The organism is Kribbella sp. NBC_00889 (assembly GCF_045207705.1).
In the GTDB taxonomy this organism is placed as follows: domain Bacteria; phylum Actinomycetota; class Actinomycetes; order Propionibacteriales; family Kribbellaceae; genus Kribbella.
The window spans coordinates 8,890,848-8,947,462 of sequence record NZ_CP108783.1 but is presented as its reverse complement, the minus strand read 5'-3'; the positions used below and the strand labels follow the sequence as shown (position 1 = coordinate 8,947,462).

The following is a 56,615-nucleotide window of genomic DNA, read 5'->3' as shown; positions in this document are numbered from 1 at the left end:
TCAGCTCGCTGCGGTCCGGTGGCCTCAACTGGGAGGCTCTGCCGCTGCGGTTGTTCGACAAGGGCAACCGCAAGTTCTGGAACCCACGGGACATCGACTTCAGCCAGGACGCGAAGGACTGGCAGGAGCTCAGCGACAACGACAAGCACAACGCGTTGCTGCTGTGCTCGCAGTTCATCGCGGGCGAGGAGGCGGTGACCGAGGACCTGCAGCCGTTTCTGCAGGCGATGGCGGCCGAGGGACGCTTCGGCGACGAGATGTACCTGACCCAGTTCTGCTTCGAGGAGGCCAAGCACACCGCCGTCTTCCGGCTCTGGCTGGACGCGGTCGGTGTCACCGGGGACCTGCACCATTTCATCGAGCACAACCCGGGCTACCGCGCGATCTTCTACGAGGCGCTACCGGTCGCCCTGAAGTCCTTGGCCGACGACCCTTCGCCGGCCAACCAGGTCCGGGCGTCCGTCACCTACAACCACGTGGTGGAAGGGACTCTGGCCCTGACCGGCTACCACGCGTGGAACCTGTTGTGCACCTCCCGTGGAGTCCTGCCCGGCATGCAGGAACTGATCCGCCGCATCGGTGACGACGAACGACGCCACATGGCCTGGGGCACGTTCACTTGCCGGCGGCACGTCGCCGCGGACGAGTCCAACTGGAAGGTCGTCACCGACACGATGGAGGAGCTGGTCCCACACGCGCTCACCCAGATCCAATGGGCGATGGACAACTCCCCCGCGCTCCCGCCGGAGATCAACCCGACCGCCCTGATGGCGTACGCCGGCGACCGCGCGACCCGCCGCCTCGGCGCGATCGAGTCGGCGGTCGGCGTGGACGTGGCCGGGATCGACCTCGACTACTCCCCCGAGAAACTCGAAGACACCTTCGGCGAGGAGGACTCAGCCGCGCTGGCGGCGGTTCGCTAGGACCACGATCAGCGCCGCCGTGCCGAGGACTGCCGGTAGCCAGGTGACGGTCGTCGTACCGAGGTGGTCGGCGGCCTGGCCGCCGGCGAAGGCGCCGAGTGCGATCGCGCCGTTGTACACCCCGACGAGTACGGCGGACGACGCTTCGGGGGCACTGGGTGCCGCGGCGTGACCCCACGCCTGTGTGCTCACGCTGGTGCCGCCGTGCGAGAAGCCCCAAACAACCAGCAATACAAGGGCTCCGGTCAGCGTCGTACCGAGAACAGGCATGAGTACGGCGACCGTCGCGATGCCGAGGGCAATCATTCCGAGGGCCCGGGCCGGGCGGAGCGAGCCCGCGACGAAGTTGCCAATGACGCCGGCGACGCCGTACGCCAGGAGCAACGTGCCGATGAGGGCGGGGGTGATTCCGGCCTGCTTCTCGAGGAGCGGTCGCACGTACGTGTAGGCGGCGAAGTGGCCTGTCACGAGTAGTGCGACCAGGGCCAGGCCGACGCGGAGTTGCTTGATCCTGAGGACTTCCGCGACGTCGCTCAGCCGGACTGCCTTCTCGGCGGACAGCCGTGGCAGGAAGAGCGCGAGGGCCGCGGCGAGCGTTGCCGACAGCACGCCGACGGCGGCGAACGCCCAGCGCCAGCCGAACAGTTCGCCGACAAACGCCCCGGCCGGGATCCCCAGTACAGAAGCGATTCCGATACCGCTGAAGATGAGCGAGGTCGCCGGTCCGGCCGCGTGCGCCGGCACGACGCGTCGCGCGAGTCCGATCGTGAACAGCCAGACACCGCCGAGCGAGATGCCGAAGAGGACGCGCGCGATCATCAGCATGGCGAAGGTCGGGGCGGCGGCCGCGAGGAGGCTCGCGGCGGCGAGAAGCGCCATCAGTCCGACCATCACGATGCGGCGGTCGAGCTTGCCCAGCACCAGCGGGAGGATCGGCGAGGCCAGCGCGGACACCACACCAGTGACAGTCAGGGTGAGGCCCGCCGTTCCTTCGCTGACCTGGAGGCTAGACCCGATCGGCGTGAGTAGGCCGACCGGCAGCATCTCGGCGGTGACCACGGTGAACACGGTCGCTGCCATCACCACCGGGGGCGCCCAGCCGCGGGTGGCCGGTGCGACCTGGTCGGCGCAAATTGTCGTCATACATCCACTGAACGGCCGCGCACCGGTGCGGAACAACGGCGATGTGATCATGCTTGTATTAGCTGAGCTCATCGATCGGAGGAGATGTGCGTGGGCGTCGAGATCCGCGAGCTGGAGTGCTTCCTGGTGCTGGCCGAGGAGCTCCACTTCGGGCGTACGGCGGAACGCCTGTACCTGTCGCAGAGCCGGGTCAGCCAGTTGCTGCAGTCGCTGGAACGCCGGATCGGCGGGCCGCTGTTCGAGCGGACCAGCCGCCGGGTTGCCCTGACCCCACTCGGCCAGAACTTCCTCACCTCGCTGCGGCCGGCGTACGCCGCGCTGGAACGCGTGGTGACGAACGCGCGCGAGTTCGCAACGCAGGTGAAGGGCAAACTCCAGATCGGGTTCCAGGGCGCGGCGAGCGACGAGGTCCTGGCCGCGATCTCGGTGTTCCAGTCGCAGAATCCGAACTGCCTGATCGGCACGTGCGAACTTCCGCTGAACGATCCGTTCGGCGGCCTGCGGCGGGGTGGCGTCGACGCCGCAGTCGTGCTGCTCCCCGTCGCCGAGGACGATCTGGTCCTCGGGCCGGTTTTCTCCCAACAACCGCAGACCCTCACGGTGTCCACGCGGCATCCCTTGGCAGACCGCGAACAACTCGATATCGAAGACCTGGCGGGCGCGGTCCTGATCGGTGTCTCCGGTCCTGCGCCCGGCTACTGGCGCCAAGCCCAAGCGCCGACGCAGACCCCGACCGGCGCGCTGATCAACCGCGGCCCCGAGGTTGCCACCCTGCAGGAAGGCCTGGCCCTGATCGCCGCCGATCGCGGTGGCATGCTGCTCTGCCGCCCCACCGCGGAGAACAACCGCCGCGCCGACATCGTCAACATCCCGCTCACCGGCGTCCCCGACTCGGCCTTCGGCCTGGTCTGGCGCCGGGGCGAAGACACCCCGGCCCTGCAGGCCTTCGCCGTACACCTCAAGGGAGCTTGAGATGTCCACCTGGAACGACGTAGGCCGGATCGCACTCGCCGTCCGAGGCGGCCGAAGGCCAGGCGCAGGAGGGCTCACCGCCGTACGACGTCCAGAAGCGTCAGTTCGCCCGGCTGCGCCGGGACGACGACGGGCGCGAGATCCTGCAGTTCTGGACCGAGGACCGGGAGGCTCTCGTCCAGGGCAAGCCCGAGGTCAGCTGAGGCCCAGCATTTCCACGGACTTCTCGCGCATCTCGACCTTGCGGACCTTGCCGGTGACGGTCATCGGGAAGTCGTCGACCAGCAGGACGTACCTGGGGATCTTGAAGTGGGCGAGTTTGCCGTTGGCGAACGCGCGGACCGCGGCGGCGTCGAGCGGGTCGGCGCCGGACTTGAGCTTGATCCAGGCGCAGAGCTCCTCGCCGTACTTCTCGTCCGGTACGCCGATCACCTGGACGTCGGCGATGTCGGGGTGGGTGTAGAGGAACTCCTCGATCTCCCGCGGGTACACGTTCTCGCCGCCGCGGATCACCATGTCCTTGATCCGGCCGACGATGTTCACGTACCCGTCCTCGCGCATCGTCGCCAGGTCGCCGGTATGCATCCAGCGGGCCTGGTCGATCGCCTCCGCGGTCTTCTCCGGCTCGTTCCAGTAGCCGAGCATCACGGAGTACCCACGGGTGCACAGCTCGCCCGGCTCACCTCGGCCGACGACCAGACCGGTGGCGGGGTCGAGGAGCTTCACCTCGACATGTGGCATCACCCGGCCGACGGTCGACGTACGCCGGTCCAGGTCGTCGTCGCGACGGGTCTGCGTCGACACCGGTGACGTCTCGGTCATGCCGTAGCAGATCGCGACCTCGGCCATGTGCATGTCGGCGACGCAGCGCTTCATCACCTCGATCGGGCACGGCGATCCCGCCATCACGCCGGTCCGCAGGCTGGTGAGGTCGTAGTCGGCGAAGTCCGGCAGCCCGAGCTCGGCGATGAACATCGTCGGTACGCCGTACAACGCGGTGCATCGCTCGTCCTGCACGGCTTTCAGCGTCGCCGCCGGGTCGAAGGCCGGGCCGGGGATCACCATGCACGCACCGTGTGTGGTGCAGCCGAGGTTCCCCATCACCATGCCGAAGCAGTGGTAGAAGGGGACGGGGATGCAGAGCCGGTCCTCGGCGGTGAACGCGATCGTCTCGGTGACGAAGAAGCCGTTGTTCAGGATGTTGTGGTGGCTGAGGGTCGCGCCCTTGGGGAAACCTGTGGTGCCGCTGGTGTACTGGATGTTGATCGGGTCGTCGAACGCCAACTCCGCTTCGCGCTCGTGCAGTTCGTCCTCGGTGACGCGGCCGGCGGCGTCCCGGAGTTCGTCCCAGTCGCCGGTGCCGATGTAGACGGTCTCCTCGAGCGACTGGCACTGCGGCCGCACCTGCTCGACCATCGCCCGGTAGTCGCTGGTCTTGAACTCGGTCGCCGAGATCAGCAGGCGTATCCCGGACTGGTTGAGCGCGTAGGACAGCTCGTGCGTCCGGTACGCCGGGTTGATGTTCACCAGGATCGCGCCGATCATCGCGGTCGCGTACTGCGTGATCGTCCACTCCGCGCAGTTCGGGGCCCAGATGCCGACCCGGTCACCCTTCGCAATGGCCCGGCTAAGCAGGCCTCGCGCGACCACGTCGACCTCCGCGCCCAATTCGGCGTACGTCCATCGTCGTCCGGTCTGGACCTCCACCAGTGCGTCCCGATCGCCGTACTCGCCGACCGTGCGTCTCAGGTTGGCGCCGATCGTCTCGCCCAGCAAGGGAACCTCGGACACTGATGATGCGTACGACGGCAGGCTCATGACTGTCATCGTCGCCCCAGTCAGATGCCCCTGCAACTGCACGTACAGCAGGAAACAGGGAGTGGACGGCAAGCAATGTCCTTACCAACTCTCCGTCAGCTCGGTCGCACAGCGTGGTTGGCCGGTTACATTAGAACTGAGAGGTGTGAGGCGATGGGCCGAACCGTTGAAGGTCACGCCCGCAGCGACCGGCCACCTGGGCGTACCGCCGAGGCGGCTCAACGTACCGCTGCGGTGGAGGAACGCGTCCGGATGCTCGGCGAGATCCTGTCCGATGCCCTCGCGATCGATGTCCACGGCACCGACCTGCAGGCCCTGAAGCGGGCACCCCGGCGGGCACCGCCGACCGCGTCGCCGAGCGATCTCGAGCCCCATCCCGGGCCGGTCTGGGACGCGTTCGTGGCGCACCCGCCGGGCCGTTTCCGTTGGTGGGGGGCCGAACGCCGGTACAACCGCCGGCTGGCGTGCGCCGAGGATCGCTTCGCCGAGGCGATCGAACGGCACCGGGCGTTCGAGGAGAGTCGCCGGGAGCGGGTGGCTCGGGCGCTGCGGGACCAGGTCGAGCAACAGCGCCGGCTCGACGAGGCGACCGCGGAGCAACATGCGCGGGTCGACGCGTACCAGCGGGCGGTGGAGAACCGGGACCGGGCGGCGGTCGGCCGGTACTTCCGGAAGGCGCTGGAACGGGTGGCGGAGCCGCTCGACTTCCCCCGCCGTCGACGGGTCGGGTACGTGCCCGAGTCGACGTTGCTCGCGGTCGAGTGGGATCTGCCGGACGTGAGCGCCGTACCAGCTGAGGCGTCGTACCGGTATGACCGTTCGCTCGACGCGGTGCTGGCGGTGCCGCGGCCGGCTGCCGAACTGCGCCGGCTGTATCAGCAACTCGTTGCACAGTTGGCCTTGCGGGCGTTGCACCTGATCTTCGGGAGCGACCGGTACGGCGTGGTGGACACGGTGGTGTTCAACGGGATGGTCGAATCCGTGGATTTGCCGACCGGGCAGACCGTGCGGCCGTGCCTGATCACGCTGCGGGCGACGCGGGAGCAGTTCAAGGCGCTGGTGCTGGACCAACTGGATCCGGTCGCGTGTGTGCGGCATTACTTCTCGGCGGAGGTGTCGCGGCACCCCGAGGAGCTGCAGCCGGTGGAGCCGGTCCTCGAGTTCGACCTGGCGGATCCGCGGACGATCGAGGCGGTCGACGTGATCAGCGAGATCGACAGCCGGCCGAACCTGCTGGAGCTGAGCCCGGAGTCGTTCGAGCACCTGGTGCAGAACTTGCTCACCCGGATGGGCCTGGAGACCAGGCTGTTCCGCCGCGGCACCGACGGCGGGATCGACTGCGTCGCCTACGATCCCCGCCCGATCACCGGCGGGAAGTTCGTCGTCCAGGCCAAGCTCTGGACCCGCACTGTCCCACCGTCGGCCGTCCGCGACCTCTTCGGCACCGTCCTCGACGCCGGCGCCACGAAGGGCATCCTCATCACCACCAGCGGCTTCGGCCCCACCAGCTACCAGTTCGCCACCGGCAAACCCCTCCAACTCATCGACGGCACAGCCCTCCTATCCCTCTGCCACCACCACAACATCCCCGCCCGAATAATCCGCCGCGCCAGCTGAGACGAGACACGTACCGACGAACGGGTAGTACTCAGTCTCCGGCCGCCTCATGGTTGCCCGCTGGGCGTGAGGAAGGCAGGCGCCGCGGAGTACTACCCGTTCTTCGGAACATCAAAGGGCTGATTCGTAGATCTGGATCTCGGTGCCGCCGGGGTTTTCGCCGTCGTCGGGGGCGGTGAGGAGGCGGAGTTTGTCCTTGGTGGTTTCCAGGGCTACGGGGTTGCGGGTGGCGGAGTGGCCGGTGGTCGGGGAGAAGGCGGGGAAGGGGATCTCGTGGAGGATGCGGTTGGTGCGGAGGTCCAGGAGGGCCAGGCCGCCCAGGTCGTAGGTGGTGTTCGCTGGGCCGGGGAGGGTGGTGACGCCGCCGCAGAGTTGTTTGCCGCGCGCCACGTAGTCGCAGTCCTGGTAGTCGAGGATGTGACTCTCGTTGGGTACGGCGTCCAGGCGGCGGCCGGTGGTGGTCCACTCGTAGAGGGTCCGTGAACCCCAGCTGACCCCGTGGACCAGACCGGTGGTGCGGTCACGGACGACACCGCCGACGTGGTCGTTCGCCCGGAAGCGCTCAGTCACCCGGTACGTCCGCGGATCGACGGTGTAGATGATCGCCCGCGAGTCCGGGCGGTACTCCGCCGCCGGCACCCACAGGTTCTGCCCGTCGTAGTCGATCCCGCCCGGGTGGTACGCCGTACCTTCGCCGAGGCGGATGTCCCTCTTCAGGTTGCCCTGCCGGTCGATCACGAACAGGTGCCCGATCCCCTTGCCCGGGCTGCGGTCGTACCCGTCCACCGGCTCCGGGTACTTCACCGGCGCCTCCAGCACCTCCACGCTGGTCATGAAGATCAGGTCACCCACCAGCGCGAAACCCTGCGGGTGGTACGTCGGGAACTTCAGCGGCACTCGCGCCACCTGGGTCCACGCCGTACTGCGCGTGGTCGCCTCGAAGGCCCGGGCGACGCCGGAGTCCTTCCCGGACGCGTCGGCGGTGGTCAGTCCGGTGAGCAGGACACCGGCGAGAGTTGTAGAGATGAGGATCCGGCTGCGCATCAATGTCTCCTTGGGCGTGAAGTCGATGGTGCAGTGTGCCGCGGCTGGGTGACGGCGCGGCCGACACCAGATGATCAGACTCCGATGACCGAGGGAAGTGTCAGACTGCGCTCATGGACACTGGGGTGAGTGTGGTCGGGTCGGGCCAGGTGGGTGCGGCGCCGGATGTACTGCGGGTGTCGTTCAGCGTGGAGCATGTCGCGCCGGACGTGGCCGCCGCGGTCTCGCAGGTGGCTCAGCGGACGGATGCGGTCACCGCAGCGCTGCGCGACCAGGGGGTCGACGCCGACGACATCTCCACCACCACGGTCAGCGTCTACCAGGAGTACCGCGAGCCCGGCACGTCGCCGGCGTACCGCGGCTCGCACACCCTGACCGTGACGACGAAGGAGCTGACCGGGTTCGGGCGGCTGCTCGACGCCGCAGTGGGTGCCGCTGGCAACAGCCTCGGGCTGCAGGCGCTGCAGTTCGACATCGAGGACAAGACCGAGCTGCTCACCCGCGCCCGCGAGCTCGCCTTCCGCCAGGCCCGGGACAAGGCGCAGGAACTCGCCGCCCTGGCCGGCTACTCCCTCGGCTCCGTCACCTCGATCTCCGAGACCAACCGCCACTTCCCGATGGCGGAGTCCATGCCACTGGGCGGCGCGGCAGCGAAGTTCGACGCGTCTCTCAACATCACGCCCGGCGAACACACCGTCCAGGTCGCCCTGGAAGTCCACTTCTCCTGGGCCTGAACTCACGCGGTGAGCAAGGTCCTCGAGCTGTAACTTCTGTCTCACAGCGTGTTCGCTCTGTCTCAAAGCGAGATCAGGGGTATGCGCTGTTGGTGCTGTCATGGAAACTTCTTCCATGTACGCACCGGCACCGCTGCGGCGGCAGTTGAACCGGTCCGGGCTTCTCCTGCTCGGACCGGCGTTCGTTGCGGCGGTCGCCTATGTCGATCCCGGGAACTTCGCGACCAACATCGCGGCCGGCGCGACGTACGGCTATCTGCTGTGCTGGGTCGTGGTCGGGGCGAACCTGATGGCTGTGCTCGTGCAGTATCTGGCGGCGAAGGCGAGTATCGCGACCGGCCGGACGCTGCCGCAGTTGTGCCGTGACCATTTCAAGCGGTCGACGTCGACCGGTTTGTGGTTCCAGGCCGAACTGGTCGCGATCGCGACCGACCTGGCCGAGGTGGTCGGCGGCGCGATCGCGCTGAATCTGCTGTTCGGGATCCCGCTGTTGCTCGGTGGTGCCATCACCGGCGCGGTGTCGTTCGGGCTGCTGGTCTATCAGTCGAAGCGTGGGCAGCGGCCGTTCGAGGCCGCGATCATCGGGCTTCTCGCCGTGGTCCTGGTCGGATTCGTCGTCTCCACGGTCCAATCCGAGCCGTCCGCGGCCGGAGTCGTGGGCGGGCTGGTGCCGCGGCTCGACGGGACCGAGTCCCTCGTCCTGGCCGCCGGCATGCTCGGCGCGACCGTGATGCCGCATGCGATCTGGCTGCACGGCGCCCTGGTCACCGACCGCCATTGGAAGACGATCCGGTCAGCCGCCGGCAAGTCCCGGGTATTGCGAGCCACCCGGATCGACGTGGCCGTCGCGATGGCTCTGGCCGGCGCGGTCAACCTCGCCATGGTCGTCGTGGCCGCCGCAGCACTGAGCGGCACCGGCGCGGACTCGCTGGACGCCGCCCACGCCGCCATCGGCGACCGTCTGGGCCAGCTCCCCGCGCTGCTGTTCGCGCTCGCCCTGCTGGCCAGTGGATTCGCGTCCTCCTCGGTCGGCACCTATGCCGGCTCGGTCATCCTCGAAGGCTTCTGGCACCGCCACGTCCCGCTGGCGGTCCGCCGGCTCGTCACCCTGATTCCGGCCTTGCTGATTCTTGCGATCGGCATCGACCCGAGCCGCGCCCTGGTCGTGTCCCAGGTCGTGCTCAGCTTCGGCATCCCCTGCGCCCTGTGGCCTCTGGTCCGATTGACCGCCTCCCGGCGCGTCATGGGTGACTTCACCAACCGGTGGGCGACTACCCTCCTGGCATGCCTGGTCGCCACCGCTGTCTCCGTCCTCAACGTCGTACTGATCGTGCTCACCGTCCGGGGATGACATGACGGCGGTGTATGCCGTCAGCGACATCCACGGTCATCCGGAGAAGCTGACGGCATCGCTGCAGGAGGCCGGGCTGACGGATGCCGACGGCAACTGGTCGGGCCAGGACGCGCGGCTGTGGTTCCTCGGCGACTTCTTCGACCGCGGCCCGGACGGGATCGGCGTACTGCGTTATGTCCGCGGGCTGATCGAGCAGGCGCCGGACGGAGCGATCCGGATGCTGCTCGGCAACCACGAGATCCTCGCGCTCGGGATGCACAAGTTCGGCGACGAGTTCGTGCCGCACGACGGGATCACCACCCGCAGCTTCGAGCGGTCGTGGGCGCTGAACGGCGGGCAGGACCGCGACCAGGAACTGCTCACCGAGGACGACGTCGCCTGGCTACTCGAGCAGCCGATGCTCGCGCTGGACGCCGGGCACCTGCTGATGCACTCGGACACCGCGGAGTACGTCGAGTGGGGCGACAGCATCGACCAGATCAACGAAGCGGCCCGGGCCGAACTGCACACCGACGGCATCGTCGTGTGGTGGGAGATCTGGCGCCGGATGACGTCGCGGTACGCGTTCCGCGGCGCGAGCGGTGGCGAGGTCGCGACCATCCTGCTGCATCATCTCGGCGGCCACCGCATCGTGCACGGCCACAGCATCGTGGCCGACCAACTCGGCATCGACCCGGCCAACCTGACCGGCCCCAACCTGTACGCCGACGGCCTCGTCCTCGGCATCGACGGCGGCGCCTTCGACGGCGGCCCGTGCCTGGTCGTCCAGCTCGAGGAACTGGCGCCCGCGCGGGAATGACCGTCGGCGGTTCCTGGTTGTTGAAAAGTTGACGGTTGAGGTCAACTCTCTGGGAGCTGAGATGGCGGAGAAGACAGTGAAGATTCCTGGTCCGGACCACCCGATCACGGTCGGGAAGAACCCCGATCGGGTCGTGGTCAGGCTCGGTGACCAGGTGATCGCGGACACCCGGGAGGCGCTGTCGCTGCAGGAGGCGAGCTATCCCGCGGTGCAGTACATCCCGCGCGAGGACGTCGACTTCGGGCTGCTGGAGCGCACCGACCACGCGACGTACTGCCCGTACAAGGGTGACGCGTCGTACTACAGTGTTCTCCCCGCCGGGGCGGACGGGGTGAACGCGGTGTGGACCTACGAGCAGCCGTACGACGCGGTCGCGGACATCCGCGAGTACGTCGCGTTCTACCCGAACAAGGTCTCGATCGAGATCGTCGCCGACTGAGTCACCGACCGAGTCACCGACCGAGTGACCGACTGAGTCACCGGCTGAGGAAGTCTCGCAGGACCGGGGCGAGGAGCTCCGGCGGTACGACGTGGTCCTGGTCGGCGAGCTCGGTCAGCCGGGCCGCGGGCAGGATGCCGACGATCCGGTGGGCCGCGTCGACCATGAACGGCGGCGACGCGGTCCCGGCGACGACCAGGGCCGGCTGCGTGATCTTCCGGAGTACGTGGACCGGCGTACGGCCGCCGGGTGCGCCGTGGTCCATCACGGCGAAGTCGTAGGCGAGCGTCGGCGCGACCTCTGCCATGCCCGGGAAGGCCGCGGTTTCGATGGCGGCCTCCTTCGGCATGCCCGCCATCATGAGGAACAGCTCGACCGCCTCCTGCCCACGGTCCTCGCGGATCAGCTCGAGCACCCGACCGCCGTCCTCGCTCGAGTCGACGTCATCGGGCCCGTACGGCGGCTCGTGCAACACGACCTTCGTGAACGGCAGTCCGGTGCTCGCCGCGATCGCGGCCAGCCCGGCTCCCGACGAGTGCCCGTAGACAGCCGCCGTACCGCCGACCGCCGTCAGCAACGCCCCGAGGTCGTCCACCTCGCGCTGCACGGAGTACGGCGTACCGTCGCCGCTGTCGCCGCGCCCCCGCCGGTCGTAGGTCACCACGTCGAAGTCAGCGGCCAACTCCACCGCCAACGGCTTGAGCGCGTTCCGGTCGCAGAGGGCACCGCCGACCAGAATGACCCGCGGCCCACTCCCCATCCGCTCGTAGGCGATCGCCGTACCGTCCGCCGAGCTCACTTTCTGCATGCCACGTCCTCCCTCGATATCACTGACACTCAGAACGTCGGAGCCGGCCCCTGCGGTTCGACATAATCCCTGGCGCTCGATCCGGCCTGGTGATTCACTGCGTCGCGATGATCACAAGAGTCGACGACTACCTCCACGCGGCCCCGCTGTCCGGTGCGATCCCCGAGCAGGTCGGGCCGTTCACCCTCTTCCGCAGTACGACGGCGTGGCCGTACTACGCCCGTCCGGTACCGGGCTCGTCGACGGTGGTCGAACCGGCGGACATCGACGTACTGCGGGCGCGGTGTGCCGAGCTCGAGATCCCGCTGAGTCTCGAGTGGGTCGTGGAGACCTGTCCGTCGCTCGGCCCAGCGGCGGCCGCGGCCGGACTGACCGTGGTCGAGCACCCACTGCTCGTGCTCGAACGCGACGAGTTCCGTCCGGTGTCCGCGGATGCCCGCTGCGAGATCCTGTCCGCGGACGACGCCGTACTGCGGCAGGCCGCGGCGGTCGCGTCGCTCGCGTTCCACGACCCGGGTACGGCGATCGGCGCGGGCGGACCGGCGGAACGGGACGCCAAGGCGACCGACGTACCGGACGAGCGGATCAAGGCAGTCGTCGCGCGGGTCGCCCAGGGCATCTCCGTGAGCGCCGGGGCGTTCACCGACGTCGGCATGGTCGCCAGCGGACAGCACCAGCCGGTGGGCACGACGACGGAGATCGTCGGTGTGGGCACGCTGCCGTCGATGCGTCGCCGCGGACTGGCCGCGGCCGTCACTTCCACGCTCGCCGAGGACGCATTCGCGCACGGTGTCGACCTGATCCTGCTGTCGGCCGCGGACGACGCGGTCGCGGCGGTCTACGAACGCCTCGGCTTCCACCGCATCGGCAGGGCCGGGGCCGCGGAGTGACACGGTTCGTCGTGGGTAGGGCTGGGGCCGTACCGTTGTAGGGATGAGCACATCCGAGCGGAATCGCCCACGCACCCTCGCCGAGGCGCTGCGTACCTGGGACGACGCCGCCCTCGGTCTTCTGCTCCAGCGTCGCCCGGACCTGGCGATGCCGATCCCCGCGGACACCGGCCAACTGGCGGCCCGGGCCACGACGAACGCGTCGGCTGCGCGGGCGATCAACCGGCTCGACGAGTTCGGTGTCGATCTGCTGGAGTCCCTGTCGGCGCTGCCTGAGCCGGTGGACCTGGCCGCGCTGGCGACCGGCGTGGCGCAGCCCGTCGAGGTGGTCCAGCCTCGGGTGGACGAGCTGCTGAAGCTCGCGTTGGTGTGGGGCTCGGAGGACGACCTGCGTCCGATCCGTGCCGTCCACGAACTGCTCGGCCCGACCCCGGCCGGGCTCGGACCGGTCACCACGAGGCATTTCGGCGATCTGGACCAGCTGATCGAGGACGCCGGACCTGATGCGCGTGAGGTGCTCGCGAAACTGACGTGGGGTCCACCGACCGGGTCGGTGGAGAAGGCTGAGCGTCCGGTGACGATCGCCTCCGCTCGTACGCCGGTCGAGCGGTTGCTGGCGCGCGGCCTCGTCGTACCGAAGGATGCGAACACGGTCGTGCTGCCGCGGCAGATCGGACTGCACCTGCGGGGTGGGCGAGTGCTGGCGTCGACTCGGCCGACACCGCCGCCGCTCGACGGCAAGACGGTGTCTGCGTCGATCGCGGACCGGGCGGCTGCTGGTGCGGCGCTCGACCTTGTCCGGCAGGTGGATCGCGCTCTGGAGCAGCTGGGGACCGAACCACCTCCGGTGCTGCGGACCGGTGGCATCGGAGTGCGTGAGCTGCGCAGTCTGGCCGGGAAGATCGGCGCGGAGGAGCAGACGACCGCTGCGGTGCTGGAGTTCGCGTATGCCGCCGGACTGGTTGCTGCGGCCGAGATCGGGACGAGTGAGTTCTGGCTGCCGACCAGTGCGTACGACGACTGGCTGGACCTGGACCTCGCGCATCGGTGGGCTCAGCTGGTGTCGGCGTGGTTCAGCGGGATGCGGGCGATCGGACTGATCGGCCGACGCGACAGTGGTGGTGCGACGGCCGCTGCGCGCGAGCGACTGATCAACGCGCTCGCACCCGATCTGGAGCGGTTGCTGGCGCCTGAGGTCCGGGTGCTGACAGTGCAGGCGTTATCGAAGGCTGACGCTGGTACGGCGCCTGCCCCCGAGTCAGTGGTCACCTGGGTGGCGTGGCATCGACCACGACGTGGCGGGCAGTTCCGCGACGATCTGGTCGAGTGGACGATCACTGAGGCCGCACTGCTCGGTCTGACCGGTCTTGGCGCATTGGCCCAGCATGCGCGGCCGCTGCTCGACGCTGAGCCGACGGTGGACGACCTTGCTGAGGCAATCAGCCCGCTGGTGCCGGAGCCGGTGTCAGAGGTGTTGCTGCAGGCCGACCTGACCGCGGTCGCACCCGGTCCGCTGGTGCGGGTCGTGCAGGACGAGCTGTCCGCCATGGCTGACGTCGAGTCGCATGGCGGAGCGGCGGTCTACCGGTTCAGCGAGGCTTCGGTACGGCGTGCGTTCGACCTCGGGCGGACTGCCGACCAGCTGCACAAGTGGCTGGCCGAGCACTCACGTACGCCGGTGCCTCAGCCGCTGACGTACCTGATCGATGACGTTGCCCGGCGGCACGGCGTACTCCGGCTTGGTACGGCGTCGACGTACCTGCGGTGTGATGACGAGACTGTGCTGACGCAGCTGCTCAGCTCCAACCTGCCGGGTCTTCGGTTCCGGCGGTTGGCGCCGACCGTGGTGGTGTCGCCGTCACCACCGGACATGGTGCTGAGCCGGCTGCGTGAGGCGGGGCTGGCACCGCTGGCGGAGACGTTCGACGGGGTCGTCCATGTCACCAGTGGCGGGACCCGTCGCGGTGACACGCCACGTCGCCGTTCCAGCCGGGACTTCGCCGACAGCGCGGTCGACCTCACCGACGAGCAGGTCAAGGCGGTGATCGAGAAGGTCCGCGCCGGCGACCGCATCGCCGCCGAACGCCCCGCCGACGAGGGTCTGATCGAGGCGACCGCCCCGGCCGAGACCATCGCCGTACTGACCAACGCGGCCGAGTCCCACACCCGCACCTGGATCTCGTACGTCGACCACAACGGCACCGCCTCCGAACGCATCGTCGAACCCGTCCGGGTCGCCGACGGCTGGCTCACCGCCTACGAAGACACCACCGACCACCCCCGCACCTACGCCCTCCACCGCATCTCCACCGCTCGGGCCGTTGATTGACCCCTGAGGCACAATGGAAGGTCGGACACGTGAATGGGAGATGCAGTGACAGACGGTCCTCTGATTGTGCAGTCCGACAAGACCCTTTTGCTGGAGACTGCGCATCCGGACGCTAACGACTGCCGGAAGGCTATTGCGCCGTTCTCCGAGTTGGAGCGGGCGCCGGAGCATGTGCACACCTATCGGCTGACGCCGCTGGGGTTGTGGAACGCTCGGGCGGCCGGGCACGACGCCGAGCAGGTGATCGACGTACTGCTGCGGTACAGCCGCTACCCCGTCCCGCACTCGCTGCTGGTGGACATCGCGGAAACGCTGGACCGGTACGGGCGACTGCGGCTGGAGAAGCATCCGCAGCACGGACTGGTGCTGGTGACGACCGACCGGCCGGTGCTGGAGGAGGTGCTCCGCAGCGCCAAGGTCAAGCCGATGCTGGGCGACCGCATCGACGACGACACCGTCCTCGTGCACCCGTCGGAGCGCGGTCACCTCAAGCAGACGCTGCTCAAGCTCGGCTGGCCGGCCGAGGACCTCGCCGGGTACGTCGACGGCGAGACGCACAAGATCGAACTGGTCCGTGAGGGCTGGGACATGCGCCCGTACCAGCAGCAGGCGGTCGACTCGTTCTGGCACGGCGGCTCCGGCGTCGTCGTACTCCCCTGTGGCGCCGGCAAGACGATCGTCGGCGCGGCCGCGATGGCGCAGGCGTCCGCGACCACGCTGATCCTGGTCACCAACACGGTGTCCGCGCGGCAGTGGAAGGACGAGCTGATGCGCCGCACCAGCCTGACCGAGGACGAGATCGGCGAGTACTCCGGTGCCCGCAAGGAGATCCGCCCGGTCACCATCGCGACGTACCAGGTGATGACGACGCGCCGGAAGGGCGTGTACTCGCACCTGGAACTGTTCGACGCGCGCGACTGGGGCCTGATCGTGTACGACGAGGTGCACCTGCTGCCGGCGCCGATCTTCCGGATGACCGCGGACCTGCAGACGCGGCGGCGGATCGGCCTGACCGCGACGCTGGTCCGCGAGGACGGCCGCGAGGGCGATGTGTTCTCGCTGATCGGCCCGAAGCGGTACGACGCGCCGTGGAAGGACATCGAGGCGCAGGGCTGGATCGCGCCGGCCGACTGCGTCGAGGTGCGGGTGGATCTGGAGCAGACCGAGCGGTTCGTGTACGCGACCGCCGAGCCGGAGGACCGCTACCGGCTGGCTGCGTCGACCCCGGCGAAATCCCGGCTGGTACGGCGGATCGCCGAGCACCACTCCGATGAGCCGCTGCTGGTGATCGGGCAGTACATCGACCAGCTGGACGAGCTCGGTGAGCGGTTGGAGTGCCCGGTGATCAAGGGCGAGACGACGGTCCGGGAACGGCAGCGGCTGTTCGACGCGTTCCGCAAGGGCGAGATCAAGCGCCTGGTGGTCAGCAAGGTCGCCAACTTCTCCATCGACCTGCCCGAGGCGTCCGTCGCGATCCAGGTCTCCGGCACCTTCGGCTCCCGCCAGGAAGAGGCCCAGCGCCTCGGCCGGGTCCTCCGCCCCAAGGGCGACGGCCGCACCGCCCGCTTCTACTCCATCGTCGCCCGAGACACCGTAGACGCCGAGTTCGCCGCCCACCGCCAGCGCTTCCTCGCCGAACAGGGCTACGCCTACACGATCGTCGACGCCGAAAACCTCTTCGCCTGAGGACGCTGTGCAGCTCGACAGGAGGTGTCCGCTCAATTCTTCGACCGAGCGGGTCCGACGAGCGTCACCAGTTCACACCGCCGGTGACACCTCCTGTCCGTTTGCACCGCACCGCTGCGCCAACGCGGCGCGGATCGTGGCGACAACCCACGCTGGGTCTCCGATGATCTGCTCGTAGGTGAGGCGGAGCACCAACCACCCGGCTGCCACCAGCTCGTCGTACCGGTGGCAGTCGGCGGCGAAATCCCGTCGGGACCCATGGAACTCGAAGCCGTCCGCCTCAAGTGCCACCCGGGCCAGGCGATGCCCTAGGTCGACCCGGGCCCGGAACCATCCGTTGGTCACCAGGACCTGCGGCTCGAAACCGTCGATGCCCTCGATGATGAGCAGCGCCCTCAGTATGGACTCCAGGATGCTGCCGGACAGACTGGTCGCCGCGACCGCCATCCGGCGAGCGTTCGGGCAGCCCGGCCCGCGCATCGCGACGGTGGCGGCGAGGAGTTCCTCCTGGCTCAGGCGCCCGGTGGCGAGAGCCGCGTCCGCAACGGCGAGTGCTTCGGCGAACGGCAGGACCCGGGCGCAGTCGACCACCGTCCGAAGCAATGAGGTCGTCCGATTCCGCCGCTCGTCCGCATCGAACGCCGCCCAGTGCAGAACGGCCGGTGGCCCCGGACGCGGACGCCGGTTGGGCGGAACGGTGACATGCGGCTTCTCCGGCGCCACCAGGAGCGGAAGCTGCCAGGCTGTCGCGGCACTCAGATACGAGCGCACGCCGTGATACGCGAGCGCGGCCGCCAGGTCCGCCGGCAGCCCTGGCACGGCGTAGATGCCCTGCGCGATCCGTTGCACCTCACCACGCTCGAGCGCTGCCGTGACAGCCCGGCGAGATGTCACAGCCGACAACTCGGAGCCGGTGGCCCACCCGCCGAGGCGCGCAAGGACTTCACCGGGCGATTCCATCCCGGGATGATGCCCGAACTCGCCCAGACCGTGCCGTGAGTTATCCACAACGGACAGCTCGACAGGAGGTGTCACCGTCCAGCGCACCAACGCACGCTCAGCCCCACCCGCTGCGGGCCTGTCAGCAGAAGACACGTCCTGTCGAGCTGTACGTCGCCTAGTCCTCCAGGCGGGTGTGGATGCCGTTGAAGTGTTTCTTCATGGAGCGGGCGAAGGCTTCGGGGTCTCCGGTTCGCAAGGTGTTGAGGAGATCGCGGTGCCAGGCGGCCGCGTCGGCGGGGGTGTAGCGGGCCCCGGGGAGGCGGGCGTCCACCTGGGCGAAGGTGCGCCAGAAGACTGACAGCAGATCGATGACGAGGGCGTTCCCGAGCGGTTCGTACAACGCTTGGTGGAAGGCCCAGTCCTCGTCCGGGAAGTACTCGCCGGACTGAGCCTTGGCCTCCATCCGTCCCACGATCGGCTCGAGGTCGTCGTAGCCGTGGGCGCTGAAGTGGGCGACCACGTCGTCGGCCATACCGACCTCGATGGCCTGGCGGACCTCCAGCACGTTCTGTACGTCGCGCAGGTCGCCGGCCATCGACTGCGACATCCGGAACGCGAGCCCGTCCTCCAGCGACTGAAGTGACACCTCGCCGACGTACGTCCCGTAGCCGTGCCGAATCTCGATGATCCCGACCGCCTGCAGTGCCTTCATCGCCTCGCGCAACGGGTGCCGGCCGACACCGAGCTGAGCCATCAGCTCCTGCTCGTTGGGTAGCGGGTCACCCGCCTTCAGCCCGCGTTCCAGGATGTACGACTTCATCTGGTCGCGAATGAAGGACTGATTCCCCGCCGCACCGCGTGCCCGGCTGAGCCCACCCGTTGTCACTGCCGGCCTCCTCGTCTAGGACGGATCAGTGTAATCCGGCACGGTCCAGAAGGGGGCGGATCGCGGCGATCTCCTCGTCGTTCAGCGGGATCGAGGGGAAGGCGGTCAGCGGGCAGTCGATCACCCCGAGCAGGTACAGCCCCGCCTTGAACGCACCGAGCGCGGCCGAGCTCGCACCCATCCGCGAACGGTCCGCCACGGTGATGATCTCGAACAACCGGAACAGCCGGTCCTGCTCCGCCCGAGCCGTCGCCGCGTCACCCGCGGACGCCGCGTCGAACAACCGCACGTACCCGGACGGATCCACATTCCCCAGCCCCGGTACGACGCCATCGACGCCGAACGCCAACGCGGAGTCGACCGTCAGCTCGGACCCGGTCATGATCGCGAACCCGGTCAGCCCTGCGTCCCGCCGGTCCAGCACCAACTGCCGCAGGCTCGTCTCCTGGCCACTGGAATCCTTCACTCCGGCGATGATCCCGCGCTCTCCCAACGAGATCATCAACGATGCGGGCAGCTTCGTCCCGACCCGCGGCGGGATGTCGTACGCGTACATCGGGACGTCCCCGGCGATCGTCGCCAGCCGCGTGAAGTGCTGCTCGATCTCGGCCGGATGCGTGGCGGCGTAGAACGGCGCCGTCGCGACTATGGCATCGACGCCGGCCTTCAACGCCGCGGACAGATGCGCACCGGCTCGGGCGGTCGAGGTGTCGATGACGCCGGCCAGCACCGGCACCTGCCCGGCTACCTCCGCCACGGTGGTCTCGAGGACCACCTGCCGCTGCTCATCGGTCAGGAACGTTCCTTCACCAGAGGTACCGAGCACGAACACCCCGTCCACACCCCCGGTCAGCTGGTACTGGATCAACCGGGCCAGCGAGGCCGTGTCGACGTCGTACTCGGGGGTGAACGGCGTGACGAGCGGCGGTACGACGCCGGTCAATTGGGCGGAGTCGGTCAAGGGGTCTCCCAACGTCAGAGGGCGAATGTGGCGAAGCGCAGGGTCGCGAACGACGAGCTCTCACCGGCTTCGTAGAAAATGCCGACCGCGCCGTCGGGCAGCAGCACGAGATCGGAGTACCCGGCCATGCCCGGATGCACGACCACCGCAGGGCGCCACGACTGACCGGAGTCCGCACTGACGAAGACGGTCAGCTCCCGGCGGCTCGACGGGTTCACCGGCGTCGACATCAGCAGCCGGCCGTCGGGCAAGGTGAGGACGCTCCCCTGGATCCCCGGCGCCGTGACTTCCGGGATCCCGGCGTACGGCGCATCGAGCGTCGTACCGCCATCGGACGACCACGCGTGGACGCGGGCCGGGCCTGTGCCCTGGTGGTTGCGCGCGTTGAAGTACAACCGGCCGTCGGGCAGTTCGGCGACGGCCGTCTCGTTCGCGTTGATCTCCGGTCCGTCGTTTCGATCCACGAATCCAACCGACCAGGTGTGCCCACCGTCGTCGCTGACGATGCAGTGCCCGCCGTTCAGCCGGATCAGATCGTCGACAGGTTCCGCAGGCACGAAGGAGTGATTGGCCGGTGCGACGAGTCGGCCGTTGGTCAGCGCGATCGCGTGGCACGGACCGGTCGCGTACCAGCCCCAGTCGGACGGCTTGACCTGGGAGGTGATCTCCTCGGTCGGACTCCAGGTCGCGCCGTCGTCCGCGGACCGTTGCACGAACACGCGCCGGCCGGACTCCGGATCGGTGCCGCGGGCAAGCGACATCTCGACCGCGTCGGCGCCGTTCTGCACCGTGACCAGCACGATGTCGCCGCTGGCCGGGTCGATCACCGGCGCCGGGTTGCCGCACGTCTTGCCGGGCACCGCCGAGACGACCTGCGGGGGCAGCCAGGTCCGCCCGCCGTCGAGTGAGCGGCGCAGCACGACTTCGATCTCGCCCGCGTCGCCGGATCCGTGCAGCCGTCCCTCGCAGAAGGCGAGCACCAACTCGCCCCGCGCCAGGACCGACGGGATCCGGAACGTGTGGTAGCCGCTGCCCGCGGGGTGGAAGACGACCGTAGGAGCGATTTCCAGCGCGCCGACTCTTGAAGACATAGGACGTACTATGTCATGGTGTGGCCCTCCGATGGAAGTGAGGCCTCATGCCAGTCAGCAGAAGAAGATTCCTCGGCGGTGGTCTGGCCGCCGCCGCTGTCGCGGTCACCGGTACGCCGCTGCTGGCGGGGTGCGCGTCGGACAAGAAGGGCACCGCCGCCGCCAACCTGGCGGTGAAACTGCCGACCTACACCAGGTACGGCGAGATCAAGCCCGACCTGCCCGGCACCGACGTCGTCCTGGACGGCTTCCTGAAGTACCCGGCCAACCCGGTCAAGGCGATCGGCGAGGCGCCGGGTGACGGCAAGCCGATCACGTTCCTGACCAACATCCCGGGCGCGATCCCGCCGTCGGTGGACAAGAACGAGTTCTGGCAGAAGCTGAACGAACGACTCGGCTCCGAACTGCAGATCAGCATGGCGTCGAACGACGAGTACAAGGACAAGTTCGCGACCCGGATCGCCGGCGGCGACCTGCCCGACATCATCAACATCCCGGTGGACACCGTGCAGATCCCCGGCCTGGTAAAGGCCAAGTGTATGGATCTGACCGAGCAGTTGTCCGGGGACGCGGTCAACAAGTACCCGTTCCTGGCCAACATCCCGACCGAGTACTGGAAGGGCTGCGTCTTCAACGGCGCCATCTACGGCGTCCCGGTGCCGCGCGGCATGTCGCGGACGTCGCTGCCGCTGTACCGCGCGGACCTCCTCGCCGCCAAGGGGATCAAGGATCCGGCGCCGAAGAACTTCCAGGAGTTCTTCGACCTGGCCAAGGAGCTGACCAAGGCCAAGCAGAACAAGTGGGCCTGGACCCGGGTACCGCTGTCGACCATCCGGCAGATGCTCGCGATCCCGAACGTCTGGAAGGAGACCGGCGGCAAGTTCACGTCGATGTACGAGCACGAGGCGCAACTCGACGCACTCGAGGCCGGCCGCAAGATGGTCGCGTCCGGCGTGATCAACCCGGACGCGTTCAACGACAAGGCCAGCGCCCGCAAGCAGTGGTTCAACGGCGGCATCGCCGCCTTCGACTACGACAGCTTCGTCGCGTGGAACCAGTACTACTCCGACAACACCGCCGGGCCCGCGTTCGCGGTGAACATGCTCGACGTCCCCGGCTTCGACGGCGGCGACGGCGCGCCCTGGATGGGTGCGGCGCTGAACAACGTCACGTCGTTCAGCAAGAACAGCAAGCACTCGGCCGACACGCTGCTGAAGATCGCGAACTGGATGGCCGCGCCGTTCGGCACCGAGGAGTATCTGTTCCGCAAGTACGGCGTCGCCGGCCGGCACTACACCTTGCAGGGCACCGACCCGGTGCCGACGAAGGTCGGCGTGGTCGAGACCGGCATCGGTGTGCAGTACATCAGCGACTCCGCCCTGGCGCTGTACTGGGCCGGCAAGCCCGACGTACCGCAGAACCAGCACAAGATCCAGACGAAGGTCGCCTCGCGGCTCACGTACGACGCGTCGTACGGGCTGTACTCCGACACCCAGTCGAAGAAGCAGACGCAGCTCGCGAAGACGATGACCGACCTGGAGAACCAGATCGTGCAGGGCAAGAAACCGGTGTCGGACTGGACCGCGGCCGTGCAGACCTGGAAGTCCGCGGGTGGCGACCAGATGCGCAGCGAACTCGAGCGGGCCCACACCGAGGCGGCAGGGAAGTAGATGCTCCAGCGCTCCGCACCGCGATCACAACAGCTAAGTCTGGGGCGCCGGCTGCTCCGGGACCGGGTGCTGCTGCTGTTCGCACTGCCCGGGATCGCGCTGATCATCGCGTTCCACTACCTGCCGTTGCTCGGCAACGTGATCGCGTTCAAGGACTACCAGCCGTTCCTCGGCATCGGTGGCAGCGACTGGTCCGGCTGGGCGAACTTCGCGGTGATCTTCAACGGCGACCCGGCGTTCCTGCGGGCGCTGAAGAACACGCTGATCCTGACCTGCCTGCAGTCGGTCTTCGTGTTCCCGGCCCCGATCCTGCTCGCCCTGCTGCTGAACTCACTGTTCTCCGAGCGGATCAAGCGGATCGCGCAGAGCATCCTCTACCTGCCGCACTTCATGTCGTGGGTGATCGTGGTCGCGCTGTTCCAGCAGATGCTCGGGGGCAGCGGGCTGCTGAACAACTACCTGCGATCACACGACCTGGGCACGCTGAACATCATCGGGAACTCGGAGTTGTTCCATGTCCTGCTCACCTCGCAGATCATCTGGAAGGACACCGGTTGGGCCACGATCCTGTTCCTGGCCGCGTTGTCCCAGATCGACTCGCAGCTGTACGAGGCGGCCAGCGTGGACGGCGCGAGCCGGATGAAACAGATGTGGCACGTCACCCTGCCGGGGCTGCGCGGGATCATCATCCTGCTGTTCATCCTGCGGCTCGGTGACTCGCTGACGGTCGGCTTCGAGCAGATCATCCTGCAGCAGCAAGCGGTCGGCCGGGATGTCAGCGAGGTCCTCGACACGTACGTCTACAACAACGGCGTACTCGGTGGTGCCTGGGGCGTGGCGGCCGCGGTCGGTCTGGTCAAGGGCCTGGTCGGCGTCGCCCTGGTGCTGGCCGCGAACAAGGTGGCCCACATCTTCGGGGAGCAGGGGGTGTACAGCCGATGACGCAAACGATCGTTACCCGAAGCAGCGCACCCCGGAAGATCGTGCAGGGCGTGCCGATGCCGTCCTGGCCGATGCGGGTGTTCAAGGGCCTGGTCCTGCTGGTGTTCTGCGCGGTGGTGATCCTCCCGTTCGTCGGGGTGATCTCGACCAGCGTCGCTCCGAACAAGCAGATCAACGAGTCCGGCGGCCTGGTGTTGTTCCCCGACTCGGTCAACTTCGGCGCCTACGAGTCGCTGTTCGCCGGCGGCGTGGTGACCCAGGCGCTGTTCATCAGTGTCTTCGTCACCGTGGTCGGCACGCTACTCAGCCTGACCGTGTCGTGTCTGCTCGCCTACGCGTTGTCCCGGCCGGGGTTCGCGGCCGGGCGGCCGATCCTGCTGGTGGTCCTGTTCAGCATGCTGTTCTCCCCCGGCATCATCCCGACGTACCTCGTGGTCAAAGGCGCCGGGCTGCTGGACAGCATCTGGGCCCTGATCGTGCCGACGATGGTGAGCGCGTTCAACGTGATCGTGCTGCGTGCGTTCTTCATGAACCTGCCGAACGAGATCACCGAGAGCGCCCGGATCGACGGTGCGGGTGAGCTCAAGACCTTCGTCCACATCGTGCTGCCGCTGTCCAAGGCGGTGCTGTCAGTGATCGGGTTGTTCTACGCCGTGGCGTACTGGAACGCGTTCTTCTCCGCGCTGCTGTACCTGAACGACAGCAAGCTGTGGCCATTGCAACTGGTGCTGCGGACGTACGTGATCAACGACACCCAACTGGGTAGTGCGGAACTCGGTACCGAACTGCTCCCACCGCAGGCGTCGATCCAGATGGCGATCCTGGTCGTCTCGATCGTGCCGATCCTGATCATCTACCCGTTCCTGCAGCGGCACTTCGCGAAGGGCGTGCTGACCGGCGCTGTCAAAGGATGATCGCAACGGCGTGACGGATGCGTCACGAACGGTCGCCCTGAGCATGACCAGGGGTTGCCCAGGGCAAACGCCAGGGTTACGCCTGGGCCAATCCTGAGCAGACGGCAGGTACCGTCGACAGGTATGGGGACGCAGGCGCTGGAGCGGGTGGGACTGGGTGGGGAGAACGACAACCGGCGATCGGGGACGGGCCCGGTCGTCTGGCGGGTGGTACGCGAAGCAGTCCTGTTGGCGACCTTGTTTCTCGTCTACAGCGCCGGACGCCAGATCGCGGCCAAACACACCGGCTCCGCGTTCGACCATGCACACGACGTACTCGCCATCCAGAACTGGCTGCACCTGCCGAACGAGGCCTCGATCCAGCACGCGGCGCTGAAGCTTCCGCACCTGGTCGAGGGCGCGAATCTGTACTACGCGTCCGTGCACGCACCACTGACGGCCGCCGTACTGCTCTGGCTGAGCATCTGGCGGCCGAAGGCGTACTCACACGTCCGCTGGACGATCGTCGCCCTGACCGGCCTCGCGCTGGCCGGGCACATCATCTTCCCGCTGGCACCGCCGCGGATGATGCCCGGGTTCGTCGACACCGGGCTCGCGTTCGGTCAGTCCGTGTACGGCGTGGAGCGGTCCGGCGGGATGGCGAACCAGTTCGCCGCGATGCCGAGCCTGCATGTCGGGTGGGCCGCACTGATCGCGCTCTCGATGATCCTGATCACCCGGACGAAGTGGCGCTGGCTCTGGCTCGCGCACCCGATCATCACGTTCGCGGTGGTCGTGGTGACCGCGAACCACTACTGGCTGGACGGCATCGTCGTCCTGCTCCTGCTCGCCGTCGCACTGCCGCTGCTGCTCCGCCCCGGGCTGCACGACGACAAGCCGAGGGCGCGTAATTCGGTTCCCCCACGGCGGGTGCTCAAGTAACGTGGCTGGGCTTCCCCCACCCTTTGCCGGAGGTTCCGCATGCCCCCCGATTCGTCCGACACCCTCCAGGCCGAGAAGGACTACCTGAAGTCCTCGCGCGCCGCGCTCGCGGTGATGCGGGAGAAGACCGGCGCGCTGGAGATCCACAGCGCGGACCGGGTCAACGAGGAGTTCCTGAAGGCCGCGATCTGGCGGCGGATGAAGGAACTGGAGGACGACCCGGAGGTGCCGCTGTTCTTCGGCCGGCTGGACTACCTGGAGCCGACCGACGAGACGTTCCACATCGGCCGCCGGCACGTGAACGACGACTTGGGCGAGCCGCTGGTGGTGGACTGGCGGGCGGACATCTCGGTGCCGTTCTACCGGGCCAGCAAGACCGAGCCGATGGGGGTCGGCATCCGGCGGCGGTTCGGCTTCACGCACGGCGAGATGACCGCGTTCGAGGACGAGGACCTGACCTCCAGCGCGGCCGCCGAGCAGCACAGCAACATCCTGGACGCCGAGATCGAGCGCCCGCGCTCCGGCCCGATGCGCGACATCGTGGCCACGATCCAGCCGGAGCAGGACGTGATCGTCCGGGCCGGGGTCGAGGACACCATCTGCGTCCAGGGAGCGCCCGGGACCGGGAAGACCGCGGTCGGGCTGCACCGGGCGGCGTACCTGCTCTATGCGTACCGCGATCAGCTCAGCCGGTCCGGTGTGCTCGTGGTCGGGCCGAACGCGAGCTTCCTGCGGTACATCGGCGACGTACTGCCCGCACTGGGCGAGATCGAGGCGAAGCAGACCACCGTCGAGGAGCTGGTCGGACGGGTGCGCGTGGCCGGGCCGGGTCCCGCGGCGGTCGACGTACTCAAGGGCGATGTGCGGATGGCGGAGGTGCTGCACCGGGCGGTGTGGTCGCAGGTGCAGCTGCCGAAGGAGGCGCTGGTCGTGCCGCGGGGCGCACACCGCTGGCGGGTGGCGACGTACCAGGCGGAGGAGTTGGTCAACGAGCTCCGGACGCGCGGAGTCCGGTACGGCGCAGGCCGGGCGATGCTGCCGCAGCGGCTGGCCCACGCCGTGCTGCTGCGGATGGAGGCGGCGGGCGACTCCCCGGACGACCGGGTGCAGGACGCGGTCGCGCGCAGCCGTCCGGTCAAGCAGTACGCCGAGGCACTCTGGCCGGCTGTGGACCCAGCCAAGCTGCTCTTCCGGCTCTTCACCGACCCGGCATTGCTGGCCGAGCACTCCGACGGCATCCTGACTCCGGAGGAGCAGGAGCTGCTCCTCTGGGAGAAGGCACCGCGCTCGGCCGGTGCGGCGAAGTGGTCGGTGGCGGACGCCACTCTGATCGACGAGGTGGCCGATCTGGTCGACCGTACGCCGTCACTCGGCCATGTGGTGCTGGACGAGGCGCAGGACCTGTCGGCGATGCAACTGCGGGCCGTCGGGCGTCGCTGCTCGACCGGCTCGATGACTGTCCTCGGCGACATCGCGCAGGGCACCACTCCGTGGGCCACACCGTCTTGGGACGAGGCACTGAAGCACCTGGGCAAGTCCGGCGCCCACACCGAGGAACTGACCGCCGGCTTCCGTGTCCCCGGTCAGGTGATCGAGTACGCCGCCCGCCTGCTCCCGTCGATCGCTCCGCACCTCACACCGCCGACAGCCGTACGACGTGCACGTGGTGAGCTCACCATCACGCGCGTGCAGGACAGTCTCGCCGCAGCCATGGACACAGTCGGCGAAGTGTCGGCCCGGCTCGGTTCGATCGGTCTGATCGTGCCGGACGCGCTGGTGCCGGCCACCCGCAAGGCCCTGCTGGCTTTGCAGGTCCCGTTCTCCGTGCTCGGCGACGAGGACGATGCCGACGCGCATCTGGACGTCGTACCGGCGTCACTGGCCAAGGGTCTCGAGTTCGACCACGTGGTCCTGGTCGAACCGGCCGGCATCGTTGCCGGCGAGGCCGACGAGCGCACCGGCCTGCGCCGCCTCTACGTATGCCTCACCCGTGCGGTCACGTCGTTGGCCGTATTGCACAGCCAGGACATGCCGGCTGTCCTAGAAACCGCGGGAGCCGCCTGAGCGCCTCGACGAGCGCCGGGAGGACCCGCCACCGCTCGAGCGTGTGCGGGACGACCAGGAGCTGCGCCGACCGCTACTGGAACCGCTGGACCAGCTGTCGCTGTCCGAAGAGCCCGAGGACGCCGACCAGGTGCTGACTGAGCTCCCGACGTCGGAGCTCCATCGGCCCAGTCGAGCACCGGGACGACGAGAGCGCCAGCGAGCCCGCATCCGGTCCCTCGTCCGGCGAGCGTCGTCGTCGGGGAACCACCACTGACGCTCGTCACCCTGCGACCAGTAGCCGTCGATGTACGCCGACATCTTCTCCCCGACCATCCAGTACGGCCGCAGGTTGCCACTCCACTGCTCGACCATCCGGACCTGCGGCTCCTGCCCGGCCACGGCCCGCTCCTTGCAGGCCGCACAGACCTGGACCTCGCGGACCGCTCCACGCTCCGGCTGCCACTCGACGGACACCGTACTCGGACCGTGCCGCGGGTCGAAGAAGCAGGGCGGCGTCGGCTCCGGGATCGGCTTGCCCGCGCGCACCGCGTCCAGACACACCAGTCCGTACCGCGCCGAGCCGAGCAGCGTCGTCACGGCCTGGACATCGTCATCGCCCTCGGCGTCGTCCAGCCGGTGCCGCGCCTTCTCGACCGCGTCCAGCACATCCTTGGACAGCTTGGACTGCTGCGGATCGGCCGTGGTCGGCAGGTCGGACACCTGCTGCGACAGAGCGATGATCTCCTCGTTCAGCAGCGGCTTGGTGAGCTCCAGGTGCTCTTTCTCGTCCTTGCGGCGAGCCCTGCGAGCCCCGAGCGCCGACAGACCCCACCAGAGCCCGGCCAGTCCGGCCGCTCCACCGGCGTACGGCGCAGCGTCGATGTAGAACGGCTTGTCGACCTGCTGAGCCCGCTCGATGAACTTGGCCAGCATGTCCTCGTAGTCCGGCGCACAGCAGTCCACCGCTTGGTTCACGGCGTCTTCCACGTGGTACGTCGGCCCATGGTCAGCCCGCTGTACGGCGTGGAACCCGCGGCCGTCGGACTCCGACGACGCATCGACCAGGACGGCGTACACACCCTCGACACCGACGCGGTCGTACAGCTGGTCCGCGATCTCCTCGCCCTCCCAGGCCAGGTTCAAGGAGAAGCCGCTCTCCGAGATGTTGATCTTGTCCGCCGGGATGACAGCGATCCGGATCGGCGCCGCGGCACTCTTGGCCACCGCGTCGAGCTGCGACACCTCGGCCGGCGACAGTTCCTTCACGTCCGGGTCGACCCAGATGCCGGCGTCGCCGAGGTGACCGGCCACGGTGCTCATGTATCCGTCAGGGTCCTCGGCCGCGTGCGCGGGCAGCGCCGGCAGGACCGAGGCCGCGACCAGCGCGAACGCTCCCAGCAGACGTTTCATCGCGCTCCTCCCGAGAGGCGGTTCCGGCAGGCGGCGCAGACCGGGACCTCGCGGGACCGGCCACCAGGTGGCTTGTACATCCAGTCCGTCACAGAGATTCCGTGACCTGGGTCGAAGAAGCAGAGTGCTCGCCAGGGCGGCGCGATCTTCCCCGCGATCCGCGCTTGTGCACACGCCAGCCGCCAGCGGCCGTAGCCGACCGTGGCACGCACCCCACGCAGCTGTTCGTCGTCGGGCTTGCCGTCGACCACGCGACCGGCAGCGGCGTACGCGTCCATCGCGGCCTGCACGTCTGCCGTGGTCGCCGTGCCGTCTCCATGGGCATCCAGACGCACGTCCGCCGCATCCAGTTCCTCCCCGAAGCGCGTGACGTCCTCCCGGGCCAGCCGCCTGCGCTCCTCCACCGTGTCCGCCTCGTCCGGGAGGACGTCGTACGACGGCCGGTACAGCGCGGGGCCTTCGTCCTTGCCCGGCCGGGACCTCCACCAGCGCAGTGCGAAGCCACCGGCGATCAGTACGACGAGGACGATCACCGACGGCCAGAGCCAGCCGGGCGGACCACTCGGCGCCTTGGGTGCGCCGAGCTGGTCCAGCACTCCGTTGAGCGTGCCGACCGGATCGGACCGGCTGTGCTTGCCCAGTTCGTCGGTCAGGATGCTCGCGATCGGGGTGTCGACGCCGACCGCGCTCCCCCAGGTGATCAGCCCGCCGAACACGATCACGTAGATCCCGTCCGCCGACTGCTTGTCGACGACCGAGTCCAGGAACGCCTGGGCCGAGTCCTGCTTGTCCCGTCGGCCGTCGTTGAGCGCCTCCGCCGGGAGCACGGCGATCCGGATGGCCGGGCTGTGGTCCTTGACCCGCTCGGCCAGCTTCGCGGCCTCCTCGTCCGGGACCAGTGCGCGCTGCGACGAATCGACGTACACGGGTGACGTCCGCCAGCCTTCGACGACCGCTGCGGGGTCACTGGAGCCCGACACTGTAGACGTGAGCAGCAGGAGGGCGGCCAGAAAACGCATGGCCGCTATCCTGCTCTATCCCGGGTGCGAACCGTCAGTCGGTCGCGGTGACCGGGACGCAGTCCTCTTCGGGCTCCAGGTGCTCGATCTCTTCCAGCTCCGGGTCGCGCCGCAGGGTGAACACCAGGCCGAGCACGATCAGCGTCAGTACGGCGGACAGTGGCGGCAGGAAGCGCAGACCGGCCACGTCGATGACCAGACCGCCGACTACCGCGGCCAGTCCGGCACCCAGGTAGATCGCAGAGGCGTTGAGCGAGATCAGCAGTCCGCCACCGAGCTCCAGCAACAGGTTCTGGATCGGCGGGTTGAAGGCCCAGGTGAACAGACCCAGCACGAACAGAGCCGCTGCGGCTCCGCCGATCGAGTTCGCGGTGAGGTCGAGTGTGGCGACGACGGCGATGATGCCGACCAGCAGCACGATCAGGGTGCGGATGCTGCCGAACCGGTCCGTGGCCCGGCCACCGATCACGTTGCCCAGTACGCCGCCGACGCCGTACAGGAGGAGCAGGATGCTGGTGGCGTTGCCGGCCAGGCCCGCGGTCTCCTTCAGGAACGGGACGATGTAGATGTAGACGCTCAGGGCGGCCAGCACGGCCAGGATCGTGATGGCCAGCACGGTCTGCACGCGCCGGTCGGTGACACCGGCGAACCGCTCGCGGAGTCCGACCTGTGGGGGTGCATCGACCCTGGGGAGTGCGGCACGCTCGACGATGGCGACCAGTACGGCGACGACGGTGATGAGGGCGAACACGCCCTTGTAGCCGAGTGTCGGGCCCAGGAAACTGCCGGTCGGCACTCCGAGGACCAGAGCGAAGGTGAGGCCGCCGAACACGATGGCGACGGCTCTGCCGCGCTCCTCCGGTGGCAGCAGACCTGTGGCGAACAGAGTGGCCGCCGGCGTGTACATGGCAGCGCCGAACGCCGCCACGACCCGGCCGACGATCAGCACGGGGTAGTTGGTGGCCACGGTGGCGATCAGGTTGCCCAGCGCAGCCAGCACGAGCGCGGCGATGAGCAGGGTACGGCGCTCCCACCGGCCGGTCAGCGTGGACAGGATCGGCGCACCGACGGCGTACGCCAGTGAGAATGCGGTGGCGAGCTGGCCTGCGGCGGTCAGGGAGACATGAAGCTCGGAACTGACGTCGGGCAGCACACCGGACACGACGTACGCGCTGGTGCCGACCGCGAACGCGCCGGCGCCGAGCAGGTAGATCCGTGCGGACATCGAGGACCTTCCGGACGAGGGTTTCTTATTTCGACCGATATCGTACTACGAAGTTCATCGAACTTCGATGGGCGTCGTATCATGGACACATGACGAGGAAGGCGCTCCCGCAGCCGGAGCGCGACGAGATCCGGGTCGAGTCGGTCCTGCAGGCTCTCGGCGAGCCGGTGCGACTGCAGATCATCCGTGCCCTCGCGGACGCCCCCGAAGGCATCGCCTGCGGCGAGATCGAGCTCCCGGTCACCGCCTCCACCCGCGCCCACCACCTGCGCATCCTGCGCGAGGCCGGCGTCCTGTCCACCCACACCGAAGGCACCCGCCGCATCAGCACCCTCCGCCGCGAAGACCTCGAGACCCTCTACCCCGGCCTCCTCACCGGCATACTTACCGCCCGCCGCTAGACCACCGACGGATGTGGTGGGCCTGGTCTGGAAACGTGAGGTCTTGGTGGGGAGATCGAGCGTTGGCTGTGGAGGTGGGGCTGGCAGACTGTGGCAGTGGTGGAGCTTCGTGGGCGGTGGAACGAGCTGGTGCCCGGCTCGGCATCGTTGGCGGACGAGCTGGTCGGCAGGTACGTCGAGCGCACCCGCCGGGCCTATCGCGACCAGTACCTCGAGATCGTCCTGACCGCCCTCGACTCACTCATCCAGCTGTCCACCGACCCGACCTCAGTCCGCCTGGCCGCCTGGTTCCACCGCGCCGTCCACGAACCCGGCGGCACCCCTGCCGAGGACGCCGACGCTTCCGCCCGCCTGGCCGAGCACCTGCTCCCGCAGTACGGCGTACCACCGATCCGCATCGCCGAGGTCGCCCGCCTGATCCGCCTCACCGGCGACCTCGTCGCTCCCCCGCCCGACTCCTACGCACCACCCCGCCGCGACGCGAACGGCGACGTACTGCTCGACGCCGTCAACGCGGTCCTCGCCTCCGACCCCAGCCGGTACACCGTCCACACCGCGGAGGTACGACGGGACGCCGGCGACCGGAAGGTAGCGCTCGAACGACGGTACGACGAAGTCCGCGAGCTCCTCGACGGCCACCTCTACCGGACTCAACTGGCCAGGCAACGCCTCGGCCCGGTCGCCCGCGTCAACCTCGAGACAGAGCTGACCGGACTCGACAGCGAGCTACCCGCACCGTGGCGCGGCTGGCAACAAGCAGCGCTCACCGCCACGGCCACCTTCACCGCAGTCGGAGCCGCCGTCGCCTCCATCGCCGCATCGGGCGCGTCCTGGCAGGTCCCGGCCGCCGAGGATGAGGCCGGCTGGCCTCCCGTCGTACTGGCGGTGGTCGCGTTCTTCAGCGCACCAGTGCTGTTCCGCTGCGCCCGCAGCGTCAGCCAGCGCTCCCGCCTCACCGCGGGCGCAATCCTGGCGGCCGCCGTGACCGGTCTGCTCGTCGCCTGGGCTCGAGTCCCCAGCATCAACCCAGCCGTCGGTGTCGGCCTCCGAGTGCCCCTGCTCATCTCCGCACTGATCTTGCTGCTCGTGGCCGGCACGGCAGCACTTGTCGCTTCGCTCCTCCGCACTCGGACAGCCCGCTTCCTGCCCCCGCGCAACCTCGGACAACAGCTCGCCTGGCTCGCCGTACCAGGGGTGATCGCACTCATCCTCCTGTTGATCATCCAGCCGCTGGCACGCAACTACGTGATGACCTCCAACGAGCGAGTGGACGGTCCGCGCGAGCCGGCCGGCCAGGCGTCGCCGTCCACCCTCGACGGTTCCGTCGCCTGGGTCAGCAAGTCGCTGCTCGGGTCCGGCGCGGAGGAGGCGATCGGCACCAGTTACGGCATCGCCATCCCACGGCAGAGCGGCGTGGTCGAGATGCTGGACGCCGCCACCGGCGTACTGCGCTGGCGCTACAGCCGGTCCGACTCCGACGAGAAGCCCAACATCACGGCGACAGGCAACGGCGACTACGTGCTCGCCGAGTTCGCCGACATCGGCTACCTCCTTCTCGATGCCGACACCGGTCGCCGCAAAGCCACCTGGCCCGGCGGCACCCGCGACCACCTGATCCAGCAGTCGGAACCGCTGCTGACCGGCGAGCACGTCGCCCGCGGCTCCGACAAGCTCCACGGTGTCGACCCGGACGGCCACCAGCGCTGGACGTTCGAGCCGGGCAACTGCACCGACATCGGCGCGGTCGCGACCATGGACACCGTCGTCGCGTTCCTCGGCCACAGCTGCGGCAACGAGAGTGACGAGATGACCGGCTTCGATCTGAAGTCCGGCAAGAAGCTGTGGTCCAAGCCGTCGACAGACATGTACCGGCGTCCGGCGGTCGTCGCCGGACTGGTCGTGGTCGCCGAGCCCGCGGGAGACTCCGACGTACCCGAGGCTCTGACTGCCATCGACCCACGCTCCGGCGAGATCAAGTGGCGCTGGCCGGTGCCACGGACCTGGGCGTGCCGGACGCTGCTCAACGCAGCCGGCAGATACCTGGTCGTGGTGGACTGCCCCGGCCCGAGCACGCTGGAGAACCGCAGGACGGTCGTGACGGCCATCGACGCCGGCACTGGGGAGACTGCCTGGCAGAGGACCGCACCGGTCAGCCCGAGGGTCAAGGTCACCGTCACAGCGGACGCCCGGGTCATCTCCCTCGGCCGCGGCGTGGACGGCTGCCAGGCCAACGTGATCAGCCGGCTCGGCTTCCGGCAGGTGCGCCTCCCGACCGGCATCTCCTGCAGCCGCGACGCCCGCGCCATCGGCAACCTCGTCCTCACCTCGGGCAACGACACCGTCATCGCCCTGCGCTGATTCAGAAGCGATAGGCGGTCAACGCCGCCTCAGTTGGGCTTCCGCGGACGCCAGCAGCTCGACCACCCGGACCCCGAAGGCGACATCGACCGGGTGCGACTCCCCTGACTCCGCCGCTTGGACCAGCTCCTCGACTGCCACCTGGTACACCTCCAGCGGTGGCGTGTACCTCTCCGGCATCAGCCTCGTACCGGCCTCTCCCCAGACGCCTGTCTCGAAGCTGGAGCCGGACGGTGGGGCGGACAGCGTCAGGCTGGCGGTGCTCGTCGCGCCGGATTCGTGCGTGACGACAAGGTGGACCAGCCCGCCCGCGCCGCCGACAGCGCTCAGCTCGACGATCGGTCCGAGCAGTGCGCTCAGGTTGGACAGTGCGTGCGGTCCGACGTCCCAGAGCGCACCTCGCTCCTCACGCCGCCACGGCGACTCGGCGTTCGGGTCCATCGCCGCCAGCATGCGGGCCCAGCCGCCCTTCCAGCCCGCCTGAGCCTGCACCTCCGCGAAGAACTGCCGCATGATCGGATCGAACCGGCCGGTGAAGAACACCAGAGTCGCGATCCCCTCGTCGGTCGCCTCGTCAGCCAGCGCGCGGGCGTCGTCGAGGGATTCTGCCACCGGCTTGTCCAGCAGCAGATGCTTGCCGACGGCAGCGGCCTCCAGCGCCATCGACGCCTGCACCTTCGGCGGTACGGCGAACGCGACCGCATCCACTGTCTCCAGTAACTCCGCGTAGTCGCCGTACGCCGGAACCTCCAGCTCGGCCGCGAACTGGGCGGTTTTGGCAGCGTCCCGGCCCCAGACGCCGGCCAGCTCGGCCCCGGAGGCGGCTCGCAGCCCTTGTCCGTGCGCCAGACGAGCCCAGGGACCGGTGCCGACGAGACCGAACCGCATGGTGTTCCTCCCGAGCCGGAAAATGTGACCTGCGCCGCAATTTCATCGATGGGATTCGATGCCTGACGCACCCATCGAAGCGGTCAGGTGACGAGCCGATATCGCTTTGGCCACGACCCTATCCGGGAACCCCGGATCGGTCGGCCGAGGCCTCCACCGGGTGCGAGACTCCTTAGCCATGGACCTGCGCGACCAGTGGAATCGCCTGCTGCCGCACGCGCAGCCGTTGGGCGACGATCTGCTGGCTCGTTACGCAGAGCAACACCGTTATTATCACGACCAGAGGCACCTGACCGAGGTGCTGCAGACCGTCGACCTCCTGGCCGGCGCCGCGGACGACTCGGACACGGTCCGGCTCGCGGCCTGGTTCCATGATGCGATCTACGACCCGCAGGCCGACCCCGGCGAGAACGAGGAGGTCTCGGCCCAGCTGGCCGAGCTCGAACTGGCCGCGTACGGCGTCGACGCCGAGCGGGTCGAGGAGGTCGGCCGGCTGATCCGGCTGACCGCCAAACACGACTGCGAGCCGGACGACGCGAACGGCGCCGTCCTGTGCGACGCCGACCTGCGCATCCTGAGCATGTCGCCGCAGCGGTACGACGAGTACGCCGCGGGTATCCGGCAGGAGTACGGCCACATCGGCGAGCGGGACTTCGCGCGCGGCCGGATGTCGTTCCTCCAGAGCCTGGCCGAGACCCGGCTGTACGCGACCGACCGCGGCCACACCGACTGGGAGCAGACTGCCCGGGAGAACCTCCATCGGGAGGTCGAGTCGTTGGGCCCTAAGGCGGCCCGGCCGATCGGCGGGTTGATCCCGATCGTGTACTTCGGTGCTGCCCTCGGAGTCATCGTCGCCGCCTCGGTCCTGCTCGGCCGTGGCCTGGGCGCGGCCGCCAAGTGGCCGGCCGGTCCGGACGACGCGGCCGGCTTCCCGGTCTGGACACCGATCGCGGGTACTGCGCTCGCCGCCGGACTGTCGTGTGCATGGTTCCGGCGGACGCAGCAGCGTCTGGTCACCGTTCCGGCTCTGGTCTTCGGAGTGGTCGGGCTGATCGCCGTCGGCATCTGCTGGTGGCGTTGGCCCGCCGCACAGCCCGGCGCGGCGATGTCGGAGCGCTGGCCGTACCTGATGCTCGCGTCCGCCGCGCTGGTGGTCGCCGGTGCGCTGCTGGCGTTGGCGAGACGTCTGCGGCGTGCACCGCCGTACTCACAAGCTCCACCGCGACTGCTCGGCATCGGTGCGACCGTGGTGTGTGGCGCGATGCTGGCCTGGATCGTCGTGTCGGCCGGCGAGCCGTTCGTGCAGGCCCGGCTGGAGACCGCCAACACGGTCAGCACGACGACTACGACCAAGCCCGACCAGATGCCGGTGCAGCTCGACGGAACCCTCGCCTGGAGCCGTGAGGTCCCCGCAGCCGGTGCGATCGCCGGTACTGCGGGTGGCATCGCCGAACTGCGACCGGACGGCGTGGTCATGTCCGACGCCACCACTGGCCAGATCCGATGGCGGTACTCGCGGGCCGACGTCAACGACGCCGCCTCCAGCGGTTCCAAGGGTCTCCTGATCTCCGGCGACGGGCGGACCATCGCCGCGCACCTCCCGTACGCCGGCAACCGTGCGCCGGCGGGCATCGACCTGCCGACGTACGCCGTACTCGACGCGGTCAGCGGGGAGGTGCTGACCGAGGTCCACACGGACGGCGTGGCTCTCGCGGTCGACGCGAACCAGTTGCTGGTGGCGGAGGGGAACTACGTCGTGGCCCACGGCGTGAGCAGTCCGACGCACTGGCGCACGCAACTGCAGTGCACTGTGACGCAGGGCGAGCTCATCGGCGACCTGGCCGTGGTCGTGGACGCGTGCGGTGGGAACGGTGCCGTCGTACGCGGACTGGACCTGAAGGACGGCGACCAGCGGTGGGAGGTCGACCTGGGTCTGCGGTTCGACCTGAGTGCCGAGCTGGACCCGGCCACCTGGGTCGGCGACCTGGTCGCCGTACCGGACACACGCGAGGTCTCCGGACTGATCTGGACCGGCGCTGCGGGCGGCACGCTCTTCCAGTGGTCCGTCGACGTCGGCGAGGGCCGCGTCATCTGGACGACCCCAGTGCCGGGTACGCCGCGGCCTCGACTCGGGCCGGCCTCGTGCGACGCACAGCTCGCCGCCACCCATGCATCGCTGGTGCTGATCACCTGCCGGAACGCGACCGACCCCGGCCAGCCTCAGACGTACGACGTGTCCGCGGTGAGCCCAGCGGACGGCACACCGCAGTGGCACCACCTCCTGCAGGTCCCACCGAGACTGCAGCAGCCGGAGTACCCGCTTGACGGCTTCGGACTGCTGCCGGACGGACGTGTCGTCACACTGATGCCGCAACCGAACGGCAGCTGCTCCCCCGTCCTGATCGGCACCACCGGCGTCCAGCCCCGCCCGATCCTGGCCGGCCCCACCGCCACGTCGGTCGCCGCCTCCGAAGAGGTCACCTGCAACAAGCCAGCCGTCACCGTAGCCGGCGCCCGCCCCGCCTTCTCCGACGGCACCCGCCTCTTCGCCCTCAATTAGGCCCCCGGGAATTCTGTTGCCCGGGGCAGCGTTCATCTCTACCGTGATGCTCATGTTCCGCGTGGTTCTCGAGTACGACCTGTCAGGCACCGGCCTGACGGGCGCTCCCACGTGGGCTGCGTCAGTCGATTCAGCAACCTTCACCGGCCTGCGAAGCCGACCCTCCTCCTGCTGAGCAGGACCCGCGGAGGAGGGTGGACCGCTCACCGGCCCCCTCCCGTGCGGTGACAGCTGCGGGAGGCCTGCCGGAGGGTCCTGGCTCTTCGAATCTTCTGACCAGCAAAGGAAAACTCATGGCCAAGAGCCAGTTCGTGCGGACCAAGCCGCACCTCAACATCGGAACGATGGGTCACGTCGACCACGGCAAGACCACTCTGACCGCCGCGATCACCAAGGTGCTCGCCGAGCGCGACCCGGCCGTCAACCGGTTCGTCGCGTTCGACGGTATCGACCGGGCGCCGGAGGAGGTCGCGCGCGGGATCACGATCAACATCTCGCACGTCGAGTACGAGACCGCGACCCGGCACTACGCGCACGTCGACATGCCCGGGCACGCCGACTACGTGAAGAACATGATCACCGGCGCCGCCCAGGTGGACGCCGCGATCCTGGTCGTCTCCGCGCAGGACGGCGCCATGCCGCAGACGCGTGAGCACGTGCTGCTCGCGCGCCGGGTGGGCGTGCCGTACCTGGTGGTCGCGCTGAACAAGGCGGACACCGTCGACGACCCCGAGCTGCTCGACCTGGTCGAGCTGGAGGTCCGTGAACTCCTGTCGGAGTACGGCTTCCCGGGCGACGACGTACCGGTCGTGCGTGTCTCCGGACTGCGGGCGCTGGAAGGCGACCCGCGCTGGACCGCCGCGATCGGTGAGCTGCTGGACGCGGTGGACACCTACGTCCCGGTGCCGGACCGCGAGCTGGGCGAGCCGTTCCTGATGCCGATCGAGAACGTCCTCACCATCAGCGGCCGCGGCACCGTGGTCACCGGTGCGGTCGAGCGCGGTTCGCTGAAGCTCGGCGACCCGGTCGAGGTGGTCGGTCTCGGTCCGACGGTCACCAGTACGGCGATCGGTCTCGAGACGTTCGGCAAGTCGCTGGAGTCCGCGGACGCGGGCGACAACGCGGCCGTGCTGCTGCGTGGCATCAAGCGCGACGAGGTCCGTCGCGGCCAGGTCGTAGCCCTGCCGGGCACAGTGCACCCGCACCGGAAGTTCCGGGCAACCCTGCACGCCCTGTCCACAGCCGAAGGCGGCCGCCACAGCCCCTTCGGAGCGGACTACCGCCCGCAGTTCTACTTCCGCACCACCGACGTCTCCGGCGGCATCGACCTGGGCGAAATCACCCTCGTCATGCCAGGCGACACCATCGACCTCACCGTAGAACTGGAGAAGCCCATCGCCATGAACACCGGCCTAGGCTTCGCAGTCCGAGAAGGCGGCCACACCGTAGCCGCCGGCACAGTCACAGAACTCCTCGACTGACCAACGGCCCCCAACCGCACAACGGTTGGGGGCCGTTCTGCTGCTTGTGCTGGACTGTTTGGGTCAGGGGCGTTTGCGGTGGCGGAGGCCTGCTGTGGTTAGGCGGCGGACTAGTTCTCGGCTGGAGACTGGTACTGCGCCGGCGGCGATGAGAGCTTCGTATTGGTCGCTGGGGACGTCGTAGTGGTCTCGGTCGAAGCCTCTCGCGGGGATGCCGGCGGCTTTGGCGAAGGCGTGGAGTTCTTCGTACGACTCGTCGCTGACGAGATGGGACCAGATGCGGTTCCAGGCCGGCCAGGCCGGTGGGTCGATGAGGATCATTCGCGCGGATCCACGGCGTCAAGATCACGATCGTTCTGGTGGCCGCGGGCGTCCTGGGCGTCCAACAGGTTGCGCCAGGATCGGACGAAGCCGGGGTTGACGTAGGCCTTGGTCCAGGAGCCGTCCTGCCGGACCGAGGAGCCGACGTGGAAGCGCCGTACGCCGGACTGGTGGAGCCACGGGACGTGCTCCGGACGGAGTGAGCCGCCGGCCATCATGACGCCGGCGATCGCGGGGTCTTCCTTGGCGAGCCTGCACAGGTCGTCGAGGCCGTGCGTGACGCCGAGAGCTGATCCGGCCGTGAGTACACAGTCGAGACCGGGCAGCGATCGCAACGCGCGCCACGCCAGCCCTTGCTCCAGTACGGCGTCAATCGCGCGATGGAAGGTCCACGGCGTACTGGCGAAGGTGCTCGCCAACGCCGCCACAGACTCGATGTCCACCTGGTTGTCCGCGGTCAGGAAGCCCAGCACGAATCCGTCGGCACCGGCCGCGAGGTAGGACTGCGCTGTCGCGGTGAGGCGGTTGAGTTCGGCGCCGTTGGTGACGAAGGAGTCGGACAGCCGCAGCATCACCCGCAGCGGGAGATCGGTCGACCGCCGGATCGCGCTGACCGTGGACACCGACGGGGACAAGCCATCGGCCTCCATCGACGCGCACAGTTCCAGCCGGTCCGCCCCGCCCTCCTGCGCCGCCTCCGCATCCGCTGGATGCAGCGCGATCACCTCCAGCAACGAACCCATGCCCGCCATCATCCCGCACACAACAGAACGCGCGGAGGTGGACACGGACAACGCCATCCAGATTCGCACTGTTGCCGGGGAGTCGAAGCCACCGCGATCACGTACCGACGGACGGGTAGTCCGGCAGTGACGCCGGCGCCGGGCCACCGGATGCACGCCTGGCGCCCCGGGCGGGACCGCACTACCACCCGTTCGTCGGTACATCCAGAAAGGTGTTGCACTCTCCCGAAGCCTTCTGTATCGTTTTTCTAGAACGTTCTAGAAGAACGATACAGAAGACTGTCACCAGGCAGTCCACGACCAGGAGGCGGAGAGATGGCGGGAGTCACGCTGAAGACGGTGGCCAAGGCCGTTGGCGTATCACCGTCGACTGTGTCCAACGCATACAACAAGCCGGATCAGCTGTCCGTCGCCCTGCGCGAGCGGATCCTGGACACCGCCCGGGAGCTGGGGTACTCCGGACCCGACGCGTCCGCACGGGCTCTGCGCAGCGGCAAGGCAGGGGCGGTCGGGGTGCTGTTCACCGATAAGCTCGCCTACGCGTTCTCGGACCCGTACGCGGTCGGCTTCCTGGCCGGTCTGGCCGAGGTCGCCGAGGAGTTCAGCACCAGCCTGCTGCTGATGCCGCTCAGTTCGACCGACATCGCCGGCGGCAGCAACGCAGTGCAACAGGCGGCCATCGACGCGGCGGCGATCTTCTGCGTGCCCGGCGGCCACCCGGCGCTGGACATCCTCGCGAACCGCGGCATCCCAGCCGTGTCCACCGACCGAGGCGACCACCCGGATCTGTCCTGGGTCGCCATCGACGAGGTGGAAGCGGCCGCCCAGCTGGGCGAGCACCTGGCCCGGCTCGGCCACCGCGACGTGGTCGTGCTGGTCGACAACGCCGAGGCGGCCGGCGGCAATCCGGTCGAGCTCAGCGTGGACGAGGTCGGCTACACCGACTGCGAGCTGCGGATCCAAGGCCTGCAGAAGGCGATGCCCGATGCCAGGCTACGGATCGTCTCCGGCGGTCACAACGCGTTCAGTTCCGGCCGCACGGGCGCCGAATGGGTGCTCGACTCACAGGACCGGCCGACCGCGATCGTCGGACTGAGTGACGTTCAGGCGCTCGGCGCACTGGAGGCGATGAGGGTACGCGGACTGGTCCCCGGCCGGGACCTGACGCTGGCCGGATTCGACGACATCCCGGCGGCCGAAGCGGCTGGACTGACCACGGTCCACCAACCGATCCGGGAGAAAGGCCGTGCGGTCGGCAGGATCCTGCTGGACCCGGCGGTCACCGAGCGACAGCTCCTGATGCCGACAGAGCTGATCGTCCGCGCCAGTAGCGGACCAGCCCCGAAGGCCTGACAACCACACATCACCACCCAGGACCCACGAGGGTTCCCGGGCCGATACCGCACGACTTCCGACGGCCGCCCGGCCGCCGGCCGACCCAACACGCTCTCAGGAAGGGAGCAGAACCATGACGTACTTCGTCGCCGGCAACACCGCAGTCGAGAACGCCCGCGCCCTGGCGCAGTCAGCACTCCCGAACGCTCCGCAGCAGCCGTACGACGAGCCGGTCGCACGCCACCGCCTCACGGTCCGGATCAGCGCAGTACTTCGGTCCGCCGCCCAGCGCCAGCTCGGTCTCGCGGAGCGCCTCGACCCAACCCCGACTTGCCCGACCACTGGCTGACCCGGACCTGCAGCACTCACCAAGCAGGCACGCCGCGGGCGGTTCACGCTCATCGCGGGGCTTGCACAGCCCGGACAGCCGGGTTGGTGAGTGCTGCGGGTCCGCCACCACGAAACCCCACGCCCGGCACCGGGCGTGGGGTTTTGTCGGTTCTGTCTGGCACTCTGTAGGGCGATGAGTGAGCCAGGGGTGTTGCTGACCGCCCGTGCCATGGTCCTGCATGACCTGGCCGTGCGGGGGTTCGACGACGCGGTGATGGTGTCGGTGCTCGAGGACGCCGTGGCCGGCCGCCAGTGGTGGCTGGACCAGTGGCCGGACGGCGCCGAGCACATCGCCGGTTTGGTCGCGCAGGACGTGCAGGACCGCCTGGTCGACTCCGGCGTGCGCTGGCCGCGTTGTACGGCGTGCGACGACCTGCACGATCACGAGCTCCGGATCGAGCCCGAGCTCGGCCCCGACCCGCGCTGGGTCTGCGAGCGCGCCGGCATCTCGGTCGCGCCCCTCGGCCACCTCACCTGACCCCGATCCGTCCAGCGAAGGCACGCTGGGCGGTCATATTCCCCTTGACCTCAAGAATCCTTGAGGTTTGACGGTGAGGTCCATGACTTCACCTGATCACACCCAGAGCGGCACCCCAGGGATATACCTGATTGCACTACATGTAGACAGACTACTATTGTCTGTCTACATGAAGGCTCTCGTCCCTCTCCGGCTGGTCGCCGGCCTGCAGGCCGGCGCGATCTGCCTGCAGCCCATCCTGGCCGGCGCCTACCTCAACGGCGACGGCCCCGCGTTGCGGATGCACGAGCCGATCGGTCTCTCCCTCGCCGGCCTCGGACTCCTCCAGTTGCTCATAGCAACGGCCTGGTGGCGCACCGGCGGCCGTGGGATCGCGCCGGTGGTGGCCCTGCTGATCCTGGCCGGTGAGGTGCTCCAGATCGCGATGGGCTACAGCCGCCAACTGGCCGTCCACATCCCACTCGGCGTCGCCCTGGTGGCCGGAACGGTCGCGTTCGCCGTCTGGATCAACCGGCAGCGAGCCCCGGCCCGCCGCCGCACCGAGCAGACGGAGGTCAACGCGTGACCACGCTCGCCACCGAGAAGCCGGTACGGCGTCCCGGCGCGACTCTGTGGACCCTCCGGATCACACTCGTCCTGCACGCGGCACTCGCGATCGCCCAGCCGATCTTTGCCGGCTACTTCCTGTCCGGCGACGTCGATGCGATCACCACGCACGCCGCGATCGGCGGGACCATCTGGATGGTGGCGATGATCCAGATCGTCGTCGCGGTCCTCTACTGGCGCCCCGGCGGCGGGCGGCTCTGGCCGACCTGGTTCACGGTCCTGCTGTTCTTCGCCGAGTTCGCGCAGGCCATCTTCGGCTACCAGCAGAACTTCTCCCTCCACGTCCCACTCGGCACCGCCATCGTCATCAGCATCGTCTGGATGGCCGTCTGGTCGTTCCGCCCCACCGCACGCCTGAGTCGCCAGGAGGCCAAGAAGTGAAGCTGTCCCGCCGTGGTTTCCTGGCCGTTGCCGGCGGCACCGGTGCCGCCCTGACGCTGACCAGCTGCGGCCTCGAGGCAAGCCCTGGGCAAGCGGGCGAACTGCTCCGCAGCAAGGCACCGCTCCCCGAGCCGTTCCAGGTCCCGCTCCCGATCCCACCGGTGAAGAAACCGGTCCGCAGCGACGCCCGCGCCGACTACTACCGCGTCGTACAGAAGAAGGCGAGCGTCGAGATCCTGCCCGGTCTCAAGACCGAGGTGATGGGGTATGACGGCCTCCTGCCCGGGCCGACGTTCGACGTACGGAGCGGCCGGACCACTGTGATCGAGCAGGTCAACGAGCTCGACGTGTCGACCGTCGTTCACCTGCATGGCGGTCACACCCCCGCCGCGAGCGACGGCTGGCCCCTCGATCTCCTGATGCCGGCCGGAGGCCAAGGGGAACACGCCGGGCACCACACCATGACTGGTGGTGACATGAAGACGGGTAGCCGGACGTACACGTACCCGAACACGCAACGCGCCGCCATGCTCTGGTACCACGACCACACGATGGACTACACCGCTCCACAGGTGTACCGCGGCCTGTTCGGCCTGCACATCGTCCGCGACGACGAAGAGGACCGTTTGCCTTTACCCAGAGGCGATCGCGAGATCCCGCTGGTCATCGCGGACCGCGCGTTCGATGACAACGGCGCATTCCTCTACCCCGTGGCCAAGGACGGCATCGGCGTCGAATCGCAGTACATGGAAGGTGTCATCGGCGACGTGACGCTGGTGAACGGCGCGCCGTGGCCGGTGCACGAGGTGGACGCGGTCCGCTACCGGCTGCGCTTTCTCAACGCTAGCAACGCCCGTCGCTACGAGCTCGCCTTCGACAACGGACCGGCGACGTTCGTCCAGATCGGCAGCGACGGTGGGCTGCTGGACAAGCCGGTCGAACACAAGACGCTGGTGATCGCGCCCGCGGAACGCTTCGACGTGATCGTGGACTTCTCGCCGTACCAGCCGGGCGACGACATCACGCTGGTGAACAAACTCGACGGCAGCGCGAACGTGATGCGCTTCAAGGTCGCCCGCAAGGCCGCCGACGAGAGCCGCATCCCGGACAAGCTCTCGTCGTACGCCGCTGTCCCCGAACCGGCCGGCCTGACCAAGCGGCTGTGGCGGTTCCGGCGCGGTGACGCGGGCGGGCACAAGGGGTGGACGATCAACGGCAAGGCGTTCGACCCGAAGGTGATGCAGGCGCAGGTGAAGCTCGACCAGTACGAGGTGTGGTCGTTCGTCACCGACGTTCACCACCCGGTCCACGTCCACCTCGCGCCGTTCCAGGTGCTGCGGCGTGGCGGCGGCGACCCCGGCGAGTACGACGGCGGCTGGAAGGACACCGTCGACATCCGGCCCGCCGAGGTGGTCGACGTACTGGTCAAGTTCACCGCCCACAAGGGCAAGTACCTGATCCACTGCCACAACCTCGAGCACGAGGACATGGCGATGATGGCCGCCTTCGAGACGATCTAGCTGCCTCGGCCGGGACGTTGGTCAGCTGCGGGCACTTAGTGGTCGCCTGCGGCGAGGGCTTCGGCGGCGCGGGTGCGGAGGGCGGCGCGGTCGACTCCGGCGGCCTGGAGCGCACGGGCGACCCGGCCGCGTTCGGTGTCGAGGATGCCGACCAGGATGCGCAGAGGGCCGAGCCGGCCGGCCAGCTTCGGGGGTGCGTCCATGGCGCGCTTGAGCAGCAGCCGGGTGGAGTCGCCGATGTGCGGGTTGCGACTCTCATCTGGCGTTGCCTCGGGCAACAAACCGATCCGGACCGCGATCCCGGCGACGGCCAGGCTCTGCTCCCACTCGCGATCCAGGGCGGCCCGGATCGTCTCCTCGGTCAGACCGGCCTCGGCCAGCATCCGGGCCGCGGACGTGGTCCGGGTCGCGGCCAGCGCGAGCAGCACATGCTCGGCCTCGATCGACCGGGAACCGTCCCGCCGCGCCACCGTGCGGGCTTCGCGCACCAGCAGCGCGCGCACGTCTTTCGCATCCGACGCCATCAACGCCTCCTCAGGGCGACGCCCGCGGCGACCAGCCGCCGGGCGTGTTTCTTGTGCACGGCCTGCCGGGTGACCCCCAGCACCTCGGCCACGTCGGACCAGCTCCAGCCGGCCCGCATCGCCTGCTCCACCTGGCTGTCCTCCAGCCGGTCGGCCAGCCGGCGCAACGCGACCACCGCGGCAAGACCTGCCGCGGGGTCCTCGGGATCCACCAACTCGGTCATATAAGCAACTTAGGTTGACACATTCGATCTGTCAACCAAAGTTGCTAAAACCTGGCCCTTGACGCTCGGCGCCGATCGTCCCTATATTCAACACATCAGTTGATCAAAGGAACGGTTGATAAAGATGTCAGTTGACGACGAGCAACTCGACCGGGCGTTCACCGCCCTCGGTGACCCGGTCCGCCGAGCGATGATCGCGCGACTGTCCCGCGGTCCGGCCACCGTGAACGAACTGGCCGAACCGTTCCCGATCACCAAGCAGGCGGTGTCGCGCCACATCCAGGTGCTGGAGACCGCCGGGCTGATCACCCGGACCCGGGACGGTCAGCGCCGTCCCTGCCACCTGGTGCCGGCCGCCCTCGAAGCACTGACGAGCTGGATCGACGAGTACCGGTTGGAGACCGAACGTCGCTTCCGCCGGATGGACGCCTTGCTCCAGACAGTGCGAGAGCGGGAGCAGTGAAGGAAAGCAAAGAGAAGTGATGAGAGCGAACCGCAAAGGAGCAGGAAAGATGAGCACCACGATCAACACCCCCGCAGGCACCCCGTTCGTCGAGGTCACCCGCGAGTTCGACGCCACGCCGGCGCAGCTGTTCAAGATCAGCACCGACCCGGACCTGGTCGCCCAGTGGATGGGCCCGCGCAACCTCGAGATGACCGTCGAGAAGTACGACGTACGCCCCGGCGGCAGCTACCGCTACATCCACCGCGACGACTCCGGTGAGTACGCCTTCCGCGGCGTCTTCCACACCGTCGAGCAGGACAAGCTGGTCATCCAGACCTTCGAGTGGGAAGGCGCTCCCGGCGAGGTCTGCCTCGAGAAGATGACCTTGGAGCCGACCGAGACCGGCGTGCGGTTGCACCAGCAGTCGGTGTTCCCGTCGGTCGAGGCCCGCGACCAGTCGATCGAGTACGGCATGGAGCACGGCATCCGCGACTCGATGGACCGGCTGGCCGAGCTGCTCGCGAAGGAGGCCTGACCGATGAGCCAGGTCGTCATCGACATCTCGGTGTCCCTGGACGGCTACGTCACCGGGCCCAATGTCGGCATCGACAACGGGCTCGGCGACGGCGGCGAGGTCCTGCACCACTGGGTCTTCCAGGGCAATGCCGAGGACAACGCCGTACTGGACGCCGCGTTCGAGGCCACCGGTGCGGTCATCCAGGGCCGGAACCTGTTCGACGTCATCGACGCTCCGAAGGGCTGGAGCGACGAGATGGGGTACGGCGCGAAGCCCACGGGCGAGATCAATCCGCCGGTCTTCGTCATCACCCACTCCGCGCCGGACAAGACCCGGCTGGGTGACCGATTCCGCTTCGTCGGTAGTCCGGAGGAAGCCGTCGCGCAGGCCAAGGAAGTTGCCGGGGACAAGGATGTCTTCGTGATGGGCGGCGGGCAGGTCTGTTACGAGGTCCTCGCCGCCGGGCTGGCCGACGTACTGCGGTTGCACGTGGCATCTGTCGTGCTGGGCGGCGGGACCAGGTTGTTCCCGGCCGAGCCGGCTCAGGCTGTCGAGGTCGAGCTGGTCGAAGCGGTGTCCACGCCGGCCGCACAGCACCTCACCTACCGAGTCGCGAAAGGAAAGTAGCCATGGGCAACGTCATTGCCTCCGCCGTGGTGTCACTGGACGGGTTCGTCGCGGACACCGAGGACGGCGTCGGGCCGTTGTTCGACTGGTACAACAACGGTCCGGTCGAGATCTACGGCACCGACCAGGGGCGGCCGTTCCACGTCAGTCAGGCCAGCGCGGACTACATGAAGTCGACCTGGCCGAACATCGCGTCGTGCGTGATCGGGCGACGCCTGTTCGACATCACGAACGGCTGGAACGGCATACCGGCGGTGGGCGACCATGTCTTCGTCGTCACCCACGAGCCGCCGACCGACTGGCCCTTCCCGGACGCGCCGTTCACCTTCGTCAACGGGATCGAGAACGCGATCGCGCAGGCCAAGGAACACGCCGGCGACCGCGACGTCAGCGTGACCGGTGGCAACCTCACCGGCCAGGCGATCACGGCCGGACTGGTCGACGAGATCGCCTACAGCCTGGTCCCGGTGCTGTTCGGCACCGGCCGCAAGTTCTTCGGCGACTACATCGGCCCGCAGGTCATGCTCGACGATCCGCGCGTGGTCCAGGGCGACCGCGTCACCCACCTGCACTACCGCGTGAGCAAGGGATGATCCGCGATGACGGTCCTGGACCCGGGCTCCACTTCAGTGAAGCCCGCGTCCTGGACCACCGGTAGCCCACTGGCCAGCAAGCTCTCCCACTGCGCAGCGCTCGCAGTGCGCACCGCCAGCGCGAAGTCCGCAGCAGCCCAGGCCTTCCGCGCCACTGTCGACAGCGCCCACCAGGCGAGCTGCGCACCATGACCGCACTGCGCCATCGCCTTGCCGCTGGACATCTCCAATTCCGGATTGATCCACAGGACGGGTACACCGGGCTCGGGCGCCGCTGGGTCCTCGGGGTCCTCGAAGTCGGTGCCACTCACCTGCAGGTTGGCAAGCTCCGACGGTACGGCGTCCAGCGGGGTCGGCGGGAAGACACGGACTTCCGCGGTCACACCGGTCATGGTGATGCCGGGAACGGATTCGAGCCGGCGCCACTCGACACCACGGCAGCGTTTGACGATCTTCCGGATCCGATCGTCCTGCCAGGCGATCATCGCCTCGGCCCACTCCCCCTCACCGGTCGAACGGTCGTCGGCCAAGATCGCCAGGACCGCGCGCGCCGCCGTCTCCAGCGCGTCGGTTTGCGCCGGCCGAGCGTTCTTCTCCACTCGAACCACCAGCGTCATCACATGCTCCACGCTGTGAGTCTTTCAAACTTCTTGCCGGTCGATCAGGGTAGGTTGGCGGCATGCAGCAGTACCTGGATCTTCTACGGCACGTGCTGGACAACGGGGTGCAGAAGGGCGACCGGACCGGGACCGGCACGCTGAGCGTGTTCGGCCACCAGTCGCGCTACGACCTCCGCGCCGGATTCCCGGCGGTGACGACGAAGAAGCTGCATCTGCGGTCGGTGATCGGCGAGCTGATCTGGTTCCTCAGTGGCTCGACCAACGTCAAGTGGCTGCACGAGAACAACATCTCGATCTGGGACGAATGGGCCGACGCCGACGGCGAGCTAGGGCCGGTGTACGGCTACCAGTGGCGGTCCTGGCCGACGCCGGATGGCCGACACGTCGACCAGATCGCCGGCGTGATCGAGGCCATCAAGAAGAACCCGGACTCCCGGCGGCACATCGTGAACGCGTGGAACGTCGCGGACGTGGACAGCATGGCGTTGCCGCCCTGTCACACCATGTTCCAGTTCTACGTCGCCGACGGCCGACTGTCCTGCCAGCTCTACCAGCGCTCCGCCGACATCTTCCTCGGCGTGCCGTTCAACATCGCGTCGTACGCGCTGCTGACCCACATGGTGGCCCAGCAGACCGGGCTCGAGGTCGGCGACTTCGTCCACACGCTCGGTGACGCACATCTGTACCTGAACCACCTGGACCAGGCCCGCCTGCAGCTGACCCGGGAGCCCCGCGCGCAGCCGACCTTGAAGCTGACGCCACGCGACTCGATCGACTCCTACGAGATCGCCGATATCGAGCTGACCGGCTACGACCCGCACCCCGGCATCAAGGCCCCGATCGCCGTCTGACCAGGTCGCTGAGCCGTCAGCGACAACGACTACGCAACGGGACCGTCACTTGGGCCTGGAACCGCGTAGATTGTGTGCGCGTCACGGAGGTGACAGTGCGCGCGGGTGACGGGGACGCCGCGCGGAGGCCACCGGAGGGGAACGACGATGACCGAAGCCGACAACACACCAGGTACGCCGGCAGCCGCGGCCGCCGCACAGCCGGCGATGTCGCCGCTGCAGCCGCCGACCGCGACCGCGCCGGGGCTGATACTGACCGCGCCGCCGCCGTCACAGCCGGTTGCCGCGACCGCGGCACCGAGCCTGGCGCCGGCCGTTGACGCTGCCGCCCTGCCCGGCCTCGACGCGAAGGTGGACACCTTCTTGACCGCGCTGATGTCGGCCGAGCCGCGCTCGCCGGAGTTCGCGGCCAAGGCCAGTGACGTCCGCAGCATGGGCGACGTCGACATTCGCGCCGCCGCCGACAGCTCGAACCGGCTGCTCAAGTCGCCGGTGCGGGCGCTGCAGGAGGGCGGCCTGTCCGAGGGTTCGACCGTCGGCAAGACGCTGCTCGAACTGCGCCGTACGGTCGAGGACCTGGACCCGAAGGACGCGACCGGGCCGAAGAAGCTGCTCGGGATGATTCCGTTCGGCGACAAGATCGAGAACTACTTCCGCAAGTACCAGAGCGCGCAGAGCCACCTCGAGGGCATCCTGCACGCGCTGCGCAACGGCCAGGACGAGCTCGGCAAGGACAACGCCGCGCTGAACCTGGAGAAGCAGCAACTCTGGGACGCGATGTCCCGGCTGAACCAGTACGTGTACGTCGCCGAGCGGCTGGACGCGAGGCTGTCCGCGGCCATCGCCGAGCTGGATGCGACCAACCCAGACAAGGCGAAGGCGTTCCGCGAGGACGTGCTGTTCTACGTCCGGCAGAAGCACCAGGACCTGCTCACCCAGCTGGCCGTGTCGATCCAGAACTACCTGGCCATCGACATCGTGATCAAGAACAACATCGAGCTGATCAAGGGTGTCGACCGCGCGTCGACCACCACCGTCTCGGCGCTGCGTACGGCGGTCATCGTGGCGCAGGCCCTGAGCAACCAGAAGCTGGTGCTGGACCAGATCAGTGCGCTGAACACGACCACCAGCAACATGATCGAGCGCACCTCGCAGATGATGAAGGACAACTCGGTCGCGATCCAGCAGCAGGCCGCGTCGGCGACGATCGGGCTGCCGCAGCTGCAAGCGGCGTTCGCGAACATCTACGCGACCATGGACGCGATCGACACGTTCAAGGTGGAGGCGCTGGACAACATGGCCGCCACCATCGGCACGCTGGAGACCGAGGTGACCAAGTCCAGGAGCTACCTGGAGCGGGTCGCCCAGCAGGACCAGCGGGTCGTTCACGGCAGCCTCGATCTCGACCTCGGCCGCTGAGTCGCGGCCGCCGGGGACGACAGCTAGCGAGGGGACTGCATGGCGCTCGGTGACTTCTTGGCGCGGCTGACCGGCCGCAAGCAGGAGCCCGAGCCTGCCCCGACCCCCCGCGCACCGACGAACGACGACCTGCTGGCGGCGCTGGTCCGCGTCGAGCAGTTGGTTGCGGACGGCGCCGTACCAGCTGTGGTCGCGTCGCGGGTCGGACGGGTGGTCCGAGTGGTGCGGGAGACGATCCCGCGGCTGGGGAACCTCGGCGGGAGCGCCCAGGCGTACTCCGTGATGGCGACCGCGACGGACTACCTGCCGGAGGCGATCGGCGGCTACCTACGACTGCCACGGCAGTGGGCGGACACGCGGCCGGTGGACCGCGGCAAGACGTCGCTGATGATCCTGATCGACCAGTTGGACCTCCTGGGCGCAACGATGGACAAGGTGTTCGACGCGGTGAACCGGGCCGACGCGGCGGCGCTGATCGCCCATGGCCGGTTCCTGCAGGAGAAGTTCGGCACCGGCTCCACCGGCGGCGGCCTGGCCCTCGGTCCGACGGCCTCGACCCCGCCACCTGACATCACCGGACCACTACAACCACCATCCGGACGAGGAGAGGCATGAGCGGCGAGGGGGGACTCCGCGAGGCGCTGACCGAGCTGCTGACCGTGGCCGGCCGGGCCGGTGTCGCCGAGGACCGCGCCCGCTCCGAGGCGCTGTCGCTCGCGGCCGCGCTGGCCGAGTCGGCGCCGGGCGCACCGGCTGACTGGGGCAAGGTGGTCGAAGGCGCGACGACGCAGGACTTCTTCGACGCCGCCGTCCGCGGTCGTCGCTGGCGCGGTGCGCCGACCGGCGCGCTGAGCGAGCTGATCGCCGACGGCTCGGCAGAGAAGGTCGCCTACGCGAAGGCACTCGCGGAGGTGGCATCAGCGGCGTGCACGCTGGGCGAGCCGACGATGCGGGTCGTGGGCAACGCCTCGGTCGCGGCGGCAGCACAGCTGCAGGCTGCTGGTGCCCGACCGCCGCAGGTTGGCACGGCGCCGACCGGCAATCCGGTGTCGCCCACCGCGGGCCAGGCACAGGCGACTGCGCAGACGGCGACGCAGCCGGCTGTGGAGGAGGCCGAGCCGCCGAAGACAGTGGAAGAGTTGCTGGCTGAGCTGGACGAGTTGACCGGTCTGGAGCGGGTCAAGCGGGAGGTGCACCGGCAGGTCGCCGTACTGCGGGTGGAGAAGCTGCGGACCGAGGCAGGACTGAAGAGTCCGACCATCACGCGGCATCTGGTGTTCGTCGGCAACCCTGGGACGGGCAAGACCACGGTGGCGCGGCTGGTGAGCGGGATCTACAAGGCGCTGGGCCTGCTGTCGAAAGGGCAGCTGGTCGAGGTCGACCGGTCCGAGCTGGTCGCCGGGTACCTAGGCCAGACCGCGACGAAGACCGCCGAGGTGGTCGCGTCCGCGGCCGGCGGGGTGCTCTTCATCGACGAGGCGTACAGCCTGACCGCAGGAGACACCGGCGCCGATCAGTACGGGCGTGAGGCGGTCGACACGTTGGTCAAGGAGATGGAGGACCGGCGCGACGACCTGGTCGTGATCGTTGCCGGATACCCCGAGCCGATGGAGACCTTCATCGCCGCGAACCCTGGACTGGCCAGCCGGTTCCGGACCACGATCGCATTCGACGACTACAGCGACGACGAGCTGACCGACATCCTGACCGGGCTGTCGGAGGGCGCCGACTACGAGTTGGTGCCGGAAGCACTCGAACGGTTCCGGGAGATCCTGGCCGGCACGCCGCGGGATCGCTCGTTCGGCAACGGGCGGTTCGCCCGGAACGTGCTGGAGGCCGCGATCGGCCGGCATGCCTGGCGGCTGCGCGACGTGACGGCACCTACCAAGGACCAACTGCGTCAGATCCTCGCCGAGGACCTCAGCGACGAAGCCGAGGACCACACCGACGTACCTGAGCAGGTCGAGCAGGACGAGCAAGGAGACGAGGCGTGACCCAGACACAGAGTGCGCCGCAGCCCGCGACCTGGTCGCCGCCGGCCCAGCAGCCCGGTACGCCGGCTGTGCAGCCGCCGGCCTCTCAGACCGCGAGCCGGCGGAACGCGATCGCCCGGTGGTTCGACGGCACGCCCGGCCGGATGCGCGCCATCTTGATCCTGGCCGCGGTCATGAGCGTCGTCTTCGGCCTGTGCGCGGCGCAGGGGTTCCGTCAGTCCGACGGTGCCCTGAAGCGCGCCGAGGAGAACGCCGCCCAACTCGTCCGGATCCAGGAGATCCACACCAACCTGGTCAGCGCCAACGCCGACGCGACGAACGCCTTCCTGGTCGGCGGCCTCGAGCCACCGGCGCAGCGCCAGCACTTCGTCGACTCGATGGCGTCGGCCGCGGGCCTGATCGCCGAGGCTGCCACCGCGCAACCCGCGGACCAGGAGGCGCTCGGCGCGCTCAACAAGACGCTGCTGACGTACCAGGGTCTGATCGAGCAGGCGCGGGCGAACAACCGCCAGGGTCTCCCGATCGGATCGCAGTACCTGAGGGACGCGAACGCGGTCCTGCAGAACGACTCGCTCCCGCTGGTCCAGGCGCTGGTCCAGGCCAACGAGGACCGGACCGCCGACGAGTTCGGCGCCGTCAGCGACGGCACCATCTGGGTCCTCGTGAGCGGCGTCCTCACGCTCCTCGTGTTCGGCCTCACGCTCCGCTGGCTGGCCCGGCGTACGCACCGCTACATCAACGTGCCGATCGCGGCCGGCGCCCTCCTCGTCCTGGTGACCGTGATCGTCGGCAGCGTCGCCCTGTCCTCCGCGGCCGGCGACGCCTCCGACACCGAGGCCGATGCCTACGCCGACACCCTGGCGATGTCCCGGGCCCGGATCGCGGCGTACGACGCCCGCTCGAACGAGAGCCTCACGTTGATCGCCCGCGGCTCGGGTGATGCCTTCGACAAGGCGTACCAGGCCGCGGCCGGCCGGGTCGAGGAGCAACTGAGCAAGCTCTCGGGTACGGCGGCCGACGGCATCCGCACCGACTGGGACGCCTACCGGACTGTCCACGCCGAGGTCCGGAAGCGGGACACGGCCGGCCAGTGGGACAGCGCCGTGGACCTGGCCATCGGTACGTCGAAGGACCCGACGAACTCGGTCAAGACGTTCCAGGCATTCGACCAGGGCTCGGCCGACGAACTGACGAACACGAGTGCGGCGGTCACGTCCAACCTGTCCGACTCCCGCAACGGCCTGCCGCCGATCGGCTGGCTCGGCCTGCCGATCGGCATCGCGGCCGCGCTGCTGGTCGCGTGGGGCATGTCGCAGCGACTGGAGGAGTACCGATGAAGAAACTCACCCCGGCCGTCGTCGTGGCCGCTCTCCTCCTGACCGCCTGCAGCTCCGGCAACTACGACGCCACTCAGATCCCCGCCGAGCCCGCCCCGAAGGCCACCACCGCCGCACCGCCCGCGGAGCCCAAGCCGTGCGCAGACGGCCAGGATCCCTTGGCGTCGTACGCACCGGACGCCAACGTGCCCGCACCCGGAAGCGCGATGCCGGCCGGGACGATCCTGGAGAAGATCCAGAAACGCGGCCGCCTGATCGCCGGAGTGTCCGCGGACAGCCTGAACCTCGGCTCGCGGAACCCGATCACCGGGCAGATCGAGGGCTTCGACATCGACATGATCAACATGGTCGCGGACGCGATCTTCGGCCCGCCGGCGGCCGGCCAGCCGCACAAGGTCGAACTGCGGGTGATCTCCAGCCCGCAGCGAATCCCGTTGCTGATGGACGGTGCGGTCGACATCGTCGCCCGGAACATGACGATCAACTGCGCCCGCTGGGACCAGATCGCCTTCTCTGCCGAGTACTACCGCTCCGGCCAGAAGACGCTGGTGCAGTCCGACTCGACGGCGAAGAGCGTTGCCGATCTGTCCGGCAAGACGATCTGCGCGCCGGCAGGGTCGACCAGTCTGGACAACCTGAAGCGCAAGAACCCCGCGGTCAAGCCGATCACCGCCGACTCCGACACCGGCTGCCTGGTGCTGTTCCAGCAGGGCAAGGCGGCCGGGATCTCCGGCGACGACACGGTGCTGGCCGGCGATGCGGCACAGGACCCGTACGCCAAGATTCTCCCGGAGCGGTTCAGCGACGAGCCGTACGGTCTCGGCTTCCAGAAGGGGCACCCCGAGTTCGTCAGGCTGGTGAACAAGGCGCTGGCGGACATGAAGGCCGACGGCCGCTGGCAAACCTCGTACACCAAGTGGCTCGGCAAGCTGGGCAAGACGAATCCGCCGGCACCGATCTACGGCCGGACCCAGGGCCTGTCATGACCGTTCGTACGCCGACTGCCTCGGCGCCGGCGCCGCCGGGGAAGATGGGGAGCAGCGTTCCGGCGACGGAGCTGCTCTCGTTCCTCGACGCGCTGGGGACGTGGCGCGACCGGCGCAAGGCCGAGCTGGATGAGCTCGACCAGGCCGCGCTGCACTCCCCCGAGTCCGACGCGCTGAGTGCGGACGTCGTACTCGCGATGGCGGTCTGGAAGGCGGTGTCGGATCGGTACGAGCTGATCCTGATCACCTGGGACTCCGGCCGGGTCGGGTCGAAGGAGACCGAGCGGATCAGCACCCTGATCTGGGGCGGCCTGGACACCGGCGGCGCGGGCGGGTCACTCGCGGTTTCATTGCCCGAGGCATGTAAGTTGTCGGATGCGCTGGCGTCCAGTCTGCGGGCCAAACTCGCGCTGGAGCCGGGTGACGCCGACCTGGCCGCCCGGCTGCGGCAGTTGCGCGCCCAGGTCGAGCGGATCAACGACCTCGTCAAGCTCGAACCGGCCGGCACCCGCAACGCCGCGATCGCGGAGCACCACGACCTCGATCGCCGGGTGACCGACCTGGCCGATCGGAACAAGCGCGGCGCGGACATCGGCGGGCTGATCGGCCCGCTGGAGATTGACCTGGCCCGGAGCGAGCGGGACCTCATCGTCGGTGCGGCGACCCGCAAGGAGCGCGCGGCCGACGTCGCGCGTGCACGGTCGCTGCGCAGCGAACTGGAGGCACAGGGCCAGGCGGTGCGGAGTCTCGCCGACAAAGCGGTCGCCACGGTCATGCCGGCCCCGCGTCTCGCCGTACCTGATGTGACCGCGCTCGGACCGGTGCCGAACACGCCGTCCGAGCTGGAGAAGTACCTGGCCCGGCTGGACGCCGTACGTCGTGCGCTCGGTCAGGCACAGGCGGCGTACGGCGCCGTACTGGAGCGTCGGGACGAGCTGGCCGCCCGGCTGGACGCGTACCAGGTGAAGGCGGCGAGTGTTGCTCCAGGCAATGAAGATCTCGCCGAGCTGTACCGGCGCGGCCGTGCGGTGATCGAGTCGGAACCGGTGGAGCTGGCCCGGCTGGGTGCACTGGTGACGGCTTACCAGGCCTACCTGGAAGCCACAGGAGGGACGAAATGACGACGACCATTGCCTGTACGCAGCCCGGCTGCACCGGGAGCATCCAGGACGGGTACTGCGACGTGTGCGGCTCGCCCGCATCTGCAGCCGCGACCAGTCCATCGACCGGTCCGAGCCCGTCGACCGGTGCCTGCACGCAGCCCGGCTGCACCGGCACGTTCGTGGACGGCTACTGCGACGTCTGTGGCACACCGGCGCCCTCTGGTGCGGTCAGCCCGTCCGCCGTTGCCGGAGCCGCTAGCGTCACCACGCCGGACATGCCGGACCCGATCAGCAGCCCTTCAACGGTTTCGCGCGCATCCAACCGGCTCGCATCAACCCCGCTCGGCTCGGCCCGCGCGGGCGCGGCCGGTTCGAAGCTGACCCGCAAACTGGGTACGTCGTCCACGCGACTGCGCGGAGCGCGGCTCGGCGCCGGCCTGACCCAGGTGCCGTCGATCCCCGCGATCGACGCCAGCAAAGCGATCCTGGTCAATCCGATGGTTCCCGAGGACCGCCGGAACTGTCCGAGCTGCGGCCATGAGGTCGGCCGCGCCCGCGGCGACCAGCCCGGCCGGACCGAGGGTTTCTGCCCGACGTGCCGCAGCAAGTTCTCGTTCTCGCCGAAGCTGCACGCGGGTGACCTGGTCGGCGGCCAGTACCAGGTGGCCGGCTGCCTGGCGCACGGCGGCTTCGGCTGGATCTACCTGGCCCGGGACAAGAACGTGTCCGACCGGTGGGTGGTGCTGAAGGGCCTGCTCAACTCCGAGGACCCGGACGCGGTCGCCGCCGCGATCGCCGAGCAGCAGTTCCTGGCCCGCGTCGAGCACCCGCTGATCGTCGAGATCTACAACTTCGTCACCCACGACGGCGCCGGCTACATCGTGATGGAGTACGTCGGCGGCACCTCGCTGAAGACGTTGCTCAAGCAACGGATGGCCGCGAACCACGGGCAGTACGACGCGCTGCCGATCGACCAGGCGATCGCGTACCTCCTCGAGATCCTGCCCGCGTTCTCGTACCTGCACGACCTCGAACTGCTGTACTGCGACTTCAAGCCGGACAACATCATCCAGGTCGGCGACGCGGTCAAGCTGATCGACCTCGGCGGGGTCCGGCGGATCGACGACCTCGACTCGGCGATCTACGGCACGGTCGGTTTCCAGGCCCCCGAGGTAGCCGAGGTCGGACCGTCGGTCGCGTCCGACATCTTCACGCTCGGCCGGACGTTGTGCGTGCTGGCGATGGAGTTCCGCGGCTACCAGTCGCGGTACGTCGATTCGTTGCCGCCGGTGAACGACGTACCGCTGTTCCAGAAGTACGACTCGGTGTA

General features: G+C 68.7%; 54 protein-coding genes (2 of these 54 cut by a window edge). 37 read left to right on the top strand and 17 right to left on the bottom strand.

Going from position 1 to position 56,615, the window contains the following annotated elements:
* Positions 1-923, top strand: partial view of a R2-like ligand-binding oxidase gene (locus OG817_RS44140; protein WP_406051094.1) — the 3' portion only. The gene continues 28 nt to the left of window position 1, outside the view; 923 of the gene's 951 nt are visible here — the last part of the coding sequence; its start codon lies beyond the left edge, outside the window; its stop codon occupies positions 921-923.
* Here the strand turns inward: OG817_RS44140 and OG817_RS44135 are convergent.
* Positions 897-2,117, bottom strand: a complete 1,221-nt coding sequence (locus tag OG817_RS44135; protein WP_406051092.1) for an MFS transporter — start codon at positions 2,115-2,117, stop codon at positions 897-899. The two genes, OG817_RS44140 and OG817_RS44135, sit on opposite strands and share 27 nt — an antisense overlap.
* Positions 2,118-2,156: 39 nt before the next feature.
* On the opposite strand from OG817_RS44135, the gene OG817_RS44130 reads away from it, so the two are divergent.
* Positions 2,157-3,038, top strand: a complete 882-nt coding sequence (locus tag OG817_RS44130; RefSeq protein WP_406051091.1) for a LysR family transcriptional regulator — start codon at positions 2,157-2,159, stop codon at positions 3,036-3,038.
* A gap of 195 nt (positions 3,039-3,233) precedes the next feature.
* On the opposite strand, the gene OG817_RS44125 is transcribed toward OG817_RS44130, so the two are convergent.
* A complete protein-coding gene (locus tag OG817_RS44125) occupies positions 3,234-4,928 on the bottom strand; it encodes an AMP-binding protein (RefSeq protein WP_406051089.1) in 1,695 nt (564 codons plus the stop codon).
* Between the two features lie 81 nt (positions 4,929-5,009).
* On the opposite strand from OG817_RS44125, the gene OG817_RS44120 reads away from it, so the two are divergent.
* Complete coding sequence (locus tag OG817_RS44120) at positions 5,010-6,473, top strand: restriction endonuclease (protein ID WP_406051087.1); 1,464 nt, start codon at positions 5,010-5,012, stop codon at positions 6,471-6,473.
* A gap of 111 nt (positions 6,474-6,584) precedes the next feature.
* Here the strand turns inward: OG817_RS44120 and OG817_RS44115 are convergent, their stop codons facing one another.
* A complete protein-coding gene (locus OG817_RS44115) occupies positions 6,585-7,517 on the bottom strand; it encodes a DUF6454 family protein (RefSeq protein ID WP_406051085.1) in 933 nt (310 codons plus the stop codon).
* A gap of 113 nt (positions 7,518-7,630) precedes the next feature.
* Between OG817_RS44115 and OG817_RS44110 the strand changes: the two genes are divergently transcribed.
* The 4 genes from OG817_RS44110 (at position 7,631) to OG817_RS44095 (ending at position 10,843) form a co-directional block, all read left to right on the top strand.
* The gene (locus OG817_RS44110; protein WP_406051083.1) at positions 7,631-8,251 is read left to right on the top strand and encodes an SIMPL domain-containing protein; all 621 of its coding nucleotides are present in this window, start codon (positions 7,631-7,633) and stop codon (positions 8,249-8,251) included.
* 115 nt (positions 8,252-8,366) lie between these two features.
* Positions 8,367-9,602 carry an Nramp family divalent metal transporter gene (locus OG817_RS44105; RefSeq protein WP_360445145.1) on the top strand — a complete coding sequence of 412 codons (1,236 nt, stop codon included), beginning with the start codon at positions 8,367-8,369 and terminating at the stop codon, positions 9,600-9,602.
* 1 nt (position 9,603) lies between these two features.
* Entirely contained in the window at positions 9,604-10,404 is an 801-nt protein-coding gene (locus OG817_RS44100) for a metallophosphoesterase (RefSeq protein ID WP_406051082.1), read from the top strand.
* Positions 10,405-10,465: 61 nt separating this feature from the next.
* On the top strand, positions 10,466-10,843 hold the full coding sequence (locus tag OG817_RS44095) for a DUF427 domain-containing protein (RefSeq protein ID WP_406051080.1): 378 nt from the start codon (positions 10,466-10,468) through the stop codon (positions 10,841-10,843).
* A 37-nt stretch (positions 10,844-10,880) separates the two neighbouring features.
* On the opposite strand, the gene OG817_RS44090 is transcribed toward OG817_RS44095, so the two are convergent.
* The gene (locus tag OG817_RS44090) at positions 10,881-11,651 is read right to left on the bottom strand and encodes an alpha/beta fold hydrolase (protein ID WP_406051078.1); all 771 of its coding nucleotides are present in this window, start codon (positions 11,649-11,651) and stop codon (positions 10,881-10,883) included.
* A gap of 107 nt (positions 11,652-11,758) precedes the next feature.
* On the opposite strand from OG817_RS44090, the gene OG817_RS44085 reads away from it, so the two are divergent.
* From OG817_RS44085 to OG817_RS44075, 3 genes are read left to right on the top strand one after another with little or no spacing between them, the layout of a single operon-like run.
* Positions 11,759-12,541 (top strand): GNAT family N-acetyltransferase, encoded by a 783-nt coding sequence (locus OG817_RS44085; RefSeq protein ID WP_406051077.1) that lies wholly within the window; start codon positions 11,759-11,761, stop codon positions 12,539-12,541.
* Positions 12,542-12,584: 43 nt separating this feature from the next.
* Entirely contained in the window at positions 12,585-14,870 is a 2,286-nt protein-coding gene (locus OG817_RS44080; RefSeq protein ID WP_406051076.1) for a helicase-associated domain-containing protein, read from the top strand.
* Positions 14,871-14,915: 45 nt separating this feature from the next.
* Positions 14,916-16,556 carry a DNA repair helicase XPB gene (locus OG817_RS44075; RefSeq protein WP_406051075.1) on the top strand — a complete coding sequence of 547 codons (1,641 nt, stop codon included), beginning with the start codon at positions 14,916-14,918 and terminating at the stop codon, positions 16,554-16,556.
* A 72-nt stretch (positions 16,557-16,628) separates the two neighbouring features.
* Here the strand turns inward: OG817_RS44075 and OG817_RS44070 are convergent, their stop codons facing one another.
* From OG817_RS44070 to OG817_RS44055, 4 genes are all read right to left on the bottom strand, one after another.
* Positions 16,629-17,516, bottom strand: coding sequence for a DUF559 domain-containing protein (locus OG817_RS44070; RefSeq protein WP_406051074.1), 888 nt, complete (start codon positions 17,514-17,516; stop codon positions 16,629-16,631).
* A gap of 157 nt (positions 17,517-17,673) precedes the next feature.
* The gene (locus OG817_RS44065; protein ID WP_360444978.1) at positions 17,674-18,384 is read right to left on the bottom strand and encodes an FCD domain-containing protein; all 711 of its coding nucleotides are present in this window, start codon (positions 18,382-18,384) and stop codon (positions 17,674-17,676) included.
* A 25-nt stretch (positions 18,385-18,409) separates the two neighbouring features.
* Positions 18,410-19,345, bottom strand: a complete 936-nt coding sequence (locus tag OG817_RS44060) for a dihydrodipicolinate synthase family protein (RefSeq protein ID WP_406051072.1) — start codon at positions 19,343-19,345, stop codon at positions 18,410-18,412.
* A gap of 14 nt (positions 19,346-19,359) precedes the next feature.
* Positions 19,360-20,436 (bottom strand): exo-alpha-sialidase, encoded by a 1,077-nt coding sequence (locus tag OG817_RS44055; RefSeq protein ID WP_406051071.1) that lies wholly within the window; start codon positions 20,434-20,436, stop codon positions 19,360-19,362.
* Between the two features lie 47 nt (positions 20,437-20,483).
* Here OG817_RS44055 and OG817_RS44050 point away from each other — a divergent pair, with 47 nt between their 5' ends.
* From OG817_RS44050 to OG817_RS44030, 5 genes are all read left to right on the top strand, one after another.
* A complete protein-coding gene (locus OG817_RS44050; protein WP_406051069.1) occupies positions 20,484-22,106 on the top strand; it encodes an ABC transporter substrate-binding protein in 1,623 nt (540 codons plus the stop codon).
* Positions 22,107-23,048, top strand: a complete 942-nt coding sequence (locus tag OG817_RS44045; RefSeq protein ID WP_406051068.1) for an ABC transporter permease — start codon at positions 22,107-22,109, stop codon at positions 23,046-23,048. It abuts the gene before it with no gap.
* The gene (locus tag OG817_RS44040; protein ID WP_406051067.1) at positions 23,045-23,962 is read left to right on the top strand and encodes a carbohydrate ABC transporter permease; all 918 of its coding nucleotides are present in this window, start codon (positions 23,045-23,047) and stop codon (positions 23,960-23,962) included. Before OG817_RS44045 ends, OG817_RS44040 begins: the two co-directional genes overlap by 4 nt.
* A 123-nt stretch (positions 23,963-24,085) precedes the next feature.
* Complete coding sequence (locus OG817_RS44035; protein ID WP_406051066.1) at positions 24,086-24,883, top strand: phosphatase PAP2 family protein; 798 nt, start codon at positions 24,086-24,088, stop codon at positions 24,881-24,883.
* 39 nt (positions 24,884-24,922) lie between these two features.
* A complete protein-coding gene (locus OG817_RS44030; protein WP_406051064.1) occupies positions 24,923-26,947 on the top strand; it encodes a HelD family protein in 2,025 nt (674 codons plus the stop codon).
* On the opposite strand, the gene OG817_RS44025 is transcribed toward OG817_RS44030, so the two are convergent.
* The 3 genes from OG817_RS44025 to OG817_RS44015 are packed head-to-tail and all read right to left on the bottom strand — an operon-like array spanning position 26,924 to position 30,583.
* Positions 26,924-28,339: a hypothetical protein gene (locus tag OG817_RS44025; RefSeq protein ID WP_406051062.1), complete on the bottom strand. Its 1,416-nt coding sequence runs from the start codon at positions 28,337-28,339 to the stop codon at positions 26,924-26,926. The two genes, OG817_RS44030 and OG817_RS44025, sit on opposite strands and share 24 nt — an antisense overlap.
* On the bottom strand, positions 28,336-29,358 hold the full coding sequence (locus tag OG817_RS44020) for a hypothetical protein (protein WP_406051060.1): 1,023 nt from the start codon (positions 29,356-29,358) through the stop codon (positions 28,336-28,338). The genes OG817_RS44025 and OG817_RS44020 overlap by 4 nt, the downstream gene beginning before the upstream one ends.
* Before the next feature lie 34 nt (positions 29,359-29,392).
* Positions 29,393-30,583 (bottom strand): MFS transporter, encoded by a 1,191-nt coding sequence (locus OG817_RS44015; protein ID WP_406051059.1) that lies wholly within the window; start codon positions 30,581-30,583, stop codon positions 29,393-29,395.
* 89 nt (positions 30,584-30,672) lie between these two features.
* On the opposite strand from OG817_RS44015, the gene OG817_RS44010 reads away from it, so the two are divergent.
* Together OG817_RS44010 and OG817_RS44005 are read left to right on the top strand one after the other, a co-directional pair.
* Positions 30,673-30,984, top strand: a complete 312-nt coding sequence (locus OG817_RS44010) for an ArsR/SmtB family transcription factor (protein WP_393380027.1) — start codon at positions 30,673-30,675, stop codon at positions 30,982-30,984.
* A gap of 96 nt (positions 30,985-31,080) precedes the next feature.
* Positions 31,081-33,342 carry a PQQ-binding-like beta-propeller repeat protein gene (locus OG817_RS44005; RefSeq protein WP_406051058.1) on the top strand — a complete coding sequence of 754 codons (2,262 nt, stop codon included), beginning with the start codon at positions 31,081-31,083 and terminating at the stop codon, positions 33,340-33,342.
* An 18-nt stretch (positions 33,343-33,360) separates the two neighbouring features.
* Here the strand turns inward: OG817_RS44005 and OG817_RS44000 are convergent, their stop codons facing one another.
* Positions 33,361-34,230, bottom strand: a complete 870-nt coding sequence (locus tag OG817_RS44000) for a Gfo/Idh/MocA family protein (protein WP_406051056.1) — start codon at positions 34,228-34,230, stop codon at positions 33,361-33,363.
* Between the two features lie 178 nt (positions 34,231-34,408).
* On the opposite strand from OG817_RS44000, the gene OG817_RS43995 reads away from it, so the two are divergent.
* Positions 34,409-36,790, top strand: coding sequence for a hypothetical protein (locus tag OG817_RS43995; RefSeq protein WP_406051054.1), 2,382 nt, complete (start codon positions 34,409-34,411; stop codon positions 36,788-36,790).
* A 293-nt stretch (positions 36,791-37,083) separates the two neighbouring features.
* Positions 37,084-38,271: an elongation factor Tu gene (tuf, locus tag OG817_RS43990; RefSeq protein ID WP_393380034.1), complete on the top strand. Its 1,188-nt coding sequence runs from the start codon at positions 37,084-37,086 to the stop codon at positions 38,269-38,271.
* A gap of 63 nt (positions 38,272-38,334) precedes the next feature.
* Here the strand turns inward: tuf and OG817_RS43985 are convergent, their stop codons facing one another.
* Both OG817_RS43985 and OG817_RS43980 read right to left on the bottom strand, forming a co-directional pair.
* A complete protein-coding gene (locus OG817_RS43985; RefSeq protein ID WP_396392182.1) occupies positions 38,335-38,592 on the bottom strand; it encodes a DUF4031 domain-containing protein in 258 nt (85 codons plus the stop codon).
* On the bottom strand, positions 38,589-39,335 hold the full coding sequence (locus tag OG817_RS43980; RefSeq protein WP_406051051.1) for a copper homeostasis protein CutC: 747 nt from the start codon (positions 39,333-39,335) through the stop codon (positions 38,589-38,591). Before OG817_RS43980 ends, OG817_RS43985 begins: the two co-directional genes overlap by 4 nt.
* Before the next feature lie 315 nt (positions 39,336-39,650).
* Between OG817_RS43980 and OG817_RS43975 the strand changes: the two genes are divergently transcribed.
* From OG817_RS43975 to OG817_RS43950, 6 genes are all read left to right on the top strand, one after another.
* Entirely contained in the window at positions 39,651-40,688 is a 1,038-nt protein-coding gene (locus tag OG817_RS43975) for a LacI family DNA-binding transcriptional regulator (RefSeq protein WP_406051049.1), read from the top strand.
* Between the two features lie 115 nt (positions 40,689-40,803).
* Positions 40,804-41,019, top strand: a complete 216-nt coding sequence (locus OG817_RS43970; protein ID WP_406051047.1) for a hypothetical protein — start codon at positions 40,804-40,806, stop codon at positions 41,017-41,019.
* 174 nt (positions 41,020-41,193) lie between these two features.
* Positions 41,194-41,538, top strand: coding sequence for a hypothetical protein (locus OG817_RS43965; protein ID WP_406051045.1), 345 nt, complete (start codon positions 41,194-41,196; stop codon positions 41,536-41,538).
* A 169-nt stretch (positions 41,539-41,707) separates the two neighbouring features.
* The gene (locus tag OG817_RS43960) at positions 41,708-42,103 is read left to right on the top strand and encodes a hypothetical protein (RefSeq protein WP_406051043.1); all 396 of its coding nucleotides are present in this window, start codon (positions 41,708-41,710) and stop codon (positions 42,101-42,103) included.
* On the top strand, positions 42,100-42,525 hold the full coding sequence (locus OG817_RS43955; RefSeq protein WP_406051041.1) for a hypothetical protein: 426 nt from the start codon (positions 42,100-42,102) through the stop codon (positions 42,523-42,525). The genes OG817_RS43960 and OG817_RS43955 overlap by 4 nt, the downstream gene beginning before the upstream one ends.
* Positions 42,522-44,045 carry a multicopper oxidase domain-containing protein gene (locus OG817_RS43950; RefSeq protein ID WP_406051039.1) on the top strand — a complete coding sequence of 508 codons (1,524 nt, stop codon included), beginning with the start codon at positions 42,522-42,524 and terminating at the stop codon, positions 44,043-44,045. Before OG817_RS43955 ends, OG817_RS43950 begins: the two co-directional genes overlap by 4 nt.
* Before the next feature lie 35 nt (positions 44,046-44,080).
* Here OG817_RS43950 and OG817_RS43945 read toward each other — a convergent pair whose 3' ends face one another.
* On the bottom strand, positions 44,081-44,569 hold the full coding sequence (locus tag OG817_RS43945) for a Clp protease N-terminal domain-containing protein (protein ID WP_406051037.1): 489 nt from the start codon (positions 44,567-44,569) through the stop codon (positions 44,081-44,083).
* A complete protein-coding gene (locus OG817_RS43940) occupies positions 44,569-44,793 on the bottom strand; it encodes a hypothetical protein (RefSeq protein ID WP_360444900.1) in 225 nt (74 codons plus the stop codon). Before OG817_RS43940 ends, OG817_RS43945 begins: the two co-directional genes overlap by 1 nt.
* 124 nt (positions 44,794-44,917) lie before the next feature.
* Here OG817_RS43940 and OG817_RS43935 point away from each other — a divergent pair, with 124 nt between their 5' ends.
* Genes OG817_RS43935 through OG817_RS43920 form a run of 4 tightly spaced genes read left to right on the top strand, consistent with a single transcriptional unit; the run spans position 44,918 to position 46,975 of the window.
* Entirely contained in the window at positions 44,918-45,256 is a 339-nt protein-coding gene (locus tag OG817_RS43935; RefSeq protein ID WP_406051035.1) for an ArsR/SmtB family transcription factor, read from the top strand.
* A 49-nt stretch (positions 45,257-45,305) separates the two neighbouring features.
* On the top strand, positions 45,306-45,773 hold the full coding sequence (locus tag OG817_RS43930; protein WP_396392190.1) for an SRPBCC family protein: 468 nt from the start codon (positions 45,306-45,308) through the stop codon (positions 45,771-45,773).
* Between the two features lie 3 nt (positions 45,774-45,776).
* Complete coding sequence (locus OG817_RS43925) at positions 45,777-46,382, top strand: dihydrofolate reductase family protein (protein ID WP_406051033.1); 606 nt, start codon at positions 45,777-45,779, stop codon at positions 46,380-46,382.
* Positions 46,383-46,384: 2 nt separating this feature from the next.
* Positions 46,385-46,975 (top strand): dihydrofolate reductase family protein, encoded by a 591-nt coding sequence (locus OG817_RS43920; RefSeq protein WP_406051031.1) that lies wholly within the window; start codon positions 46,385-46,387, stop codon positions 46,973-46,975.
* Here the strand turns inward: OG817_RS43920 and OG817_RS43915 are convergent.
* Positions 46,954-47,604: a peptidyl-tRNA hydrolase gene (locus tag OG817_RS43915; RefSeq protein WP_406051030.1), complete on the bottom strand. Its 651-nt coding sequence runs from the start codon at positions 47,602-47,604 to the stop codon at positions 46,954-46,956. The two genes, OG817_RS43920 and OG817_RS43915, sit on opposite strands and share 22 nt — an antisense overlap.
* A 50-nt stretch (positions 47,605-47,654) precedes the next feature.
* Here OG817_RS43915 and OG817_RS43910 point away from each other — a divergent pair, with 50 nt between their 5' ends.
* From OG817_RS43910 to OG817_RS43875, 8 genes are all read left to right on the top strand, one after another.
* The gene (locus OG817_RS43910; protein ID WP_406051029.1) at positions 47,655-48,446 is read left to right on the top strand and encodes a thymidylate synthase; all 792 of its coding nucleotides are present in this window, start codon (positions 47,655-47,657) and stop codon (positions 48,444-48,446) included.
* Positions 48,447-48,593: 147 nt separating this feature from the next.
* The gene (locus OG817_RS43905; protein ID WP_406051028.1) at positions 48,594-49,865 is read left to right on the top strand and encodes a toxic anion resistance protein; all 1,272 of its coding nucleotides are present in this window, start codon (positions 48,594-48,596) and stop codon (positions 49,863-49,865) included.
* A gap of 39 nt (positions 49,866-49,904) precedes the next feature.
* A complete protein-coding gene (locus tag OG817_RS43900; protein WP_360444876.1) occupies positions 49,905-50,480 on the top strand; it encodes a hypothetical protein in 576 nt (191 codons plus the stop codon).
* A complete protein-coding gene (locus OG817_RS43895; protein ID WP_406051027.1) occupies positions 50,477-51,859 on the top strand; it encodes an AAA family ATPase in 1,383 nt (460 codons plus the stop codon). Before OG817_RS43900 ends, OG817_RS43895 begins: the two co-directional genes overlap by 4 nt.
* The gene (locus OG817_RS43890; RefSeq protein ID WP_406051025.1) at positions 51,856-53,196 is read left to right on the top strand and encodes a hypothetical protein; all 1,341 of its coding nucleotides are present in this window, start codon (positions 51,856-51,858) and stop codon (positions 53,194-53,196) included. Before OG817_RS43895 ends, OG817_RS43890 begins: the two co-directional genes overlap by 4 nt.
* The gene (locus tag OG817_RS43885) at positions 53,193-54,182 is read left to right on the top strand and encodes a transporter substrate-binding domain-containing protein (protein ID WP_406051024.1); all 990 of its coding nucleotides are present in this window, start codon (positions 53,193-53,195) and stop codon (positions 54,180-54,182) included. Before OG817_RS43890 ends, OG817_RS43885 begins: the two co-directional genes overlap by 4 nt.
* Positions 54,179-55,303 (top strand): hypothetical protein, encoded by a 1,125-nt coding sequence (locus OG817_RS43880; protein WP_406051023.1) that lies wholly within the window; start codon positions 54,179-54,181, stop codon positions 55,301-55,303. The genes OG817_RS43885 and OG817_RS43880 overlap by 4 nt, the downstream gene beginning before the upstream one ends.
* Positions 55,300-56,615 carry the 5' portion of a tetratricopeptide repeat protein gene (locus tag OG817_RS43875; RefSeq protein ID WP_406051022.1) on the top strand. 1,078 nt of this gene lie beyond the right edge of the window, so 1,316 of the gene's 2,394 nt are visible here — the first part of the coding sequence; it begins with the start codon at positions 55,300-55,302; the stop codon falls past the right edge of the window. Before OG817_RS43880 ends, OG817_RS43875 begins: the two co-directional genes overlap by 4 nt.

Coding starts and splice junctions, on each gene's coding strand:
- OG817_RS44135 (WP_406051092.1), bottom strand. CDS start 2,117: ATGATCACATCGCCGTTGTTCCGCACCGGTGCGCGGCCGTTCAGTGGA.
- OG817_RS44120 (WP_406051087.1), top strand. CDS start 5,010: ATGGGCCGAACCGTTGAAGGTCACGCCCGCAGCGACCGGCCACCTGGG.
- OG817_RS44115 (WP_406051085.1), bottom strand. CDS start 7,517: ATGCGCAGCCGGATCCTCATCTCTACAACTCTCGCCGGTGTCCTGCTC.
- OG817_RS44110 (WP_406051083.1), top strand. CDS start 7,631: ATGGACACTGGGGTGAGTGTGGTCGGGTCGGGCCAGGTGGGTGCGGCG.
- OG817_RS44105 (WP_360445145.1), top strand. CDS start 8,367: ATGTACGCACCGGCACCGCTGCGGCGGCAGTTGAACCGGTCCGGGCTT.
- OG817_RS44100 (WP_406051082.1), top strand. CDS start 9,604: ATGACGGCGGTGTATGCCGTCAGCGACATCCACGGTCATCCGGAGAAG.
- OG817_RS44095 (WP_406051080.1), top strand. CDS start 10,466: ATGGCGGAGAAGACAGTGAAGATTCCTGGTCCGGACCACCCGATCACG.
- OG817_RS44090 (WP_406051078.1), bottom strand. CDS start 11,651: ATGCAGAAAGTGAGCTCGGCGGACGGTACGGCGATCGCCTACGAGCGG.
- OG817_RS44085 (WP_406051077.1), top strand. CDS start 11,759: ATGATCACAAGAGTCGACGACTACCTCCACGCGGCCCCGCTGTCCGGT.
- OG817_RS44080 (WP_406051076.1), top strand. CDS start 12,585: ATGAGCACATCCGAGCGGAATCGCCCACGCACCCTCGCCGAGGCGCTG.
- OG817_RS44070 (WP_406051074.1), bottom strand. CDS start 17,516: ATGGAATCGCCCGGTGAAGTCCTTGCGCGCCTCGGCGGGTGGGCCACC.
- OG817_RS44055 (WP_406051071.1), bottom strand. CDS start 20,436: ATGTCTTCAAGAGTCGGCGCGCTGGAAATCGCTCCTACGGTCGTCTTC.
- OG817_RS44050 (WP_406051069.1), top strand. CDS start 20,484: ATGCCAGTCAGCAGAAGAAGATTCCTCGGCGGTGGTCTGGCCGCCGCC.
- OG817_RS44045 (WP_406051068.1), top strand. CDS start 22,107: ATGCTCCAGCGCTCCGCACCGCGATCACAACAGCTAAGTCTGGGGCGC.
- OG817_RS44040 (WP_406051067.1), top strand. CDS start 23,045: ATGACGCAAACGATCGTTACCCGAAGCAGCGCACCCCGGAAGATCGTG.
- OG817_RS44035 (WP_406051066.1), top strand. CDS start 24,086: ATGGGGACGCAGGCGCTGGAGCGGGTGGGACTGGGTGGGGAGAACGAC.
- OG817_RS44030 (WP_406051064.1), top strand. CDS start 24,923: ATGCCCCCCGATTCGTCCGACACCCTCCAGGCCGAGAAGGACTACCTG.
- OG817_RS44025 (WP_406051062.1), bottom strand. CDS start 28,339: ATGAAACGTCTGCTGGGAGCGTTCGCGCTGGTCGCGGCCTCGGTCCTG.
- OG817_RS44020 (WP_406051060.1), bottom strand. CDS start 29,358: ATGCGTTTTCTGGCCGCCCTCCTGCTGCTCACGTCTACAGTGTCGGGC.
- OG817_RS44015 (WP_406051059.1), bottom strand. CDS start 30,583: ATGTCCGCACGGATCTACCTGCTCGGCGCCGGCGCGTTCGCGGTCGGC.
- OG817_RS44010 (WP_393380027.1), top strand. CDS start 30,673: ATGACGAGGAAGGCGCTCCCGCAGCCGGAGCGCGACGAGATCCGGGTC.
- OG817_RS44000 (WP_406051056.1), bottom strand. CDS start 34,230: ATGCGGTTCGGTCTCGTCGGCACCGGTCCCTGGGCTCGTCTGGCGCAC.
- OG817_RS43995 (WP_406051054.1), top strand. CDS start 34,409: ATGGACCTGCGCGACCAGTGGAATCGCCTGCTGCCGCACGCGCAGCCG.
- tuf (WP_393380034.1), top strand. CDS start 37,084: ATGGCCAAGAGCCAGTTCGTGCGGACCAAGCCGCACCTCAACATCGGA.
- OG817_RS43985 (WP_396392182.1), bottom strand. CDS start 38,592: ATGATCCTCATCGACCCACCGGCCTGGCCGGCCTGGAACCGCATCTGG.
- OG817_RS43980 (WP_406051051.1), bottom strand. CDS start 39,335: ATGGGTTCGTTGCTGGAGGTGATCGCGCTGCATCCAGCGGATGCGGAG.
- OG817_RS43975 (WP_406051049.1), top strand. CDS start 39,651: ATGGCGGGAGTCACGCTGAAGACGGTGGCCAAGGCCGTTGGCGTATCA.
- OG817_RS43970 (WP_406051047.1), top strand. CDS start 40,804: ATGACGTACTTCGTCGCCGGCAACACCGCAGTCGAGAACGCCCGCGCC.
- OG817_RS43965 (WP_406051045.1), top strand. CDS start 41,194: ATGAGTGAGCCAGGGGTGTTGCTGACCGCCCGTGCCATGGTCCTGCAT.
- OG817_RS43960 (WP_406051043.1), top strand. CDS start 41,708: ATGAAGGCTCTCGTCCCTCTCCGGCTGGTCGCCGGCCTGCAGGCCGGC.
- OG817_RS43945 (WP_406051037.1), bottom strand. CDS start 44,569: ATGGCGTCGGATGCGAAAGACGTGCGCGCGCTGCTGGTGCGCGAAGCC.
- OG817_RS43940 (WP_360444900.1), bottom strand. CDS start 44,793: ATGACCGAGTTGGTGGATCCCGAGGACCCCGCGGCAGGTCTTGCCGCG.
- OG817_RS43935 (WP_406051035.1), top strand. CDS start 44,918: ATGTCAGTTGACGACGAGCAACTCGACCGGGCGTTCACCGCCCTCGGT.
- OG817_RS43930 (WP_396392190.1), top strand. CDS start 45,306: ATGAGCACCACGATCAACACCCCCGCAGGCACCCCGTTCGTCGAGGTC.
- OG817_RS43925 (WP_406051033.1), top strand. CDS start 45,777: ATGAGCCAGGTCGTCATCGACATCTCGGTGTCCCTGGACGGCTACGTC.
- OG817_RS43920 (WP_406051031.1), top strand. CDS start 46,385: ATGGGCAACGTCATTGCCTCCGCCGTGGTGTCACTGGACGGGTTCGTC.
- OG817_RS43910 (WP_406051029.1), top strand. CDS start 47,655: ATGCAGCAGTACCTGGATCTTCTACGGCACGTGCTGGACAACGGGGTG.
- OG817_RS43905 (WP_406051028.1), top strand. CDS start 48,594: ATGACCGAAGCCGACAACACACCAGGTACGCCGGCAGCCGCGGCCGCC.
- OG817_RS43900 (WP_360444876.1), top strand. CDS start 49,905: ATGGCGCTCGGTGACTTCTTGGCGCGGCTGACCGGCCGCAAGCAGGAG.
- OG817_RS43895 (WP_406051027.1), top strand. CDS start 50,477: ATGAGCGGCGAGGGGGGACTCCGCGAGGCGCTGACCGAGCTGCTGACC.
- OG817_RS43885 (WP_406051024.1), top strand. CDS start 53,193: ATGAAGAAACTCACCCCGGCCGTCGTCGTGGCCGCTCTCCTCCTGACC.
- OG817_RS43880 (WP_406051023.1), top strand. CDS start 54,179: ATGACCGTTCGTACGCCGACTGCCTCGGCGCCGGCGCCGCCGGGGAAG.